At 71.7% G+C, this 40539-nt stretch carries 34 protein-coding genes, 1 pseudogene and 1 riboswitch; of the genes and pseudogenes, 12 read left to right on the forward strand and 23 right to left on the reverse strand.

Annotated elements, in window-relative coordinates:
• A partial coding sequence (locus tag ACZ3UD_RS29270; protein WP_465594119.1) for a galactosylceramidase occupies positions 1-2140 on the reverse strand: 2140 nt, incomplete at its 3' end.
• Between the two features lie 133 nt (positions 2141-2273).
• A complete protein-coding gene (locus ACZ3UD_RS29275) occupies positions 2274-4667 on the reverse strand; it encodes a ricin-type beta-trefoil lectin domain protein (protein WP_465594122.1) in 2394 nt (797 codons plus the stop codon).
• A 570-nt stretch (positions 4668-5237) separates the two neighbouring features.
• Between ACZ3UD_RS29275 and ACZ3UD_RS29280 the strand changes: the two genes are divergently transcribed.
• Together ACZ3UD_RS29280 and ACZ3UD_RS29285 are read left to right on the forward strand one after the other, a co-directional pair.
• The gene (locus ACZ3UD_RS29280) at positions 5238-5894 is read left to right on the forward strand and encodes a type 1 periplasmic-binding domain-containing protein (RefSeq protein WP_465594125.1); all 657 of its coding nucleotides are present in this window, start codon (positions 5238-5240) and stop codon (positions 5892-5894) included.
• Positions 5792-6040, forward strand: coding sequence for an ATP-binding cassette domain-containing protein (locus tag ACZ3UD_RS29285; RefSeq protein WP_465594128.1), 249 nt, complete (start codon positions 5792-5794; stop codon positions 6038-6040). Before ACZ3UD_RS29280 ends, ACZ3UD_RS29285 begins: the two co-directional genes overlap by 103 nt.
• A 112-nt stretch (positions 6041-6152) precedes the next feature.
• Here the strand turns inward: ACZ3UD_RS29285 and rpmF are convergent, their stop codons facing one another.
• The 7 genes from rpmF to ACZ3UD_RS29320 all read right to left on the reverse strand — a co-directional run bounded on the left by rpmF (position 6153) and on the right by ACZ3UD_RS29320 (position 11386).
• Entirely contained in the window at positions 6153-6323 is a 171-nt protein-coding gene (rpmF, locus tag ACZ3UD_RS29290; protein ID WP_465594131.1) for a 50S ribosomal protein L32, read from the reverse strand.
• 29 nt (positions 6324-6352) lie between these two features.
• Positions 6353-7660 (reverse strand): GTP-binding protein, encoded by a 1308-nt coding sequence (locus ACZ3UD_RS29295; protein ID WP_465594134.1) that lies wholly within the window; start codon positions 7658-7660, stop codon positions 6353-6355.
• Entirely contained in the window at positions 7657-7911 is a 255-nt protein-coding gene (gene rpsR, locus ACZ3UD_RS29300) for a 30S ribosomal protein S18 (RefSeq protein ID WP_465594137.1), read from the reverse strand. Before rpsR ends, ACZ3UD_RS29295 begins: the two co-directional genes overlap by 4 nt.
• 57 nt (positions 7912-7968) lie before the next feature.
• Positions 7969-9156 (reverse strand): CobW family GTP-binding protein, encoded by a 1188-nt coding sequence (locus tag ACZ3UD_RS29305; protein ID WP_465594140.1) that lies wholly within the window; start codon positions 9154-9156, stop codon positions 7969-7971.
• Between the two features lie 126 nt (positions 9157-9282).
• Positions 9283-9588: a 30S ribosomal protein S14 gene (gene rpsN / locus ACZ3UD_RS29310; protein WP_465594143.1), complete on the reverse strand. Its 306-nt coding sequence runs from the start codon at positions 9586-9588 to the stop codon at positions 9283-9285.
• Positions 9588-9824, reverse strand: coding sequence for a 50S ribosomal protein L28 (gene rpmB / locus ACZ3UD_RS29315; protein WP_465594146.1), 237 nt, complete (start codon positions 9822-9824; stop codon positions 9588-9590). The genes rpsN and rpmB overlap by 1 nt, the downstream gene beginning before the upstream one ends.
• 158 nt (positions 9825-9982) lie before the next feature.
• On the reverse strand, positions 9983-11386 hold the full coding sequence (locus ACZ3UD_RS29320) for a short-chain fatty acyl-CoA regulator family protein (RefSeq protein WP_465594149.1): 1404 nt from the start codon (positions 11384-11386) through the stop codon (positions 9983-9985).
• Between the two features lie 345 nt (positions 11387-11731).
• On the opposite strand from ACZ3UD_RS29320, the gene aceA reads away from it, so the two are divergent.
• The 5 genes from aceA to ACZ3UD_RS29345 all read left to right on the forward strand — a co-directional run bounded on the left by aceA (position 11732) and on the right by ACZ3UD_RS29345 (position 18932).
• Positions 11732-13024 carry an isocitrate lyase gene (aceA, locus tag ACZ3UD_RS29325; protein WP_465594152.1) on the forward strand — a complete coding sequence of 431 codons (1293 nt, stop codon included), beginning with the start codon at positions 11732-11734 and terminating at the stop codon, positions 13022-13024.
• 137 nt (positions 13025-13161) lie between these two features.
• Complete coding sequence (gene aceB, locus ACZ3UD_RS29330) at positions 13162-14772, forward strand: malate synthase A (RefSeq protein ID WP_465594155.1); 1611 nt, start codon at positions 13162-13164, stop codon at positions 14770-14772.
• Between the two features lie 26 nt (positions 14773-14798).
• Positions 14799-15665, forward strand: a complete 867-nt coding sequence (locus tag ACZ3UD_RS29335) for a 3-hydroxybutyryl-CoA dehydrogenase (RefSeq protein WP_465594158.1) — start codon at positions 14799-14801, stop codon at positions 15663-15665.
• A gap of 48 nt (positions 15666-15713) precedes the next feature.
• Positions 15714-15909, forward strand: a riboswitch (cobalamin riboswitch).
• A 150-nt stretch (positions 15910-16059) separates the two neighbouring features.
• Complete coding sequence (gene metE / locus ACZ3UD_RS29340; RefSeq protein ID WP_465594161.1) at positions 16060-18423, forward strand: 5-methyltetrahydropteroyltriglutamate--homocysteine S-methyltransferase; 2364 nt, start codon at positions 16060-16062, stop codon at positions 18421-18423.
• The gene (locus ACZ3UD_RS29345; protein WP_465594164.1) at positions 18420-18932 is read left to right on the forward strand and encodes an acyl-CoA thioesterase; all 513 of its coding nucleotides are present in this window, start codon (positions 18420-18422) and stop codon (positions 18930-18932) included. Before metE ends, ACZ3UD_RS29345 begins: the two co-directional genes overlap by 4 nt.
• Before the next feature lie 364 nt (positions 18933-19296).
• On the opposite strand, the gene ACZ3UD_RS29350 is transcribed toward ACZ3UD_RS29345, so the two are convergent.
• From ACZ3UD_RS29350 to ACZ3UD_RS29385, 8 genes are all read right to left on the reverse strand, one after another.
• A complete protein-coding gene (locus ACZ3UD_RS29350) occupies positions 19297-20961 on the reverse strand; it encodes a CocE/NonD family hydrolase (RefSeq protein ID WP_465594167.1) in 1665 nt (554 codons plus the stop codon).
• Between the two features lie 416 nt (positions 20962-21377).
• Positions 21378-22322, reverse strand: a complete 945-nt coding sequence (locus tag ACZ3UD_RS29355; RefSeq protein WP_465594170.1) for an L-tyrosine/L-tryptophan isonitrile synthase family protein — start codon at positions 22320-22322, stop codon at positions 21378-21380.
• A 78-nt stretch (positions 22323-22400) separates the two neighbouring features.
• Positions 22401-23681 carry a cytochrome P450 family protein gene (locus ACZ3UD_RS29360; protein ID WP_465594173.1) on the reverse strand — a complete coding sequence of 427 codons (1281 nt, stop codon included), beginning with the start codon at positions 23679-23681 and terminating at the stop codon, positions 22401-22403.
• 29 nt (positions 23682-23710) lie between these two features.
• On the reverse strand, positions 23711-25528 hold the full coding sequence (asnB, locus tag ACZ3UD_RS29365; RefSeq protein WP_465594176.1) for an asparagine synthase (glutamine-hydrolyzing): 1818 nt from the start codon (positions 25526-25528) through the stop codon (positions 23711-23713).
• Between the two features lie 28 nt (positions 25529-25556).
• Entirely contained in the window at positions 25557-26927 is a 1371-nt protein-coding gene (locus ACZ3UD_RS29370; RefSeq protein WP_465594179.1) for an MFS transporter, read from the reverse strand.
• A gap of 282 nt (positions 26928-27209) precedes the next feature.
• On the reverse strand, positions 27210-27785 hold the full coding sequence (locus ACZ3UD_RS29375) for an ATP-binding cassette domain-containing protein (RefSeq protein WP_465594221.1): 576 nt from the start codon (positions 27783-27785) through the stop codon (positions 27210-27212).
• A gap of 60 nt (positions 27786-27845) precedes the next feature.
• Complete coding sequence (locus ACZ3UD_RS29380) at positions 27846-28382, reverse strand: ABC transporter permease subunit (RefSeq protein ID WP_465594182.1); 537 nt, start codon at positions 28380-28382, stop codon at positions 27846-27848.
• Entirely contained in the window at positions 28334-28921 is a 588-nt protein-coding gene (locus tag ACZ3UD_RS29385; protein WP_465594185.1) for a CGNR zinc finger domain-containing protein, read from the reverse strand. The genes ACZ3UD_RS29380 and ACZ3UD_RS29385 overlap by 49 nt, the downstream gene beginning before the upstream one ends.
• Positions 28922-28947: 26 nt before the next feature.
• Between ACZ3UD_RS29385 and ACZ3UD_RS29390 the strand changes: the two genes are divergently transcribed.
• The 3 genes from ACZ3UD_RS29390 to ACZ3UD_RS29400 all read left to right on the forward strand — a co-directional run bounded on the left by ACZ3UD_RS29390 (position 28948) and on the right by ACZ3UD_RS29400 (position 32276).
• Complete coding sequence (locus ACZ3UD_RS29390; RefSeq protein WP_465594188.1) at positions 28948-29439, forward strand: GNAT family N-acetyltransferase; 492 nt, start codon at positions 28948-28950, stop codon at positions 29437-29439.
• A gap of 65 nt (positions 29440-29504) precedes the next feature.
• Entirely contained in the window at positions 29505-30782 is a 1278-nt protein-coding gene (locus tag ACZ3UD_RS29395; protein WP_465594224.1) for an MFS transporter, read from the forward strand.
• Positions 30783-30944: 162 nt separating this feature from the next.
• Entirely contained in the window at positions 30945-32276 is a 1332-nt protein-coding gene (locus tag ACZ3UD_RS29400) for a S28 family serine protease (RefSeq protein ID WP_465594191.1), read from the forward strand.
• 37 nt (positions 32277-32313) lie between these two features.
• Here ACZ3UD_RS29400 and ACZ3UD_RS29405 read toward each other — a convergent pair whose 3' ends face one another.
• On the reverse strand, positions 32314-32829 hold the full coding sequence (locus tag ACZ3UD_RS29405) for a MarR family winged helix-turn-helix transcriptional regulator (protein WP_465594194.1): 516 nt from the start codon (positions 32827-32829) through the stop codon (positions 32314-32316).
• A 113-nt stretch (positions 32830-32942) separates the two neighbouring features.
• Here ACZ3UD_RS29405 and ACZ3UD_RS29410 point away from each other — a divergent pair, with 113 nt between their 5' ends.
• Together ACZ3UD_RS29410 and ACZ3UD_RS29415 are read left to right on the forward strand one after the other, a co-directional pair.
• Positions 32943-33728: an alpha/beta fold hydrolase gene (locus ACZ3UD_RS29410; RefSeq protein WP_465594197.1), complete on the forward strand. Its 786-nt coding sequence runs from the start codon at positions 32943-32945 to the stop codon at positions 33726-33728.
• Positions 33729-33785: 57 nt separating this feature from the next.
• A complete protein-coding gene (locus tag ACZ3UD_RS29415; RefSeq protein WP_465594200.1) occupies positions 33786-34355 on the forward strand; it encodes a cupin domain-containing protein in 570 nt (189 codons plus the stop codon).
• A 1025-nt stretch (positions 34356-35380) separates the two neighbouring features.
• Here the strand turns inward: ACZ3UD_RS29415 and ACZ3UD_RS29420 are convergent.
• The 5 genes and pseudogenes from ACZ3UD_RS29420 to ACZ3UD_RS29440 all read right to left on the reverse strand — a co-directional run.
• Complete coding sequence (locus ACZ3UD_RS29420) at positions 35381-36025, reverse strand: response regulator transcription factor (protein ID WP_465594203.1); 645 nt, start codon at positions 36023-36025, stop codon at positions 35381-35383.
• A complete protein-coding gene (locus ACZ3UD_RS29425; protein ID WP_465594206.1) occupies positions 35977-37278 on the reverse strand; it encodes a sensor histidine kinase in 1302 nt (433 codons plus the stop codon). Before ACZ3UD_RS29425 ends, ACZ3UD_RS29420 begins: the two co-directional genes overlap by 49 nt.
• Before the next feature lie 15 nt (positions 37279-37293).
• Positions 37294-38097, reverse strand: a complete 804-nt coding sequence (locus ACZ3UD_RS29430) for a lysostaphin resistance A-like protein (protein ID WP_465594209.1) — start codon at positions 38095-38097, stop codon at positions 37294-37296.
• A gap of 439 nt (positions 38098-38536) precedes the next feature.
• Positions 38537-39270 (reverse strand): annotated as a pseudogene (locus ACZ3UD_RS29435) (IS256 family transposase); the annotation flags it as partial.
• Between the two features lie 154 nt (positions 39271-39424).
• Positions 39425-40539 (reverse strand): glycoside hydrolase family 15 protein (locus ACZ3UD_RS29440; RefSeq protein WP_465594212.1); only part of this gene is annotated, 1115 nt, incomplete at its 5' end.

Genomic DNA, 40539 nt, shown 5'->3' on the forward strand with positions numbered 1-40539 from the left:
CGCAGGTCCACTGGATGGCCTGGGCGCCGTCGGCGGTGGAAGCGCCGGTGACGTCCAGGCACTTGCCGCTGTTCACGCCGGTGACGGTGTGGCCGGCCGGCGCGTCGAGCGGGGTGACGGTGGTGCCGGCGAAGTCGACGTGCTGGAAGCCGCCGGCGGCCAGCCCGACCTGCCCCAGCGCGTGGCCCGCGTCGGTGACCGAAGCCACCTCGGTGTGGTCGATGGACGCGGTGATGCTCTGGCCCTGCACGGCCAGGGCAAGGTTGTGCCAGGTGCCCGCGCCCGCGCCGGGGTAGCTGCCGCTCGCCAGGACGGTGTCGGCGCCGGAGCGGTCCTCGGTGAACAGGCTCCAGGCGCCGGAGTCGTCGATCCTCAGGTGGTACCCGGAGCGGTCGTGGTCCATGTGGTCGATCCGGGCCAGCAGTTCGGCCGAGCCGCCGGCCTCCTCGAAGTCGACGTCCGTGCTTGCCCGGTAGTGCCGCCAGGACGGGTCGCCCAGCAGGGTCATCGGGGTGTAGTTCATGTCGGAGTGCCAGGGGTGGGGGGCCTGGGTGATGACCTGGCGCAGGCACATCGGGGTGCCGGCCCCGGCCGGGCAGGCCGCGGTCTCGAAGGCGCCGGCCCAGTCGTGGAAGTAGCGGGCGGTCGCGCCGGCGGGGTAGCCGCTGAGGTCGGCCGTGTACGGCAGCGGGAAGGCGGCCGGCGCGGGCGGGGTGGCGGCGCCCTTGCCCTGGCCGGTGGTGGTGGTGAGGGTGTAGAGGTGGCCGGGCTGCAGGGTCACCGAGTACCCGCCGCGCTGCGGCTTGACGTCCTGCGCGCGGACGAACCACCGGGCCGTGTCGGTGGAGTTCAGGTCGGTGTCCCACACGTGCACCGTCCCGCTGGACAGGCCGCCGGCCGGCTTGAACGTGACGGTCTGCGCGGTGGTGGCGTCGGTGGTCTCGACCACGGTGCTGTAGTCGTGGCCGGACCTGAGCGTGACGTAGCTCCCGCTGTGCGGGTCGTCGTTGGCACCGGACCCGGTGAGGTAGCCGGCGGCGCCGTCCAGGTACCGCCAGCCCGGCCGGGCGAACTGCGTGGTGTGGGCCATCACCCAGATGTCGCGCCCGACCGTGTAGTTCCCGGACCAGGGCTGGTCGGCGGCCATCAGGCCGGCGCCCGCGAACGGGAGGTTCGAGGGCCAGGAGCTGACCAGCGCCCACTTGATGTCCGAGGTCACCTTGGCGTCGATGTACTCGCGGTTGAGGTTGCGGGCCAGAGCCCCCGGTTCGGAGCCGTAGCTGTCGTTGTCGTCCTCGGCGACCCACAGCGGCTTGCCCAGCCCGGTGGCGGTGGTGCTCCCCGGGCAGCCGGTGTACGCGGGGGTCGAGTGCCAGCACACGCCGTGCAGGCCGACGACGCCGACGGCCTTGGCGAAGGCCGGGTCGGCGGCCAGGTCGGCGGCCACCGACCAGTTCTGGTCGTCGTTGTCGGAGGCCACCAGCGTGGTGCCGGTGTAACCGTGGCTGTCCAGGGCGGCGCGCAGCCGCTCGTACCAGGCCTTGTCGTAGCCGTTCTCGTTCCAGCCGCCGAGGTAGCCGACATCGAGCCCGTGGCTTCGGGCGCACCCCAGCCAGGACTGCAGGTAGTCGATGTTGTCCTGGGACCAGATGCCGCCGTTCAGCCAGCCCGGCGCGGCCCACTCCAGGCCGTAGAAGTGGATATCGGGGTTACGGGCCTTGGCCTGCTCCATGAGCCACCACTCGTACCCCCGGTCGCAGTCGAGGTCGGTGCGGGAGCGCTGGTGGGAGGGTTCGGGGCCGTCGCTGGAGTTGGCGTCACCGCCGATCTCCACCTTCAGCGTCTGCAGCGAGGCGCCGTAGCCGGGCTTGAAGAGGTAGTCCAGTACCTGGCTGCGCTGGGGTTCGGGATAGTCGACCAGCAGTCGGGAGGTGGCTCCGCCGCCGCTGATCGCGCCGAGTCCGTCGAACGCGCGCCCCGGCGAGGAGCCGTCGAGGGTGACGGTCTGCGAGGCGGCGGCAGCCGTGGGGGCCGCCGAGGCGGGTCGGGGCGGGGCGACCGCGACGGCGGCGGCGATGGTCAGGCCCAGGGCCGCGAGTGCCGTGATCCCTCTGCGCGGTGCGCGGGGCGGTCGGCTCATCGGGGTTGACTCCTGTCCGGTGGCCTCCGAGGAAGCCACTCGTGGTCGGTGGGGGGACAGACAGGTGCTGCAACGTGGGTGCGTCGGTGCCGGCGGGGCACCGACGCACCCACGTCGGGTCGGACCGGTGGTGCTACGGGAGCATCCAGCGCTGGTTGGTGCCGCCGTTGCAGTCCCAGATCTCCAGTCGGGTGCCGTTGGTGGTGTCGGCGGCCGGGTCGTCGAGGCAGCGGCCGGACTGGCTGCTCTTCAGGGTGCCGTCGGGCTGGGGGAGCCACTGCTGGTTGGCCCCGCCGTTGCAGTCCCACAGTCCGACCGTGGTGCCGTTGACGGTGCCCTGGCCGGTGACGTCGAGGCACTTGCCGTTGTGGGTGAGGGTGCCGTTGACCCGGGTCCAGGTCTGCGCGGGGCCGCCGGTGCAGTCCCAGAGCTGCGCGGCGCTGCCGCTGTCACCGGAGCCGGCGTCGACGCACTTGCCGGGCAGGGCGGAGGCGATCGGGCCGGTGTGGATGGAGGGGGCGCCGGGGGTGAGGGCGAAGTTGTCGAACTGGTCGGTCCGGTAGTCGGTGACACCGAGGCCGGCCTGGCCGTTGGTGAAGCTGCCGTCGGTGGCGCTGCCCACGGTCACCCCGTCGATGGAGGCGGTGAGGGTGCTGTCCTGGAGCGAGAGAGCGACGTTGTGCCAGCTTCCCGTGCCGAGGGCGGTGGTGGTGCCGGCGGCGAGGGTGGTGAAGTGCCAGCTGGTGTCGCTCCTGTCGATGGACCAGGCGCCGGTGTCGCTGACCCGCAGGTGGTAGGCGTTGAGTCCGTTGTTGTTGCGGCCCTGCTGGTTGACCCGGCCGAGGAGTTCGACGGTGCTCGACTGCTCGAAGAGGGTGTCGGCGGCGACGGTGTAGTTGGACCAGCTGCCGTCGCCCATCATCGTGTACGGGGCGTTGTAGGACTCGTCGGTCCAGCGGATCGGCGAGGTGGGCGCCATCTGGCGCAGGCAGGTGCCGGGGCGCCCGCCGCCGCAGGACACGGTCTGGAAGGCGCCGTTCATGTCCGTGAAGTACTTGGGGGACGTGGTGGTGGCCGGCGTCTCGAAGGTGTCCGCGTAGGGCAGCTTGAGCGGGGCGGGGGCCGGCGGGGTGGCGGTGCCCTTGCCCTGGCCGGTGGTGGTGGTGACGGTGTAGACGTACCCGGGCTTGAGGGTGAGCGTGTAGCCGCCCTGCTTCGGCGTGATGTCCTGGGTGTGGACGAACCAGTCGGCCGGGTCGGCGGAGCCGAGGTTGGTGGCCCAGACGTGGACCTTCCCGGTGGACAGGCCGCCGGTGACGGTGAAGTTGGCGCTCTGGTCGGTCGTGGCGTCCATCGTCTCGATGACGGTGCTGTAGTCCTTGTTGTTGGTCGACTTCAGCGTGACGTAGCTGCCGTTGGAGCGGTTTCCGCCGAGGTAGCCGCCCGCGGAGTCGATGTAGCGCCAGCCCGGCTTGGCGAACTGCGAGGTGTGCGCGGTGGCCCAGGTGGTCTTGCCGATGCTGTAGTTGCCGGACCACGGCTGATTCGCGATCGACATGCCGTCGGTGGAGAAGTAGAGGTTGGGATAGAGCGCGGCGATCACGGGCCAGTTGATGAACGAGGTCATCTTCCCGTCGAGGTAGCCGCGGTTGATCCCGCGCGCCACCGAGGGGGCGCCCTCGTTGGCGTCCTCGGAGCCGTTCTCGCTCGCCCACAGCGGCTTGCCCAGGGCCTGGGCGGTCGCGGTGCTCGGGCAGGAGTTGAAGGCGCCGAGGTAGCCGCACGGGTAGTGGACGCCGACGATGTCGACCGCGTTCTTGAACGCCGGGTCCGTGGCCATGTCGTCGGCCACGGCCCAGGTGTCGTCGGCGGCGACCACCTTGGTGGCGTAACCGCGGGTGGTCAGCGCGGACTTGAGGTGCTCGTACCAGGTCTTGTCGTAGCCGCGCTCGTTCCAGCCGCCGAGGTAGTCGACGGTCAGGTGGTGGTGGGCGGCGCATCCCATCCAGGACATCAGGTAGTCGATGGTGTCCTGGGACCAGAAGTTGCCGTTGCCGATCCAGCCGGGGGCGCCCCAGGACAGGCCGTAGAACTTGATGTTCGGGTTGCGGGCCTTGGCCTGTTCGGCCAGCCACCACTCGTAGCCCTGATTGCAGTCGACGGTGCCGGGGGTGTGCTCGATGCTGGGCTCGGCGCCGTCGGTGGAGTTGGTGTCGCCGCCGATCTCCAGCTTCAGTACCTGCAACGATGCGCCGTAGCCGGGCTTGAACAGATAGTCGAGCAGCTGGCTCCGCTGCGGCTCCGGATAGTCCACCAGCAGGCGGGAGTTGCCGCCTCCGCCGGAGATCGCGCCGATGCCGTCGAAGGTCAGGCCGGGCTTGCCGCCGTCGACGGCGATGGCGGTCGAGGGAGCGACGGCGGCGCCGGCGTCCGCCGGTAGCGCCAGCGGGGCGAGTGTGCCCGCGGCCAGGAGGAGTGCCGCGCTGAAGGCGGTCCGGAAGGTCAGGGACAGGCGTTTACGGCCCATGGGCTTCTCCGGGGGGGCGGAAGAGGTGGGGGATCGTGTTCGATCGCGCCGAAGGTCCGGGTGAGCGCTCGACGCGAGCGACGTGAGGGGACTTGAGGGGGCATGCCGGACGTCGGGCAGGAGCGTAGCCCCAACTTTCAACATCAATCAACAACACGGTCGAACTCAATGCGACATCTTCGGGGGCGATGCAGCCACTGCCAGCAAGCCCTATTGACGCTGCCGCAGCTTTGACTGAAGCTATCCGAAGCCCCTTTACCGATCAGTAAGGTGAGACGATCAGGGGCGTAACGAGATGGCTTCGAAACCGCCGAGTTGAGTTCCAGCGCTTGACTCGGGTCCGGACCGGCGCTTCCCTGGGGCCTCATCGCGTTTGATTGCGGTGATTTCCGATCGATCATGTTGCTTCTAGTTGATCGATCCAAGACCCTCAGGAGCCCTCACCATGCACCCCTCCGCCCGCAGGCGTCTGGCCTCGCTCGCCGCGCCGAGCTTGGCCGCCGCCTTCGGCCTGACGGCCTGTTCCACCGGGCAGACCTCCCCTCCGGCGCCGACGCCCCGGTGGCCCCGGTGACCGGGAAGGTCTCGATCACCTACCTGCAGAAGCAGGGGGACCAGCAGTACTTCGTGGACGAGGCCGCCGGGGCCAAGGCCAAGGCGGCCGAGCTGGGGGCCGGCGTGAAGGTCGTGAACCTCGGCAACGACGCGAACAGGACGGTCGGCGAGGTGCGGGCCGCGATCGCGCAGAAGAGCAACGGCCTGATCATCGTGGTGCCGGACCCTGCGGTCGGCCCGCAGGTGGTCCAGACGGCCCGGGGCGCGAAGGCCGCGCTGCTCACCTCCGACGACCAGGTCTGCGCGAGCGGGCCGTCCCCGGCGCAGTGCGCCGCGTCCGACCTGGTGCCCCGGATCGGCTTCTCCGGCCAGCAGATGGGCCAGCAGGTCGGCCAGCGCGCCGCGGAGGAGTTCAAGAAGGCCGGCCGGAACGCGGCCGACACCCGGATCCTCTCCGCCTGGAAGGCGACAACACCTCCCTGGTCAGCCTGCGCCGGCTCAGCCGGTGGCGGTTCGTCAAGCGCCGACAGGAGAAGGACCTCGCCCAGGAGTACGCCGACCGGCTGCGGGTGCGCGCCCCCTCCATCGAGGCGGAGGTCCGCACCCTGTCCGGCGGCAACCAGCAGAAGGTCGTCCTCGCCCGCCGGCTCGCCCGCAAACCCGACCTGCTGATCCTCGACGAACCCACCCGCGGCGTCGACATCGTCCTCGGCGCGGCGGCCGCGGCGAGCCTGACGGTCATCCCCCAGCCGGAGGACCCCTACCGGGATGCCCCACCGGCTCCGGACACCCAGCCGAGCGCAGCGGCCAGGCCGTAGCCGCACGTCGACGGCCGGCTGCGGCTGCCCGGACGCGGAGCCGGACCGAGTCCACCGCGCGGCCGGCCCGCCCCGCCTTCCATGGGGCAGGCCGACAACCGCTGGGCAGACTTCAGGACTTGAGTGTCAGCAGACCACGCTCGTAGGCGCGGACCAGGTTGCGCGGCACCAGGTGCTCGCGACCGTCGACGGTGATCGGTACCAGCTGGGGCGTGGCCGCCTTCCACTGGGCTCGGCGGTGGCGGGTGTTGCTGCGGGACATCTTCCGCTTGGGTACGGCCATGAGGGCTTCCTCCTGTGTTGTGGTGGTGGCTAGTTGAGGTGCTGGTGGTCGTGGTCGTCCTGGAGGGCGTGCTCGTCCCACTCCGGGAACGGGTCCTCGAAGGCCGTCCAGGCATGTGGTCCAGCCGCATGCTCGGCGTCGTCCAGGAGACAGTGGGTGAGCGCGGCGCGCAGTTCGTCCTTGCGGAGCCCGGTGCCGATGAAGACGAGTTCCTGGCCGCTGTGCGCCTGTTCGTCGTTCAGGCCGGTCAGGCCCGTGGCGTCGGTCAGGCCCGTGGCGTCGGTCAGGCCGGTCAGGCCGGTCAGTGCGGTGAGGCCGGTCCGGCCGGTCGCGGCTGAGCGCATGCCGGAGGGTTCGAAGCGGGCGACGGATCCTGCCTGGGACCACAGGCCGGTGACGGAAGGGCGGGAGGCGAGCCAGAAGAAGCCCTTGGAGCGCAGCACCGTGCCGAACTCGCCCGTGTCGAGGCGCTCGCTCACCAACTCCCAGAGCCGGCCGGGGTGGAAGGGGTGTTCGGCGCGGTAGACCAGGCTGGTGATGCCGTACTCCTCGGTCTCCGGCACGTGGTCGCCGTTGAGTTCGGCGACCCAGCCCGGCGCCTCCTGGGCCTTGGCGAGGTCGAAGAGGCCGGTGCCGAGGAGTTCGGCGGGCGGGACGCGGCCGCCGGTCGCGCGTACGATGCGGGCGGCGGGGTTGAGGCGGCTGAGCGCGGCGGCGAGGCGGTCGGCTTCGTCGGCGGTGACCAGGTCGGTCTTGTTGAGGACGAGGACGTCGGCGAACTCCACCTGGTCCATGAGCAGGTCGCTGACGGTGCGTTCGTCGTCCTCGTACTGGTCGAGCCCGCGTGCGGTCAGTTCGTCACCGCCGCGCAGTTCGGGCAGGAAGCCCGCTGCGTCGACGACGGTGACCATGGTGTCCAGGCGGGCGACGTCGCCGAGGGTCGCGCCGTCGTCGCGGGCGAAGGCGAAGGTCGCCGCGACCGGCATCGGCTCGGAGATGCCGCTGGACTCGATCAGCAGGTAGTCGAAGCGCCCGGCCCGCGCGAGGCGGTCGACCTCCTCCAGCAGGTCGTCGCGCAGGGTGCAGCAAATGCAGCCGTTGGTCATCTCGACCAGGCGCTCCTCGGTCCGGGAGAGCGCCCCTCCCCCCTCGCGGACCAGTGCGGCATCGATGTTGATCTCGCTCATGTCGTTGACGATGACCGCGACCCGCAGACCCTCCCGGTTGTTCAGGAGGTGGTTGAGCAGGGTGGTCTTGCCCGCGCCGAGGAACCCGGACAGGACGGTGACGGGGAGCCTGACATCAGCCGGGGCCGGGGCTGACAGCAGCTCGGTCATCGTGCGGCCTGCTGCGAGCCGGAGCCGTACGGGAGCAGCGCCATCTCGCGGGCGTTCTTGACGGCCCTGGCCATCGCTCGCTGCTGCTGAACGGTGAGGCGGGTGACGCGGCGGCTGCGGATCTTGCCGCGGTCGGAGATGAACTTTCGCAGCAGATTGGTGTCCTTGTAGTCGATGTAGGTGATGCGGGCCTCGTGCAGCGGGTTGGGGCGAGGCTTGCGGTCCTTGCGGGCGGCGGCGATCTTGGCCACGGCGGGTTCTCTCCTTCAGGTCAGTGCAGGTTGGCAGGTCAGTGCAGGTCGGAACGTTCAGGCGACGGGGTCGAGCAGGTCCTCGAAGGCGTCCGGCATGGCTTTCCAACCGGGCTCTCCGGCCGCGAGTTCGGCATCGGTGAGCAGGCAGGAGTCGAGCAGTTCGGTGATTCCGTCCACGTCCAACCCCTCGGCGGTGAAGCTCAGTTGCTGGATCCGGTCGCCGTGGACGGAGTCCCAGTCCAGGGCGGCGGCGGCCCGGCGCGCGGGCGGGTAGAGCTCCCACACCGCGTCCGGCAGCGAGACCAGCCACGGCCCGCACTCCTCCACGGCGAGGTTGGCCCCGGCCGCGTCCCAGGCGAGCATCAGGTCGGGGCGGTTGGCGAGCCAGAACCGGCCCCGGCTGCGCTGCGCGGCCGGGACGAGCTGCTCCAGCGCCTCGTGCAACCGGGCCGGATGCAGCGGCCGGCGCCGCTCCCACACCAGCGTGGCCACCCCGGCTTCGTCGGCCTCCTGCGGCAGCAGGGCCAGCGCCGGGTTGACCCGGTCACGCGCGGCGGCCACGTCGAAGCCCGCGAGCGCCGCGCGGACGAGTGCGCCGGTGCCCAGCCGTACGGCGCGGGCGGTCGGGTGGAGCTGGCGCAGCATCGCGATGCCGGCGTGCAACTCGGGCGTCCCGGCGGCCTGGTCGGCGTGGGAGACGGCCAGCACGTCGGCGTACTCGATCTGGTGGGCGAGCGCCTCGGCGACCGTGCGGTCGTCGTCGGCGCAGGTGTGCAGGTGGTGCTCGGAGAGTTCGTCCGAGACGGAGAGTTCCGGGACGACCCTGAGCGGGTCCACGGCGGTGACCACGCCGACGATCTCCACCACCTCGTGCATGCAGCGGTCGCCGACCTCGCCGCCCGCGATGACCTCGACCAGCGGGTGCGGGTCGCTGCCGCCCCACAGCTCCACCACCGCAAGACGGTGGCGCCCGGCTTCGGCGATCTTCAGCAGTTCGGGCAGCAGGTCCTCGCGCAGCGCGCAGCACGGGCAGTCGTTGGTGAGCGGCAGGTTCGCCCCGCCGAGCGGGCCGGACGCGTCCCAGACTCCCCGGTACACGCGGCCCTCGGCCGCACGGGTGAGGTCGTGGTGCAGGACCACGGCGCCCTCGTGATCGGCGAGGAGCTCCAGGACGGCCTGGCGGCGCTCGGCCTCGTGGAGTCCTCCGACCACCACCACGGGCAGCAGGCTGGGTTGGGACACCGGTTCTTCCTTCCTGAGGACACCGCACCGGCGTGAGCCGGTGGAGCAGTTTGGGGGTCGCGCCCCGGGCCGCGCGGCCCGGGAGAGATCGCGCGGCACGGGACGCGACCGGCTTGTGGGTGGGTGTTACCAGCTGGCCTTGCGGACGCCCGGGAGGAACCCGGCGTGCGCCTGCTCGCGCAGACCGATCCGGGAGAGGCCGAAGGCGCGGAGGTAGCCGCGGGGGCGGCCGTCGACCGCGTCGCGGTTGCGGACCCGGGTGGCGCTGGCGTCGCGCGGCTGGCGCTGCAGCTCGGCCCGGGCGGCGAGGCGGTCCTCGGGCGAGGTCGCCGGGGCGGCGATCAGGCGCTTGAGCTCGGCGCGGCGCTCGGCATACCGGGCGACGGTCGCCCGGCGCTGCTCGTTCTTGACGATCTTGCTGCGCTTGGCCATCAGACCTTCTCCCCGCGGGCGCGCAGCCGGGCGACGGCCTTCTCGATGCCGAGCTTGTCGACCGTCTTGATGCCCTTGGCGCTGAGCGTCAGCCGGACGAACCGGTTCTCGCTCGGCAGCCAGTAGCGCTTGGTCTGGATGTTCGGGTCGAAGCGGCGCCGGGTGCGGCGGTGCGAGTGCGAGATGGCATTGCCGAAGCCGGGCTTTCGGCCGGTGAGCTGGCAGTGGGCGGACATGGCGACTCCGTGTCGGTCAGGACGGCGGCGGACGGGAATGCCGAACCAGCCGCGAACGTTGAGCCGACACTAACAGTAGATGAAAACGAAAACCATTACGCCAGGGGTAGCGCGACCGCGACACACCGCGGGTGGGCGGCGCACTACACCCCCAGTCGTCAGTCCTGAAGGCCGGGTAGTGCCGGGTACGGAACGAAGGTGCTGCTGTGCTCGTCGACGGCCAGTGGGCGGCCGATGGCCGGAGCGGAGCGCTGCGGGCAGGCGGGGCGTTCGCACACCTTGCAGCCGAGGCCGATCGGCGTGGCGGCGGCCTCGTCGCCGAGGTCCAGGCCGGCGGAGTACACCAGCCGGCCGGCGTGCCGGATCTCGCAGCCGAGGCCGATGGCGAAGGTCTTGCCCGGTCGGCCCCAGCCGCCGGGCGAGCGGGTGACGGCGCGGGCGGTCCAGAGGTAGCGGCGGCCGTCCGGCATGGCGGCGACCTGGACGTGGACCCGGCCGGGCGAGGCGAAGGAGTCGTAGACGTTCCACAGGGGGCAGGTGCCGCCGGTGCGGGAGAAGTGGAAGGCCGTGGCGGATTGCCGCTTGGAGACGTTCCCGGCCCGGTCGACGCGCACGAAGGAGAACGGCACCCCGCGCCGGCCGGAGCGCTGGAGTGTGCTGAGCCGGTGGCAGACGGTCTCGTAGCCGACGCCGAAGTGGTCGGCGAGGTGCTCGATGTCGTACCGGGCCGCCTCGGCCTGGGTGTGGAAGGCGGCGTACGGCAGCACCAGGGCGGCGGCGAAGTAGTTCGCCAGGCCGATGCGGGTGAGCGAGAAGGCGGTGGAGTTTTCCGGGCTGTCCTGCGCGGCGAGTTCGGACAGCAGGGAGTCGTGTTCGAGGTAGGCCAGCTGGGTGGCCATCCGGAAGGCCTGCTGCCCGGGGCGCAGCCGGTCGGACAGGTGCAGGGTCCGCGTCCGCTCGTCGTACCGGTGCAGTTGTCCGCCGCCGGTGGCGATCCGGACCTGGTGCCCGGTGGCGAGCCGTTCGGCGAGCACCTCCCTGACCCCGCCCCGCCTCAGCTTGATTCCGTCCGCCAACTCCTCTGCCGCCGTGTCGAGTTCGTGGAGGTAGTTCTGGCGACGGTAGAAGAACTCGCGGACCTGCTCGTGCGGGGTGAGCGCGTCGGCTCCGGGGCCGCGGTCCCCTGCGAGGACGGCGAGTTGCTCGGCCGCGTCCCGGCGGCCACGGGCCAGGTCCGTCAGCAGCCGGGCCACGGCGGGCAGGCGTGCGGCCACCTCGTCGAGGTCCCCGGCGGTGACACGGCCGGCCGTGATCTCCTCGCCGAGCGCGTCGCGCAGTTCGGCGGTGAGCCGGGCGCTGTCCGGCGGGGCGAAGTAGCCGGCCTCGACGCCGAAGGCCTCGGTGAGGCGCAGCAGGACGGGCACGGTGAGCGGGCGGGCGTCGTGCTCCAGTTGGTTGAGGTAGCTGGGCGAGAGGTCGATCAGCCGGGCGACGGCGGCCTGGCTGAGGCCGCGTTCCTCACGCAGGCGGCGCAGCCGGGCGCCGGCGAAGGCCTTTCCCATGACGTTCTCCCCACTACGCGCCTGAGCCGACCGGGTGCGGGCAGCCTAGCCGGAGGACGCGCGGTCCCGTCTTCGCAACCTTCGCAGATTCGCCGAGGACCGTTCGCAGAACTTGGCAGCGGTCCACCGGTGACGGCGGGTTCGCGAGGTGCCAGAGTCGGTGGTGCGGCCGGGAGGTGCGCAGGACAGCAGCAAGAACTCCAGGTCGGTCGCGGCTGGGAGTGCTGTCCGGGCGTCCACGTCCTGCGGTGTTCCACCGCCGCCCGGCACCGTCCGGCCGCCCACTCGCCCTCGCGGTGAGGTGCGTCACATCCTTCGCAATGAGCACCCCTGGGGAGCAGACCCATGACTCAGTCGGTTCGGCAGCAGCAGGAGCAGCGCGCGGCGGAGCTCGCCGCCCGGTGGGCCTGTGACCCGCGGTGGGCGGGCATCGAGCGCACGTACACGGCGGCCGACGTCGTCCGGCTGTCCGGTACCGTCCGCGAGGAGCACACGCTCGCCCGGCGCGGCGCCGAGCGGCTCTGGCGGCAGCTGCACGAGCAGGACTACATCCACGCGCTCGGCGCCCTGACGGGTGGGCAGGCGGTGCAGATGGTGAAGGCCGGGCTGGAGGCGATCTACCTGTCCGGCTGGCAGGTCGCCGCCGACGCCAACCAGGCCGGGCAGACCTACCCGGACCAGAGCCTCTACCCCGCCAACTCGGTGCCGCAGGTGGTGCGCAGGATCAACAACGCGCTGCTGCGGGCGGATGAGATCGACGCCGCCGAGGGCAACGACGGCCCGGACTGGCTGGTGCCGATCGTCGCCGACGCCGAGGCGGGCTTCGGCGGCCCGCTGAACGCCTTCGAGCTGACCAAGGGCATGATCGCGGCCGGCGCGGCGGGCATCCACTACGAGGACCAGCTCGCCTCCGAGAAGAAGTGCGGCCACCTCGGAGGCAAGGTCCTCGTCCCCACCGCCCAGCACATCCGCACCCTCAACTCCGCCCGTCTCGCGGCCGACATCGCCGATGTGCCGACCATCATCGTGGCCCGCACCGACGCGCTCGCCGCCAACCTGCTGACCAGCGACGTCGACGAGCGCGACGCCCGCTTCTGCACCGGGGAGCGCACCGCCGAGGGCTTCTACCGGGTCGAGCCCGGCATGGCCCCGGTGATCTCGCGCGGTCTCGCCTTCGCCCCGTACGCGGACCTGATCTGGGTGGAGACCGGCACCCCGGACCTCGCGCAGGCCCGGGAGTTCGCCGAGGCCGTCAAGGCCGAGTACCCGGACAAGATGCTGGCCTACAACTGCTCGCCGTCCTTCAACTGGAAGGCCGCGCTGGACGACGACCAGATCGCCAAGTTCCAGCGGGAGCTGGGCGCGATGGGTTACCGCTTCCAGTTCATCACGCTGGCCGGCTTCCACGCCCTCAACCACTCGATGTTCCAGCTGGCGCGCGGCTACGCCGAGCACGGCATGACGGCGTACGTCGATCTGCAGGAGGCCGAGTTCGCGGCCGTGCCGGACGGCTACACCGCGGTGAAGCACCAGCGGGAGGTCGGCACCGGTTACTTCGACCTGGTCTCCACCGCCCTCAACCCGAACGCCGAGACCCTCGCGCTGACCGGCTCCACCGAGGCCGAGCAGTTCCACTGAGCCACCGTGGCGGCCTCGTTGGGGACGAGCCGCCTTCCGCCCCGCCGCCCGGGGCCTCGTTGAGGGACGAGGCCCCGGGCGCCACCCCCTACCGCCATGTGCTTCCTGCCCCTGCTTCCTGCTTCCTGGAGATCCGGATGAGCCTGCCCAGCCGCGTCGAGATCCTCGGTGGACACGAGGACCGCTTCGAGGAGGTCCTGACCCCCGAGGCGCTCGCGTTCCTCGCCCGCCTGCACGAGCGGTTCACCGGACGCCGCACCGAACTGCTCGCCGAACGAGACCGGCGCCGCGCCGAGTTGGCCGCCGGCGGCAGCCTGGACTTCCTCCCGGAGACCCGCGCCATCCGGGAGGACCCCACCTGGCGGGTCGCCGGCGCCGGGCCCGGCCTCGCCGACCGCCGGGTCGAGATCACCGGCCCGCCCGAGCGCCGGATGACCGTCAACGCGCTCAACTCCGGTGCGAAGGTGTGGCTGGCGGACTTCGAGGACGCCACCTCCCCCTCCTGGCACAACCTCGTCTCCGGCCAGCTCAACCTGATCGACGCGATCGAGCGCCAGATCGACGACACCACCCCGGAGGGCAAGCGGTACTTCATCGGGGACAACCCGGCCACCATCGTGGTCCGCCCCCGGGGCTGGCACCTCGACGAGCAGCACCTGCTGGTCGACGGCCGTCCCGCCGTCGGCGCCCTGGTCGACTTCGGCCTCTACCTCTTCCACTGCGGCCGCCCGCAGATCGCGGCCGGCTCCGGCCCGTACTTCTACCTCCCCAAGCTGGAGAACCACCTCGAAGCCCGGCTCTGGAACGACGTCTTCACCTATGCACAGGCCGAGTTGGGCATCCCGCACGGCACGATCCGCGCCACCGTCCTGATCGAGACCATCACCGCCGCCTTCGAGATGGACGAGATCCTCTACGAACTGCGCGAGCACGCCGCCGGCCTCAACGCCGGCCGCTGGGACTATCTGTTCAGCCTGATCAAGAACTTCGCCCACCACGGCCCGCGCTACGTCCTTCCCGACCGGGCCACGCTCACCATGACCCAGCCCTTCCTGCGCGCCTACACCGACCTGCTCGTGCGCACCTGCCACCGGCGCGGCGCCCACGCCATCGGCGGCATGGCCGCCGCCATCCCGCGGCGCGACCCCGCCGCCAACGAGGCAGCCCTCACCAAGGTCCGCGCCGACAAGGAACGCGAGGCCGGCGACGGCTTCGACGGCTCCTGGGTCGCCCACCCCGGCCTCGTCGACACCTGCCGCACCGCCTTCGACGCCGTCCTCGGCGAGCGCCCCCACCAGCTCGACCGCACCCGTGAGGACGTCGAGGTCACCGCAGCCGACCTGCTCGGCGTCCAACGGCTCACCGCCGGCCTGCCCACCGAGGAGGGCCTGCGCTCCAACGTCGCGGTCGCCCTGCGCTACCTCACCGCCTGGCTCGGCGGCTCCGGAGCCGTCGCCGTCTTCGGGCTGATGGAGGACGTCGCCACCGCCGAGATCGCCCGCTGCCAGATCTGGCAGTGGCAGCACCACTGCACCCGCCTCACCGGCGGCTCCCTCGCCACCCCCGACCTCGTGCGGCGGCTGATCGACCGGGAGCGGGCCACCCTGCTCACCGAGGGATCCGACCCCGCACTGGTCGACAACGCCGTGCGGATCCTCGAGGAGACCTCCCTCGGAAAGGACCTCCCCGCCTTCCTCACCACCGAGGCCTACGCCCGCCACCTCGTCCGAGTCCGCGCCGCGGCCTGAGCCGCCCGCCCTGTACGGAGGCAGCCATGAACGAGATCCGACGGGTCGCCGTCGTCGGTGCCGGGCAGATGGGCTCGGGCATCGCCGAGGTCTTCGCCCGCGCCGGCCTGGACACCATCGTCTGCGAGAAGGACCCAGCCGCGCTGCGGGCCGCCCGCAGCCGCATCGACCGTTCCCTGCACCGCGCCGTCGACCGCGGCCGCATCGACCCGACCGACCGTGAGGACACCTGGGCGCACCTGCTGTTCGCCGACGACCTGGAGGCGCTCGCCGACCGCCAGCTCGTGATCGAGGCCGTCGTCGAGGACGAGGCGGTGAAGACCGACGTGCTCACGACCCTGGACAAGGTCCTCGCCGACGAGGACGCCGTCCTGGCCACCAACACCTCCGCCATCCCCGTCACCCGCCTGGGCATCGCCACCACCCGTGCCTCGCACGTCCTCGGCCTGCACTTCTTCAACCCCGCCCCCGTGATGCCGCTGGTGGAGCTGGTCTCCTCGCTGCACACCGACCGGGCCGTGCTGGAGCGGGTGGAGGCCTTCGCCCGGGACCCCCTCGGCAAGCACGTCATCCGCTCCCGCGACCGGGCCGGCTTCGTCGTCAACTCCCTGCTCGTGCCGTACCTGCTGTCCGCGATCCGGATGGCCGAGGCCGGCCACGCCACCCCGGAGGACATCGACGCCGGCATGGTCCACGGCTGCGCCCACCCCATGGGCCCGCTCCAACTCGCCGACCTCATCGGCCTGGACACCGTCGAGGCCATCGCGCAGTCCCTGTATGAGGAGTACAAGGAGCCGCTGTACGCCCCGCCGCCGCTGCTCTCCCGCATGGTCGAGGCCGGACTGCTCGGCCGCAAGAGCGGCCGGGGGTTCCACCGGCACGCCGACGGCTGAACCCCGTCGACCCGAGGCAGCGGGTGCGGCTAGGGTGGGCGGTGCAGCTGGTTCGCCCCGTCCGCCAGGCGGGATGCGTCGCAAGAGGGAATCCGGTGCGAGTCCGGAACTGCCCCGCAGCGGTGAGTGGGAACGAAAGCCGTCAACAGCACTGGGAGCCCCGGCGGGCCCCTGGGAAGCGACGGCCGGTAGGAGCCGGTACGGCCGAAAGGCCCGGCGTGCCCACGAGTCCGAAGACCTGCCACTGCCCGTGCGCCGCGGCGGCGCACGGTCTCACCGGGACCTCGTGGGCGGGTCGGCGGCGGCACGGGCAGGGCGGACGTCACCGTCCCCGGCCCGCTCCTTCGCGCACCCCGCCCGGCGGGGTCCATGCGAACTCGCGAAGGAGAGTTCCGTGACCCGCACCACCGTGTACCCCACCACCCCGCACCGTTCGGCGGCGACCGTCCACGGCTACCCCAGGCAGGGGCCGAACCGCGAACTGAAGCGGGCCGTCGAGTCGTTCTGGGCCGGTCGCAGCTCCGCCGCCGACCTCCTGACCACCGCCGCCGAGCTGCGCCGCGCCGTCTTCCGGCAACTCGCCGAGGCCGGGTTGGGCGAGATCCCGAGCAACCACTTCTCGCTCTACGACCACGTCCTGGACGCCGCCTGGATGGTCGGCGCCGTCCCGCCCCGCCACGTGAAGGCCGCCACGGACCTGCAGCCCGGTACCCCGGAGCACACCCTCGCCGTGTACTTCGCCATGGCACGCGGCACGGAGGGCGCCGAACCGCTGGAGATGACCAAGTGGTTCGACACCAACTACCACTACCTCGTCCCCGAACTCGGCCCCGACACCGTCTTCCGCGCCGACCCCGGCAAGCCGCTCACCGAGTTCGCCGAGGCCGAACTCCTCGGCCTCACCACCCGCCCGGTCCTGCTCGGCCCGATCAGCTTCCTGCTCCTCGCCAAGCCGGCCCCCGACACCCCGGCGGGCTTCCAGCCCCTCACCCTGCTCGACCGGCTCCTCCCCGTCTACGCGGAGATCCTCGCGAGCCTGCGCGCCGTCGGCGCCGACTGGGTACAGCTCGACGAGCCCGCGCTGGTCCGCGACCAGCCGCCCGCCGTCCTGAACGCCACCGCCCGCGCCTACCGCGACCTGGCCGCCGTCACGCACCGGCCCAAGCTGCTCGTCGGCTCCTACTTCGACGCCCTCGGCGACGCCCTGCCCGTCCTCGCCACATCACCCGTCGAAGGCCTGGCGCTGGACTTCACCGGCCCTGCCGCCGCCAACCTCCCCGCCCTCGCGGCCATCGGAGGACTACCCGGCAAGCGCCTGGTCGCCGGCGTCGTCGACGGCCGCAACATCTGGGCCGCCGACCTCGAAAAGGCCCTCGCCACCCTCGCCACCCTGCTCGGCCTCGCCGACCACGTCGACGTCGCCCCCTCCTGCTCCCTGCTGCACGTACCCCTCGACGCCACCGCCGAACGCGACCTCGACCCGCAGGTCCTGCGCTGGCTCGCCTTCGCCCGCCAGAAACTGGACGAGACCGTCACCCTCGCCCGCGCCCTGGGCGAGGGCCGCGACGCCGTCGCCCCGCAGTTCGCCGCGAACCGCGCCGCCCGCAGCTCCCGCACCCGCTCCGCGCTCACCCACGACCCCGCCGTCCGCGCCCGCTGCGCCGCCACCACCCCCGCCGACAGCCACCGCGCCGCTCCCTACCCCGAGCGTGCCGCCGCCCAGCAGGCCCGGCTCGCCCTGCCGCTCCTGCCGACCACCACCATCGGCTCCTTCCCGCAGACCGACGCGCTGCGCGCCGCCCGCGCCCAGCTGCGCACCGGCCGCATCGACGCCGCCACCTACGAGCAGCGCATCGAGGCCGAGATCCGCGAGGTCATCGCCTTCCAGGAGAAGGCGGGCCTGGACGTCCTCGTCCACGGCGAGCCGGAACGCAACGACATGGTCCAGTACTTCGCCGAACAGCTCACCGGCTACCTCGCCACCCGCCACGGCTGGGTGCAGTCCTACGGCACCCGGTACGTCCGGCCGCCGATCCTGGCCGGCGACGTCTCCCGCCCGCACCCGATGACCGTCGACCGGTACCGCACCGCCGCCGCGCTGACGGATCGTCCGGTCAAGGGCATGCTCACCGGCCCGGTCACCATGCTCGCCTGGTCCTTCGTCCGCGACGACCAGCCCCTGGCCGACACCGCCCGCCAGGTCGCCCTCGCCCTGCGCGACGAGGTCACCGACCTCGAAGCCGCCGGCGCAGCCGTCATCCAGGTCGACGAACCCGCCCTGCGCGAGACCCTCCCCCTGCGCCGCGCCGCCCACGCCGACTACCTCGCCTGGGCCACCGACGCCTTCCGCCTCACCACCAGCGCCGTCCGCGCCGACACCCAGATCCACACCCACATGTGCTACGCCGAGTTCGGCGACATCCTCAGCGCCATCGACGACCTCGACGCCGACGTCATCTCCCTGGAAGCCGCCCGCTCCCGGATGGCCGTCACTGCCGAACTCGCCGGCGCCAGCTACCCGCGCCAGGTCGGCCCGGGCGTGTACGACATCCACGCACCCCGCGTCCCCGCCACCGCCGAGATCACCGAGCTGCTCCTCGTCGCTCTGGCTCGTACCCCCGCCGAACGGCTCTGGATCAACCCCGACTGCGGGCTCAAGACCCGCCGCTGGGACGAGGTCCGGCCAGCCCTGGAACACCTCACCGACGCTGCCCGCGCGGTCCGCGCCACCCTCGCCACCCCGGACGGCGACCGGTGACCGCCCCGGCCCCGGCCGCGCCGGAGAACTCCGCTCGGACACCCGCCGACTCCGCGGTGACGCTGGCCCACATCATGAGCGAGCACGACACCAACCTCTACGGCACCGTCCACGGCGGCGTCGTGATGAAGCTCATCGACGACGCGGCAGCCGCGGCAGCAGGCCGGCACGCCGGCATACCGGCGGTCACCGTCTCGGTAGAGGAGATGACCTTCCTCGCCCCGGTCCAGGCCGGCGACCTGCTCACCGTCCGAGCCCAGGTCATCCGCGCCGGACGCACCTCGATGGACGTCGCAGTGGTCGTCACCGCCGAACGGTGGAACACCACCGGCCCGGTCAGCCGGGTCGCCACCGCTCACCTGGTCTTCGTCGCCATCGGCCCCAACGGGCAGCCCCACCGCGTTCCCGCGCTCCACCCGCTCTCCCCCGCCGACCGACGCCGCGAACGGCTCGCCCGCGACCAACGCCGGACCCACCACAACCGGCCGAGCCCGTCCGGCAGCGAGTAAGCCAGTGCCGGCCGGTCCTCCTCCGACCGGCCGGCACCACCTGCCCGAACTTCGTCTTTCCGTTGGGTCCCGTGCCACGGCCCGCACTCGCGCTTCGACCGCAGCCCCCGCGTCGACTCCGGTTCGTTGACCTTACGCACAGCGTGCCAACGACAGCCGTCACCCTTCGTTACCGCCGATACGGGACAGAGCCGTTGGCTGGACAGCCCCGTCGTCGACCGGCGCCCCTGTGCGCGAGGGCGCCGGTCGGCGGTTCAGGTGGCGGGGGCCACCTCGGAGCCGAGTCTGAGCGCGGGGATGTCGACGCTGTATCTTGCGCTCGGTGCCGGCGGAAGGTGGTGCCCGGATCCCCGCTCCGGGATGGTCAGCTCAGCGGGATGTCGAGGTAGGACGGGTCGTCCTCCGTCGAGGACACCGTGAGGGTGGCGCGCGGCTGGTTGGCGTCCCCGTAGAACGGGTCCCTGCCGTCGAGGACGAGCATCAACCGGTGACCGGCCCGGACGTCGTAGCCGGTGGCCTGCAGTTCGACGTCGGCCGTCACCGGCTGTCCGGGCTCCGCGTCGAGATTGGTGAACGGGGCGTGCGTGATGATGTTCGCGCTGCCGTCTGCGGCCACGTCGAAGAGGTAGGCGACGAACGTCGACTGCCCGGCGCTCGGCGTGTAGGTGAGGTGCAGCCGGGGGACACCGCGCAGCCGGGTCGCGACCGCCGTCGGGGTGCTGGTCCACACCCCCGCGTCGGCGCGGCTGATGGCGCCGGTCGGGTAGGTCTTCGGGTTGCCGGCCATCTCCGCGTAGCCGGTGCTGATGATCGCGCCCGCGACGGTGGCGGGGGTGTCCGCGTCGGTCTGGAAACCGGCACTGAAGGCGGAGCCTGGCTTCGCGGTGAGGGCGCCGTCGTCCTCACCGTCGGGTGCGGCGGCGAGGTAGAGGCGCTCGGGGCGGCCGGTGACCGTGTCCCAGGTGGGCCGGGACTCCAGCGTCTTGTTCCACATGATCTGGCTGATCACCTGGCCCTCGTCGCCGATGCCGTTCTCGGCACCCTTGAGGTGGTGGTTCAGCCAGCGGTGGGCGTCCTTCCAGATCCGGTTGGGCAGGCCGACCATGCCGGTCATCTCGGGGCCGGAGTGGTCGCCGATCGAGAGGTTGATGCGCTTGGGCCCGGTCAGGGCGTTGAACATCTTCAGCGTCTGATTGGTCGGGAACAGCGTCTCGTGCCAGGCGTGCGCGAAGTACACCGGCACCCGGCGTTCGTTGAGCCTCTCCACGTAGGTGTACGGGGAGCGCTCGGCCGCCCACTTCAGCGCCGCCTCGATGTTCTGGTTGCTCAGGACGTCGTCGAAGGCCCGCTGCGTGCTCTTGCTGAGCCGGGCGCCGGCCTGCTGCGCGGCGCCCAGCAGGGTCTGGACCGCCGCTACGTGCCGGGTGGTGTTCTCGTAGAAGGCCTCGCTCAGGTCGCCCCAGGTGCTGAGCGCGACGACCGCGTCGATCCGCTCGTCCTGGGCGGCGGCCAGCTGGCTGATGCCGGAGCCGTACGAGTCGCCGAGGAAGCCGACCTTCGGGGCGCCGGCCTGTTCGACCGGGTAGCCGGCCTGTTCGATCAGGTAGTCAAGGGCCCTGCCGGCGTCCTTGACGTCGAGTTCACCGGCGACCTCGACCTCGCCGCCGGAGGCGCCGAAGCCGCGGGCGGTGTAGGCCAGGACGTTGTAGCCGGCGAGCGCGAAGCGGGTGGCCTGTACCACGTAGACCAGCCAGCCGAGACCTGTCCACGGGGAGGGCATCACGATCCCGGGGCACTGCTTGGCGTTGCGGAGCTGCTTCCACAGCATCCCGTCCAGCTCCACACCCTCTGCACCGGGCACCCTCACCCTGGTCGCCCGGGCCAGGGCTCGGGCCTCGTCGATCTCGGCTGCCCGGGCGGGGGCCATCCGACCGGTGTCGCCGCTCGTCAGCGCGGCGAGGAACTGCGCCAGCGTTCCCTCGTCCAGCTCCGGGTACAGGCTCGTCGGCTGCGTCTGCTCTGAAGTCACGTCAGTCCCATCCGCTTCGTCGAAGGCGCACGGCATCCACCCCGAACCCGGGGCTACATTCCGTGCCGCCATGATTACGCCACGCTACAGAATGGCAGGGGTGATCGGCTGGCAAACCCGCACAAGAACAGCGGTTGCCCTACGGGCTTCGGACATGCACCACTGCTCGACAGCGCGCACTCGCCGGCCCGAGGACCGCCGGTCGGGGAGCCGATGACCCATGGTCCCGTCGAGGCCGTCGCTGATCACCTCATGCCACTGGGTCTACTGCGGGTTGATGCGGGTGCGCGGTGGTCGAGCGTCCGCTCACCGGTGACCCGCTGATCGCTTTCGACCACCGCGCATCAGCGAGAGCAGTGAGCGATCCGGTGTGAGCCCGGGGTCCACCCGTAGGTGGCCCCCGGACCGCCGGCTGTCTATACGGTCTCGACGTGACTGGGACGGCCGTCGCGCAGCACGATGCGGCCGAGCTGTTCGGCCTCGCTGCGCCGCATCAACTCCCAGCCCCCGTCGGGTCGGTGGACGACGACGGAGTGCCAGGGGGTGGTCCAGGCGTCCTTGGTGTCGAGCAGTCGGATGCCGAACTTGGCGGCGCCGCGCCGCTGGGGGTGGATGGACAGCCGGACCGAGCGGGGGTGCCGTTCGGCGATCAGGTCGCCCCAGGCCCGGCTTCGCTGGATGACGCCGTAGGCGCGCTGCCTGCACTCGCGCTGGAGGGCGGATCGGGTGCCCTCGAAGTCGACGGTGTCGTCGGTCAGGAAGCGGGTGATACCCAGGTAGAGGGCCAGGGCGGCGTCGTCCGCCTTGACCTCCGAGCGCAGTTCCTCGACGGTGGGCGCGTACTGGGCGTGCACCCGGGCACGCTTCTCGTCGTAGGGGAGGCCGCCGAGGACGTCGCGCAGGTCGAACACCGAGAGGTGGGAGAGGTGTTCGCGGTCGATCATCGCGGCCAGTTCGTCGGAGTAGGCGTCGATGTGGTGGTCCGGGACGCGGATCAGGTCGCCGAAGATGTGCCCGTCCGAGCAGATCACCATCCGCGCGCCGGGCGGGTACACCTGGTGGACGGCCGCGCAGAGCTCGTTGAGGAAGGTGAGGGACAGGCGCTCGCCCTCGTCGGGGAGGTGTCCGAGGACTTTGGCGGGGCTGGGTGACTTGCAGGGGAAACCCGGCAGGGTGAACACGATCCGGTCGCCGGCGGCGACGAACTCGGCGAGCTGCCGAAGCTGGACCGGGAACGCGGAGACGGGCGCCGGAGCATCGGGGTCCGCGGCGCGGCGGTAGGGCAGGAGCAGCTCCAGGATGGCGGCGCAGGTGCGTTCGACGGATGGCCGGGGTGATGGTCTGGTGCCGACGGGCGGCATGCGGTCCTCCACGAGGGCATGGCTGGATAGCGCCCCGGCGCTGGTGTCGGGGCGTGCGGTCAGGGATTCAGAGCTGTGTCAGGTGCGCTTGTCGTAGCTGACGGGCAGCTGGTTGACGCCGCGGGCGAGGACGGCGGGGATCCACTCGAGCTCGTCGAGGTCGGTGGCAGGCCGCAGGCCGGGCAGGCGCGCGAGCAGGGTGCCGATGGCGATCCGGAGTTCGGCGCGGGCCAGGGCGGCGCCGGGGCAGAAGTGAATGCCGTGTCCGAAGGCCAGGTGGGAGTTGGGCGTGCGGTCGAGGTCGAGCGTGTCGGCGTCGGGGAACTGCTCGGGGTCGCGGTTGGCCGCGCAGAGGGAGACGATCACCGAGTCCCCGGCCGGGATACGGGTGCCGTGCAGGTCGCTGTCCTCGGCGAAGAACCGCCAGGTGGTCAGTTCGAACGCGCTGTCGTAGCGCATCAGTTCCTCGACGGCCCGGGGCAGCAGCGCGGGTTCGTCGCGCAGGCGGGAGAGCTCGTCGGGGTGGCGCAGCAGGGCGATCAGCATGGTGCTGATCTGGTTGGTGACGGGCTCCTGGCCGGCGACGATCAGCTGGAAGATCATGGAGTCGAGTTCTTCCTGGCTGAGCTCCCCGCGGTCCTTGGCCACGACGAGCCGGCTGAGCAGGTCGTCCTGCCAGTGCTCGCGCTTGTGGGCGACCACGTCGGCGATGTACGTCTGCAGGGCGCGGAGCCGGCCCTCGTAGGCGGGTCGGCCCGGGTCCTGGGGGCCGACCGGTTGGACGACCTTGCCCCAGTCCCGGTCGAATCGTGTCGCCAACTCAACTGGCAGGCCGATGACTTCGGCGAGCACCCGGAACGGGAAGTGTGCGGCGAAGCCCTGGACCAGGTCGGCGCCGCCCTCGCCCGGAAGACCGTCCACCAGGGCGTCGGCGATCTCCTGGAAGCGGGGGCGCAGGGCCTCGATGCGACGCGGCGCGAAGGCGTCGAGGACGAGGCGGCGCATGCCGGTGTGCTTGGGCGGGTCCTGGTGGAGCAGGTGGACCTGGAGCCGGGAGTGCTGGGGCTCGGGCATGATCGAGGCGAGCTTGCGCCAGGTGTCGTTGCCGAGTGAGTGGTTCTTGCCCAGGCGCGGGTCGCCCAGCGTCTGCTGAGCGGCTTCGTAGCCGGTGACCAGCCAGGCGGCTATGCCGCTGGGGAAGCGAACCCGGTGCACGGGGCCGGCCTCGCGCATCTCGCGGTAGAGGTCGTAGGGGTCGCTCTTGTAGGCGCTGCCGTAGAGCGCTATCGGCTCGTCGGCGGTGGCGCCGGTGACGGGGCAGCGGGGTGCGGCGGGCGGGTTCTGCTCGGACTGGGCCATGCCGGTCTTCCTTCGGGGACGGGTGGGGGTCAGAGGGTGATGGCCGGGCGGTAGTGGTCCAGCCACAGGGCGAGGTCGACCACTCGCTCCAGGCGCAGCCGGTGGGCCCACTGGAGCTGGTCGGCCGGGGTGTCCAGGCCGGGCTTGATCCGACTCTCGTCGACCAGGTCCTTCACGGTGGGCAGGACTTCGCGGGCCATCTGCTGGAGACCGCTGTTGTACTCGGGGTGGTGGGTGGCGGGGTAGTGGTTCTTGGGCCGCCACAGGACGGACTCCGGCGCGATGCCGGTGCCGGTGGCGCGCAGCAGGCTCTTCTCGCGTCCGTCGTAACTCTTGATGGACCAGGGGGTGTTGAAGGCGTACTCGACGAGGCGGTGGTCACAGTAGGGCACCCTGACCTCCAGGCCCTGGGCCATGCTGAGCCGGTCCTTGCGGTGCAGGAGTTGGCGTAGCCAGCGGGTCAGGGAGAGGTGCTGCATCTCCCGTTGGCGGTGCTCCACTTCGTCCTCGACGCCGAGGTGTGGAACGGCGGTGAGGGCGGTGCGGTAGGTGTCCGCGCGGAACTCGCCGATCCGCAGGACCTCCGCGAGGCCGGGGTTGAGCGGGATTGCGGCTTCGTCGCCGGTGACCAGCAGCCAGGGGAAGGTCTTGGCGGCGAGCGCCTGCGGGTTGTGGAACCAGGGGTAGCCGCCGAAGACCTCGTCGGCGGCTTCGCCGGAGAGCGCGACGGTGGAGTGCCGCCGGATCTCGCCGAAGAGCAGGTAGAGCGAGGTGTCCATGTCGCCGACGCCGATCGGCGAGTCCCGGGCGACGACCACGGCCCTGCGGTGCTCGGGGTCGAGCAGTGCACGCGGGTCGAGGACCACCGTGCTGTGGTCGGTCCCGATGAAGGCGCCCGCCTCGGTGGCGTACGGGGTGTCGTGGCCGGTGCGCAGGATGTCGCCGGTGAAGTGCTCGGCCTGATCGCTGTAGTCGACGGCGTATGAGCGCAGGCGTGCCTGCGGCCCTTCGCTGAGCCGCAGTTCGTCGGCGACGAGCGCGGTGATGACGGTGGAGTCGAGCCCGCCGGAGAGCAGGCTGCACAGCGGTACGTCCGCCTCCAGCTGGGCCCGTGCGGCCCGGTTCACCAGGGAACGTGCCTGTTCGACGGTGGCGTCCCGGTCGTGCTCGTGCGGGCTAGCTTCCAGCTGCCAGTACAGTCGCTCGCGCACGCCGTCGCGGCCGATGGTGAGCAGCCCGCCCGGCTGGACCTCGCGGACGCCGGCCCACACGGTGGGCCCGGTGTTGAACAGGAGGCTGTACGCCTCGCGCAGCCCGGCCGCGTCGACCCGGGGGCTCAGCTCGGGGTGGGCGAAGAGCGCCTTCGGCTCCGAGCCGAAGGCGAGGCCGCCGTCGATCTCGGCCCAGAACAGCGGCTTGACACCCAACCGATCGCGCACCAGTAGGAGTTGCTCGCTGCGCTCGTCCCAGATCGCGAAGGCGTACATGCCTTCCAGTCGGTCGACGACGCCTTCGCCCCACTCCTGGTAGGCGCGCAGGACCACCTCGGTGTCGCTGCGGGTGCGGAACTCGTGGCCGAGGTGGTGCAGTTCGGCGCGCAGCTGGTGGTGGTTGTAGACCTCGCCGCTGTAGCTGAGCACGACACCGGACGGGTCGGCCATCGGCTGCGCTCCGCCCGTGAGGTCGATGACGGAAAGCCTGCGGTGGCCGAGCGCGGCGTGCGCGCCGAGCCAGACTCCGTCGGCGTCAGGGCCACGGCGGGCCATGGTGGCGGTCATCGCCTCGACGACCGGGGCCTGGGAGCGGGCGTCCTGGTGGAACGACACCCAGCCGGTGATTCCGCACATCGGGTGCTCTCCTTGAGGTGGCGTGCAGTCAGGTGGTCTGCGCGAGGCCGGCGGTCCGTCGGCCGTGGACGGCGAGCAGGAGTGCGGCCACGCACGCGGCGGCTGCGGCGAGCCCCAGTCCGGCCCGTACGCCGCCGACGCCGTCCCCGCCCAAGCCCCAGGCGGCGGTGGCGAGGGCGGGCCCGAGGGTGAAGCCGAGGCTGCGGGCGAGCTGGACGGCCGACCCCGCGGTGGCAATCCGGTCCGGTGGTACGGCGGTCATCACCAGCGACTGGACGGGCCCGCCGTACAGGCCCATGCCGACACCGGCCAGAGTCAACCGCCACGCGACGTCGGCCAGAGACCAGCCGGCGTCCAGCGGGACGAGCAGCAGCAGGCCGAGGGCGGTCACGGTGGCGCCGGCGGTGGCGAGCGGCCGGGCCCCGAAGCGGTCCGCGAGCCGTCCGCCGAGCGGCCCGGCCAGGCCCATCCCGAGCGGGAAGCAGAGCGTGGTCAGCCCGGTGGCGGTGGCGCTCACCGCATCGTCCAGCTGCAGGTACAGGACGAGCACGTAGCGCATCGCGGCGAAGCCCGCCGCCAGAGCGAGGACGGCTCCGTTGACCCCGTACGTCCGGGAGTCCCGCAGCGTCGAGCCGACGGGCCTCCCGCCGGGTCTTCTCAGCCACAGGACGGCCAGCGGGACGGCCGGGACGGCCAGCAGCAGCCAGACCGGCGAGCTCGGGGAGAGGGTCAGTGCCAGCAGGAGCGCTGCTATGGCGCCGCCGACCAGGCCCGCGTCACCGAGCGAGGACCGGTCGGGCAGGCGCAGCCGACCGCCGAGCGGTGCGTTGCGACGTGCGATCAGCAGGGCGGCCACGCAGGCCGGAAGCTTGACGAGGAAGATCGCCCGCCAGCCGAGGTGGTCGAGCAGCAGCCCGCCCACCGCCGGTCCGGCGACCGCTCCGAGCGGCCCGAGGGTGGCCGGCACGCTCATCGCGCGCCCGCGCAGCTCGGGCCGTACCGAACGGGCGGCAAGCACCGGCATCAGGACGAACAGGACGGCCCCGAAGGCCCCCTGGGCCAGCCGGGCGATGACCAGCCAGACGGCCCACGGGGAGACCGCGGCTGCCGCGCTGCACAGGGCGAAGCCGCCCACTGCGAACATCAGGGCAGGGCGAGTCCCGACCTGGTCGAGCCAGCGCCCGGCGGGCAGCAGCAGGGCCACCACCGGGAGTTGGTAGCCGAGCACCGCCCACTGCGCGGCCTCGGCGGAGATACCGAAGCCTCGCGAGAGGTCGGGGAGGGCGAGATTGACGATGTTCATGTCGAGCATCGCCACGAAGGACAACATCCCGGCCACCGCGACCAGGCTCCAGCGGTCCGCGTTCTGCGGCGAGTTGACCTCCACGGCGCGGGTCATTCCGCTGCTCCCGGTGTCCGCCGCGCGGTCGGTCTTCTGCGGCGGTACCGGAAGTCCTGGCCCTGCTGCGGCATGGTCCGTCCCTCCGTCGTGGCGGACGCCGCCGGGCGACGGCGTCCGTCACAGCAGTCGGCCTATGGCCCGACCGAGTTCCAGAACAGACCGGTGATTTTCGGAAATCATTTCGAGCGAGGTCCTCGGGACACCCTGCGCCGCGGGCCACCAGGTCCACGCGGCGCAGGCTGCCAGCACGCAGCCGAAGACCGTCCGAGGAACGGTCCGTCAGGTCGTCAGGGCAGACGAACGGCTCTCCACACGCCTCAAGTCCCGCGTACGAGGGCCGCTCCGGCTACCTGCGGGCTTCCCACCCGGGCGGCAGCCATCGTCCGACTCCGCCGAGCGCGGCCGTGCGACGAGCTCGTCCCGGGCGCGGGCGACCCGTGAACGCACCGTCCACCGCGCCGCTGCTGCCCGCCGGAGAGGCTGGCGGTGCGGCGGTGTTCGAGACCGTCGTCGGCCGGCAGCCGGACGGTGCCGCAGCAGGTCAGGTACGGAGACGCCACGGCGGTCGGCGGCGGTCTCGGTGATGAGCCGGTCGACGCGCATGCGGGGGTTGAGTCCGGAGCCGGGGTCCTGGCCGACGAAGGCGAGCTGGTGGCGGCGCAGTCGGCGCAGTTCCTCGGACGGGAGGGTGAGGATGTCGTGGCCGAGGACGGTGAGGCTTCCGTCCGTGACCTGCGCGCCGGGTGGCAGGGCGCCGGTGAGGGCGCGCAGCAGGGAGGTCTTGCCCGCGCCGGAGGGTCCGGTGATGGCGGTGACGCGGCCCGGGGTGAGGCTGAGGGTGCCGCCGGTGAGCAGCGGGGGTTTCCCGGAGGGTGACGGACAGTCCGGTGGCGCGGGCGGCGGGGACGGGCGTGCTCACAGCGGGGTCTCCGGGGTGGGCCGGGCGGGGGCGAGGGCTTCGGCGGCGAGGTTGACGCTGATGGCGAGCAGACCGATGGTCAGGCAGGGCGCGCCGACGGCCCACGGGTTGAGGGTGATGCCGGGGGCGTTCTCGCGGATCATCAACGCCCAGTCGGCTTCCGGGGGTTGGGGGCCGAGCTGGAGGAAGGCGGCGACGGAGACGATGTAGACGCCTTCGACGAAGCGCAGGCCGAACAGGGCGAGGACGGTGGAGCGCAGGTTGGGCAGGATCTCGTGGACGGTCAGGCGCCAGAGGTTCTCGCCGCCCGCGGCGGCGGCCTCGACGTACCCGGCGGTCGCGATGGGCGCGGCCGCGGCGGCGACGATCCGTACGGCATAGGGGATGCCGAGGAAGGTGGCGGCGGCTGCGACGGCGAGGCGTCCGCCGCCGGGCCAGGCCAGGGCGATGAGCGTGATCGCGAGGACGGACGGCAGCAGGATCGTCAGGTCCGCGGCGCGTTCGATCCACCGGCCGAGGGTCGGGCGCAGCACCGCACCACGCCGTTCGCCGACTGTGCTGCGGTTGCGCGGTGGCGGCGGACCGCGTCGCGGTTGGCGCACCGTGGGGAGCAGTAGCGCTGGCGGCCGGTTCGCGTGGTGTCGGCGAAGATCGTGGTGCACTCGGCGACGGCGCACCGGCCGAGCCGGTGCATGCCGCGCCCCACCAGGTGGAACGCGGTGCCGACGGCGATCAGTGAGGACAGTACGGCGGTGAGCGGCTGGTGGTCGTCGCGGTAGTGGAGGTGCCAGCCACCGTCCGAGTGGTCGGTCAGCCGGGGGTGGGCGGCGCCGGCGGCCAGCATCCGGTTGAGCCGCTCGGCCCGCTCGCGTTCGTCCGCCGCGTCGACCACCTCCTCCCAGGCGTCCAGCAGGGTGAGGGTGCGGGCCAGGTCCTGCGGCGGGACCGGTCCGTCGACCACCAGCCCGGCCGCGCGGCAACGCTCCGTCAGCTCCTCGACGGTTCCCGGACGTCGGTTGGCCAGGTCCGCGGCGAGGTTCACGACGTCCTCACCGTAAGGGTTGAGTTGCATAAGGCCATTACATCAGGCTGGTCGGCATGAGTCACCACACCGGCACGCGGGTCGTCGTACGCCCTGCGGAAGTTGACGATGTAGCGGAACTCGTCCGGCTGCGCGCGCTCTCGTTCGACTTTCCCTGGGCCAACCGCGGCATCCCTCCTGCCGGGGAGGAGGCCTGGTGCGACGCCCTGTCCGCGGTGCTGCACGGGCAGATCGAGGCGGACGACGTGCGGGTCCTCGTCGTCGACGGCGGGAACGGTCTCGCGGCCTACGGCGTCGGCAGCGTCGAACAGCGGCTCCCGAGCCCGCACCTGCGCACCGGCCGGGTCGGGCTGGTCATCGGGATCGCCACCGATCCGAAGTACCGCAGGCGCGATCACGGACTCGTGATCCTGCGGGACCTCCTGGAGTGGTTCCGCGAGCGAGGCGCCTACCGGGTGGACCCGCTGGCCTCCGTCGAGGGAGAGCCGCTCCGCCGCGAACTCGGCTTCGCCGACCACTGCTGCGCGGCCCCGGACCGGCGCCCGTGAACGAGCACACCACGACCAGCCGCACCGTGATCGACCGAGCCGCGACCGACCGCACCACGAACGGGGTGCGGCACGACTCCCGGAACACCGCTCACCTGCCCCGGTACCGCTGGGTGGTCCTCGCCATCGCCACCTTCACCCAGGCGGCCTCCAGCTTCTTCGTGCAGGGCATCGGGGCGATGGCCGTCCCCCTCCAACGCTCGCTGGACCTCAGTACCGCCCAGCTGGGGTTACTCCTGTCGGCTTCCCAACTGGTCCCGCTGGTCGGCCTGCTGGTGGCCGGTGAGCTGCTGGACCGCCACAACGAGCGCTGGGTCGTCGGCATCGGCGCCGGCGTGGTCGCCGCAGGCCTGCTCCTCGGAAGCCTGGCGCAGGGGTATGCGTCCCTGCTCGTCGTCCTGCTGGTCGTCGGCGCCGGCTACAGCACCGCGCAGCCCGGAGGCAGCAAGTCGGTGGCGGCCTGGTTCGACCCCGCACGGCGCGGGCTGGCGATGGGCGTGCGCCAGGCCGGACTGCCGCTGGGCGGGGCGATCGCCGCCGCTGTCCTGCCGGCGGTGGCCGCGTCCTACGGGTGGCGGACGGCGCTGATGGTCGGCGGGCTGGTCGCGCTCCTGGGAGCCGTGCTCTTCATGACCCTCTACCGGCGGCCACCCGCCACTGCGGCCGCCCGGCCCGTCCCGGGCGACACTCCCGACGACGCACCGCCCGATGTGCCGGAGGGGAGCCCGTCCGTTTCGCCGCCGGCCCGGCTGCGGATGCTGCGCGAGCGCTCCATGACGAGGATCCTCCTGTCCGGCATGAGCCTGGTCTCGGTGCACGGCGGCGTCGGCGTCCTCGGCGCGCTGTACCTCCACGACGTGACGTCCCTCGGCGCGGGCCCGACCGCCGCCGTCCTGGTAGCGGCCCAGGTGGCAGGGGCGATCGGCCGGATCGCCCTGGCGGCCTGGAGCGACCGCAACCGCGCCGGACGCTACCGGCCCGTCCTGGTCAGCATGGCCGCGGTGGCGGCGGGCCTGACCGCCCTGACCACACCGGCCGGCCAGTCCCCGCCGGCGGCCGCCCTCCTGTTCACCTGGCTCGGCTTCTTCGGCATCGGCTGGTACGGCCCCTGGGTCGCCCACCTCGCGGAATCAGCCCCACCGGGCCGGACCGGCTTCACCCTCGGCCTGATCATGGCTGTCAACCAACTGGCCGTCATCCTGGTCCCGCCCGCCCTCGGGCTGCTCCGCGACACCACCCACAGCTTCACCCCCGCGTGGGCGGCCCTCGCCGTGGTCACGGCCGTGACACTCGCGGTCACCGCACGCAGCGAGCGCACTCGCCGGACGAAGGCCATGCCATGAGTGCCGGATGGCTGTCAGCGGGATCTCGGCAGTGTGAACGGTCGCCCGGGGAGGGGTGCGCGTCTCCCCTTCGGGAGGGAGGCGGATCCCCCCTCGGAGTGGGATCCGCTCAGGTCGGAGGCCCGGTTGACTGGGAGTCGACGACGACGGGGAGGAAGACCCATGCTGCGCAGGCAACTCGGACGGCTGCTGGCCACGACGGCGACGGCGGTGGTGATGATGCTGGCCGGAACGGCCGCTGTGCCCGCTCAGGCGGCGGAGACCGGACCGGCCGACATCCGAGCGGCCATCGAGGCGGTGCCGGGCCTACGGATCGTGGAGGAGAAGCCGGCCGCGCCCGGGTTCCGCTTCTTCGTCCTGACGCTGCACCAGCCCGCCGACCACCGCCACCCCGAGCGGGGCGGCTTCGAGCAGCGGCTCACCCTCCTGCACCGCAGCGCCGACCGCCCGACCGTGCTGTACACCAGCGGCTACGGGGTCTCCACCGCCCAGTACCGCTCGGAACCCGCCGAACTGCTCGACGGCAACCAGGTGAGCACCGAGCAGCGGTTCTTCGGCACCTCCCGGCCCGAGCCCGCCGACTGGAACGACCTCGACATCTGGCAGGCCGCCGCCGACCACCACCACGTGATCGAGGCCCTGCGCGCGGTCTACCGAGCGCCGTGGATCTCCACCGGCGGCAGCAAGGGCGGCATGACCACCGTCTACCACCGCCGGTTCTACCCGCAGGACGTGGCCGGCTCCATCGCCTACTCGGCGCCGAACAACGTCGACGACCGCGACGACTCCGCCTACCTCGACTTCCTGCGCACGGTCGGCACCCCCGAGTGCCGAGGCGCCCTGCAGGCCGCGCAGCGGGCCCTGCTGGAACGCCGCACCGCCCTGGTCGCCCGGTACCAGGCGTGGGCCGACTCCCGGGGCGACCGCTTCCAGTTGGTCGGCAGCGCCGACAAGGCCTTCGAGATCGCCGTCCTGCGCGCGCCGTTCATGTTCTGGCAGGGCCGCGGACAGGCCGCGTGCCCGGCGGTGCCTGCTCCGGACGCCACCGACGACACCCTGTACGACTGGCTCTCCGAGGTCGCCCAACTGCCGGTCTACGCCGACGCGGTGGCGAACGAGTTCATCCCGTACTTCTACCAACTGGGAAGCCAGCTCGGCTACTTCCCGGTCGAGACGGCCCACCTGGCCGACCTGCTGCGCTACCCCGGCGCCACCGAGCCGCGCACCTTCGTCCCCCGCGACGTACCGCTGCGGTACCGGCCGCAGGCGATGCGCGACGTGGACCGCTGGGTCCGCACCCGCGGTGAGCGCCTGATGTTCGTCAACGGCGCCGCCGACCCCTCGGTCGCCGAACCCTTCCGCCTGGGCGAGGGCTCCCGGGACTCGTACCTGTTCCAGGTCCCGGGCGGGACGCACTCGGTACGGATCTCCCAACTCCCCACCGCCGACGCCACGGCGGCCACCGCCACGCTGCGCCGCTGGGCCGGCGTGTAGGAGGGGGCTGCCGGGTGGTACGTGCGCCCCCGGGCGGCTACTTACCGGCTCCCGGCGGTGCCGGAGTGTCGCCGTAGGACTCCAGCAGGCCGGTCAGCAAAGCGGCGAGGTTCTCGCGGTCATCGCCGCCGAGGCCCTGCAGCAGGCGGTCCTCGTTGGCCAGGTGCAGGGGCAGGAGGCGGTCGATGGTCTCCAGCCCGTGGCCGGTGAGACGGATCTTCACCGTTCGGCGATCGCCCTCGTCCCGGACCCGGGTGACCAGGCCCTTGTCCTGCATCCGGTCCACCCGCAGCGTGATGGCCCCGGTGGTGACCAGGGATGTGCGGAGGAACCCCCCCGCGGTCAGTTCGTAGGGGGCGCCGGAGCGCCGCAGTGTGGACAGCACGTCGAACTCGCCCGGTTCCAGGCCATGTCCGGCCAGGAAGTCCTTGATCTCCTTGTCCCACATGCGGGAGATCCGCATCAGGCGCCCGACGACGCCGATGGGCGAGAAGTCGACGTCGGGGCGCTCCCGGCGCCATTGCTCCAGCAGTGCTCCGACCGCGTCGGTCATGGGCCATCCACCTCCAGAGGTTTATCTTAGCACTCATTTAGTTGACGCTCGCCTGAGCGCTCATTATCTTAGCTATCATCTAATCGGCACTGATCTTACGAGCGGTGATCCTTATGCCTTTAATCCCGGTCCGCGGTACCGAAGTCCACTACGAAGTCGACGGCCGGGGGCCCGGTCTGGTGCTGGTGCACGGCACCGGCGGCGACGCCGACAAGGTCTTCGGCAACGTGGTGGACCACTTCACCGGAACCCGTACCGTGGTGCGGCCCAACTTGAGCGGCAGCGGGCGAACCACGGACGACGGCACAGCCCTGACCGTCGAACTCATCGCCGACCAGGTCGCCGCGGCCACCCGGGCGGCGGTGGACGGCCCGGTGGACCTGCTCGGTTTCTCCCTCGGCGCGGTCGCCGCCGCCGCACTCGCGGCCACCCGGCCGGAGCTGGTGCGCCGCCTCATCCTGGTCGCCGGCTGGGCCCACTCCACCGGCCCGCGCGACCAGTACTACTTCCAGACATGGCGCAAGCTGCTGGACACCGATCGCGAAATGTTCAAGCGCTTCTCGGCTCTGACCAGCTTCAGCGCGGCAGCGCTGGACCGCTTCGGCCACCAGGGGCTCGCGGACTCCCTGGCGGACGCCTGGCCGCCGCCCGGCATCGGCCGCCAGATCGACCTCGGCGCCCGGGTGGACCTCCGCCCCCTGCTCTCCGCCATCACCGCACCCGCTTTGGTGGTCGGGTTCGCCGACGACGCGATGATCCCCGTCGAGGGCTCGCGGCAGCTGCACGCCGGCATCGCCGGCAGCCGACTCGTCGAGGTCGAGGGCCAGGGGCACATGGACTGGTTCGCCGACCCGACCGGCCTGGTCGGGCTCACCCGCGCATTCCTCGACGCCGACTGACCGCCGCCGCGCCATCGCCCCCTTTCCGTACACGAGGACCAACCAGAGGAGATCGACGTGTCCTTCCTGTCACCCGACTACCCCGAGATCATCTACGACCGGGACGAGGGCGAGGCCGGTGTCGCCTCGTTCCGCCCGGCCGGGACGCCGCCCGACTACGTCGCGCCGAACGGGTCGGCGTTCCACTACCTGTCGACCCGGCTCAGCACGAACGGGCTGTACGGCCTCTACCAGAACCGGCTCACCGGCCAGGTCGGCGGCACCAGCCCGCACTTCCACAAGACGATGTCCGAGTCGTTCTACGTCTTGTCCGGCGAGATCCACATCTTCGACGGCGAGCGCTGGTTCGACGCCTCCCAGGGCGACTACCTCTACATTCCACCGGGCGGCGTCCACTCCTTCGGCAACATCTCGGGAGAGCCGGCCGAGTTCCTGATGCTCTTCGCCCCCGGCGCCGCACGGGAGGGCTACTTCGAGGGCCTGGCCGACGTCGCGGCCATGACCGACGAGGAGCGGGCCGCGTTCTTCGTCCGCCACGACAGCTTCTTCACCGACATGACCAAGGGCCCCGCTGCGGACTCGTGGCAGGATCGGGCGGCCTTGCGCAAGTCCTTCAAGACGCGCTGAACACGGTTCTCGTCGTCTGCCGCCCCCAGCTCTTCGGCCTGCCCGGGGTTCATCGACGGGTTGTCGCTCCCGCAGGCGGAGAGGGCGAGGAGGACTGGCCACCACCGTCAACATCTGCGGCCACCTGCTCCCCCAAGCCGCCCGCGAAGCCGTCACCGCCCTCGCCGACGCACTCGACCACGCAGACCTCCCCCGCGAGATCACCTGACGGATCATCGGGCGGCGCGATTACCCCGCACTCATCTCACCCGCAAACCGCCAGGTCACAGCGCCGGGCGCGACCACCCTGCGACCACACGTTCCCGGGAAACGAGTGAGAGCGGGCACCTGGTTTCCCAAGTGCCCGCTCTCACAACCGACTTCACAGTCGGGACGACAGGATTTGAACCTGCGACCCTTGACCCCCAGCGGGTCTGACCGGCGATCGCACGAACCACCAGGCGCGCGAGTCAGGCCGCGCTCTCCCACCGTTCCCCCGCGCCACATTTGGTTGGGTTGCCACACGCCGCCGACGACCTCCGTGAGGCCGCATCAGGCCCGCCGGACGGCCGTCATGGAGACCGCGGCTCCGGCGCCGGGCGCAGCTGTGTCGGCAACCGGGGCGGCTGCGGCAGCGGCCATGACGGGCCGTCTGCCCACGGCGCCGGCCGTACGCGGTGGTAACGCTGCGTCATGTCAGCTGTGGGACCGTGGGCAACCGAGGCTTCTGCGGCTCGACGGCTTCGAGTGATGGCCGGGGTGGTGCGTCGGCCTGGATGCCCGGCACACCGAGCCGGGCATCCGCTGTGCCTGGGAGCGGAACGCTGACCGGTGAAGATGCAGGCCAAGACCCTGTCTGCTCTGGATTGTCACTGTCGACGACCCGTGACATACCGCTACCGCCGACGGTGCATTACGAACGAGCGGTCGGCGCTACAGGCGATCGAGGAGCCAGGTGCCGTGCTCGGCGGTCATGAAGGTGTGTCCTTCATTAAACGGTGTTGAAGTCACGGCTGCCCACTGAGCAACCATCGCGGACCGAGCCGTTAGCGCTTGAGGTAGGTGAGGACGGCCAGGACGCGGCGGTTGTCGTCGGCGGAGGGCTCGATGCGGAGCTTGGTGAAGATGCTCGCGGTGTGCTTGGCGACGGCGCTCTCGCTGATGTGAAGGGTGCTCATGATCGCGGCGTTGGATCGGCCCTCAGCCATGAGTTTGAGGACATCGTGTTCGCGCGGGGTGAGGTCGGCGGTGGTACCGCGGGCGTTGCTGCGAGCGAGGAGTTTGGTGATGACCTGGGGGTCCATAACGGTGCCGCCGGAGGCGACGGTGCGGAGGGCGTCGATGAACTGAGCGGTGCGGGTGACGCGGTCCTTGAGCAGGTAGCCGATTGCGCCCTGGCCGCCGGCGAGGAGTTCGTGGGCGTAGAGCTGGTCGACGTACTGGGAGAGGATCAGCACGGGCAGGCCGGGGCGTTCGCGGCGGGCGGCGAGGGTGGCCTGGAGGCCCTCGTCGGTGAAGGTCGGGGGCAGGCGGATGTCGACGACGGCGACGTCGGGTTCCAGCTCGCGCAGGGCGCGCAGGAGCTCGGGGCTGTTGTCGACGGCGGCGACGACCTCGCAGCCGTAGTCCTGGAGGGTTCGGATCAGGCCGTCGCGGAGGAGGAAGAGGTCTTCGGCGATGACGACGCGCACGGTATCTCCAGGGTCGCGATGGTCGGTCCGCCCGGCGGGCTGTGCAGGGCGAGGATCCCGTCGAAGGTACTCAGCCTGCGCCGGATGCCGTGCAGGCCGCTGCCCCGGGAGGTGTCGGCGCCGCCGCGGCCGTCGTCGGTGACCGTGACGTGCAGGGCGGCGTCCGCGTGGGCGAGGCGTATGCGGACCTCGCGGGCGCCGGAGTGCTTGGCCGCGTTGGCGAGCAGCTCGCCGACGGCGAAGTAGGCGGCGGACTCGACGGGGGTCGGGAGCCGCCCGGGCAACGCGGTCTCGACGTGGACGTCGAGGTGGCTGTCCAGGGCGAGGGAGCGGACGGCGTCGCCGAGGCCGCGGTCGGTGAGGATCGGCGGGTGGATGCCGTGGACGAGCTCGCGGAGGTCCTGGAGGGCTCGGGCGGAGGTGGCCCGGACTTCGAGGAGGAGTTCGCGGCCGGCCGGTGGATCGGTGTCGAGCAGGCGGGTGGCCTTGTCCAGGGTGAGGCCGAGAGTGACGAGGCGGGCCTGGGCGCCGTCGTGCAGGTCCCGTTCGATGCGCTGGAGTTCGGCGGCCTGGGCGTCGAGCGCGTCGGCCCGGGTGTCGGTGAGGTGCTCGATGCGGCGGACGAGTTCGGCGGTGCGCGGCGCGGCGAGGACCCGGCTGCTCCAGGCGGCGTGCAGTTCGAGTGTGGTGGGCGCGAGGAGCAGCCCGGCAGCGATGAACCCCAGACCGAGAACGGCGGCGGCGAGCATCGTGGCGGCGGAGTCGACGGGGACGATGGCGTACCAATTGTCGGGGCCGATGAACGGCCAGATGAACGGCTGTACCAGCACACCGAACAGCCCGTAGTCGACGAGTGCGAGCGGCCCGGCGACGAGCAGCCCGCCGACCAGCGGCTCCAGCCAGGCCCATCGGAGGTCGTGCCAGAAGCCCTCGTCGCCGAGGACGGCGACCGCTCGCCCGCGGCGGCTGCCGGTACCGGTGTGGGCGAGCGGTTCGGGTGGGCTGACGGGTGTGCCCGTCCATCGGGTGACCCATGCGCGGTAGCGGTCGGAGAGTTGGCGCAGGGCCGTCGCCGCGGGCGGCAGTAGTGGGAATCCGGCGCCGATGGGGAGGAGCAGCAGCGCGCCGACCACGAGCGAGCCGACGGCGGAGACCGCGAAGGCGTTCAGGGAGAGCAGCTGGCAGCGGCCGAGTGCGATCAGTCGGCTGAGGAGTGGGGGTGGGTTCCCCTGTGGTGTGGTCGTGGTCGTCACGTGTGTTCCCCCGCGTCAGCGCGCCCTGTGCGCCGTCGGCAGAATCCTAGTCGTCGGTCCCCGAAGCACCCACGGGACCATCGCCAGCAGGGCGGCGAGACCGAACAGCATCATGGCCAGGTCCGCGCCGGACTCGTCGTTGAGGAAGAGCAGCATTCCCAGGTTGATGAGGGTGTGGAAGCCGCCGGCGAGCAGCAGCCGGTTCGTCCAGGTGCGGTCCTGGCTGAGCCCGAGGACGACCGACATCGCCACCGTGGCCAGCAGGAACCCGGCCGCGTACGCCGGGGCGTGGGTGAAGACCTGCACGTGCCACAGGCCCCACACCACGCCCACCGTGATCGAGGACATGAGCGGGCCGAACCGGGTCCGCAGGAGAGGCTGGAGCAGACAGCGCCAGCCGATCTCCTCGCCGCACGCGCCGATCAGTTGCGCGACGACGATCAGCGCGAACGGGCTGCCCAGGGTGCTCGGGTCAGTGATCGGGAGGGTGCCCTCGACCCATGCGTAGGTGCCCGCGGTGAGCGCGATGATCAGCGGTGCGGTGAGGAGCATCAGGGAGGGGACGGGGTTCGGGCAGTGTGCGCCCGGCTCACTCGGCCGGCGGGAAGGCAGGGTGCCGACGAGCCGGTGTCGGATCCGGGACGGCCACAGCAGGGCCACCGCCGCCACCCCCAGGGTGGGGCCGAACTGCGTCAACTGGAGGACGACGGTCGGGATCCCCGTCGCGCCCTGCGCCGCGCCCAGTGCCCCCGCCGCCACGAACGCGACGGCGAGGAACACGCCCGCCTCCGCCTTCCACGCCACTTTCTTCGTCTGCATGCCGCCCGTCCCCTGTGGTGATCGTCGTTGCCGTGGTGTGCCGTACGGGCGCTGGGCCCGTCGGTGTCGGGTACGACGATTCCGGTTCGGGGGCGGGCCGCCATTGCGTGTAGCTGCCCGACCGGGGTGTATCCAGATGCACCCCAAGCTGCTCTCATGCGCGGGGCTGAGATCGCCCGGCACAAGACGATCTACGGCCTCGGCGTCCTGAACCCCCTTCCCGGTTCCGCTGCTCCAGTCGGAGCAAAGGTCACCGTGACCCGCTACCGATGGCGAGGTGCTCGCATCCCCAACCCCTGGGTTCCACAGCCCCAATGACGGCAGTCTCCGTGGAGAGCCCGTTGCGTCGAGAGGCGCACGGCGGGTTCGGCGAGCGGCACGGAGAGACGGACCGGGAGCAATCCCGGCACCGCGCTCCGTGCCGACTCGACTGTCGTTCCGGGAAGGCCGCGGCCGCGGTGAGATCGTCCTTGGCCTCCAGCAGCATCTGGCTGACCTTGGGGAACTGCTTGCCGAGCACGTCGGCGACGGCGTCGCGCTGAGCCCGGACCGCGGCTTCGGCGGGCTGAGCGAAGATCGTGCGGATGGTCGCGGCGACCATCTCGCCCGCATCCTTCGGGATGACCGCGAAGGCATTGCGCGGGAAGTGAACGCGACAGCGCTGATAGGCGGCACCGAGCATGACCTTGCGGATCGCCTTCACCAGACCGCTGTGGTGATCGCCGATGACCAACCGGACCCCGGTCAGACCGCGCTCGCGCAGGGAGCGCAGGAACTCGGCCCAGAACACCTCGGTCTCGCTGTCGCCCACCATCAGCCCGAGCACCTCGCGGCCGCCGTCCTCGGTGATCCCGGTCGCGGCGACCACGGCGCGGGAGACGATCTGGTGATTCACGCGCGCCTTGCAGTAGGTGGCATCGAGGTAGACGGGAGCGCCTGGTCGATCCGGCGCCGGCGCTCCAGCAGACTGGGGAAGAAGCTGCCGGTGCGGACCTTGGGGACGGCCAGCTCCAGATCGCCGGCCTGCGTGGTCAGAGTCTTGTCGCGGTGCCCGTTGCGCCAGGTCGTGCACGCGTCGGTGCGCTCACCGGGCTCGGCACCGATCCGGGCGGTCGCCTCGGCCTCGATCAGCTCTTGCAGGATCCGCTGGGCCAGGGCCCTGATCAACTCGATTCCGTCCGGAGCCGCTGGCTGTACAGACCCGGGTCGATCAGCAGCTCGGACGAGCTGGCCGCCGCGGCGGCCACCCCACGGTGACCGCGTGGCCAGCGGCGATGCGCGGGGGCAGGGCGTCGGGCTCGCGGTCGGGCCGGATCAGGGTGACCTCCTATGGGGGCAGCTGCTCGGCGTCGCGAATGGCTTGGGCGGCGTTGATGAGTCCGATGTGGCTGAAGGCTTGCGGGAAGTTCCCGAGGGCCTCCCCGGTGACGGGATCGGCCTCCTCGGCCAGCAGGCCGAGATCGTTGGCGCAGGCAAGAGCGATCTGGAAGACCTGCCGTGCGCGGTGGGTCCGGCCGGTCAGGGCGAGGGCGTGGGCCAGCCAGAAGGTGCAGAGCACGAAAGTGCCCTCCCCTTCCGCAATCTCATCACCCAGGTAGCGGAGCATCAGGCCGTGCCGGTCGGTTAGGTGGGTGGCGATCGTCAGGACCGTGGACTGGATCCGATGGTCCCGCGCAGGCAGGAAGCCGACCATGGGGAGCATCAGCACCGAGGCGTCCAGTGCGTCGCCGTCGAAAGTCTGGGTGAAGGCGCCCACGGACGGGTTCCAGCCGCGTTGCTCGATAGCCTGGCGGATCTGCTCACGCACGTTCCGCCAGCGCGGGATGCGTTCTTCGGCCCTCAGGGCTGGGGCCATGGCGATGGCGCGGTCCAGGGCGACCCAGCACATCAGCTTGGAGTGCACGAAGTGCCTGTCCGGCCCGCGGATCTCCCAGATGCCCCGGTCGGGCTCGTTCCAATGGTCGGCGGCGGCTTCGGCTGCCTGGAGCAGGAAGACGCGGGTGGGCGGGGCGATGCGGCCGTCGGGTGGAAGGGTCTGGTGGGCGGCATCGAGTAGTTCGCCGTAGACGTCCAGCTGGCGCTGACGCCAGGCGTCGTTGCCGGTGCGCACCGGTGCGCTGTCGCGCCAGCCAGCGAGGTGGGGCAGGAGCCGTTCGCTGAGATCGCGTTCGCCGCCGATGCCGTACATGATCTGCAGGTCCACGCCCCGATGGAGCTGGGTGGCGGCTGCCCGGGCGAGGAAGCCGAAGAACCTGTCCTTCTCCTTCTCGCAGGCCGCGGTGGCAAGCGCCTGCAGGGTGAAGCTGGCGTCGCGGACCCAGGTGTAGCGGTAGTCCCAGTTGCGTGTCCCGCCTACGTGCTCGGGCAGGGAGGTGGTGGGCGCGGCGACGACGGCGCCCGTGGGCGCGTACGTCAGCGCGCGTAGCACGCGTCCGCTGTGGC

The sequence above is a fragment of the Kitasatospora sp. NPDC023118 genome (assembly GCF_055560875.1).

What these genes read in the sequence shown, in the direction of transcription:
- rpmB (WP_465594146.1), bottom strand. Translation starts at nt 9,824, where the DNA reads ATGTCCGCCCACTGCCAGCTCACCGGCCGAAAGCCCGGCTTCGGCAAT.
- ACZ3UD_RS29360 (WP_465594173.1), bottom strand. Translation starts at nt 23,681, where the DNA reads ATGGCCCAGTCCGAGCAGAACCCGCCCGCCGCACCCCGCTGCCCCGTC.
- ACZ3UD_RS29275 (WP_465594122.1), bottom strand. Translation starts at nt 4,667, where the DNA reads ATGGGCCGTAAACGCCTGTCCCTGACCTTCCGGACCGCCTTCAGCGCG.
- ACZ3UD_RS29430 (WP_465594209.1), bottom strand. Translation starts at nt 38,097, where the DNA reads ATGCAGACGAAGAAAGTGGCGTGGAAGGCGGAGGCGGGCGTGTTCCTC.
- ACZ3UD_RS29320 (WP_465594149.1), bottom strand. Translation starts at nt 11,386, where the DNA reads ATGGGAAAGGCCTTCGCCGGCGCCCGGCTGCGCCGCCTGCGTGAGGAA.
- ACZ3UD_RS29405 (WP_465594194.1), bottom strand. Translation starts at nt 32,829, where the DNA reads ATGACCGACGCGGTCGGAGCACTGCTGGAGCAATGGCGCCGGGAGCGC.
- ACZ3UD_RS29355 (WP_465594170.1), bottom strand. Translation starts at nt 22,322, where the DNA reads ATGCCGCCCGTCGGCACCAGACCATCACCCCGGCCATCCGTCGAACGC.
- ACZ3UD_RS29370 (WP_465594179.1), bottom strand. Translation starts at nt 26,927, where the DNA reads ATGACCCGCGCCGTGGAGGTCAACTCGCCGCAGAACGCGGACCGCTGG.
- ACZ3UD_RS29295 (WP_465594134.1), bottom strand. Translation starts at nt 7,660, where the DNA reads ATGACCGAGCTGCTGTCAGCCCCGGCCCCGGCTGATGTCAGGCTCCCC.
- rpmF (WP_465594131.1), bottom strand. Translation starts at nt 6,323, where the DNA reads ATGGCCGTACCCAAGCGGAAGATGTCCCGCAGCAACACCCGCCACCGC.
- ACZ3UD_RS29385 (WP_465594185.1), bottom strand. Translation starts at nt 28,921, where the DNA reads ATGCAACTCAACCCTTACGGTGAGGACGTCGTGAACCTCGCCGCGGAC.
- aceA (WP_465594152.1), top strand. Translation starts at nt 11,732, where the DNA reads ATGACTCAGTCGGTTCGGCAGCAGCAGGAGCAGCGCGCGGCGGAGCTC.
- asnB (WP_465594176.1), bottom strand. Translation starts at nt 25,528, where the DNA reads ATGTGCGGAATCACCGGCTGGGTGTCGTTCCACCAGGACGCCCGCTCC.
- ACZ3UD_RS29410 (WP_465594197.1), top strand. Translation starts at nt 32,943, where the DNA reads ATGCCTTTAATCCCGGTCCGCGGTACCGAAGTCCACTACGAAGTCGAC.
- ACZ3UD_RS29400 (WP_465594191.1), top strand. Translation starts at nt 30,945, where the DNA reads ATGCTGCGCAGGCAACTCGGACGGCTGCTGGCCACGACGGCGACGGCG.
- ACZ3UD_RS29335 (WP_465594158.1), top strand. Translation starts at nt 14,799, where the DNA reads ATGAACGAGATCCGACGGGTCGCCGTCGTCGGTGCCGGGCAGATGGGC.
- ACZ3UD_RS29390 (WP_465594188.1), top strand. Translation starts at nt 28,948, where the DNA reads ATGAGTCACCACACCGGCACGCGGGTCGTCGTACGCCCTGCGGAAGTT.
- aceB (WP_465594155.1), top strand. Translation starts at nt 13,162, where the DNA reads ATGAGCCTGCCCAGCCGCGTCGAGATCCTCGGTGGACACGAGGACCGC.
- rpsN (WP_465594143.1), bottom strand. Translation starts at nt 9,588, where the DNA reads ATGGCCAAGCGCAGCAAGATCGTCAAGAACGAGCAGCGCCGGGCGACC.